Annotated in this window: 39 protein-coding genes; 22 read left to right on the forward strand and 17 right to left on the reverse strand. The window is 73.2% G+C overall.

Going from position 1 to position 49,250, the window contains the following annotated elements; genetic code table 11:
- The first annotated feature begins 125 nt into the window (after positions 1-125).
- Positions 126-1,289 carry a hypothetical protein gene (locus tag ACRX5S_RS20315; protein ID WP_436774419.1) on the forward strand — a complete coding sequence of 388 codons (1,164 nt, stop codon included), beginning with the start codon at positions 126-128 and terminating at the stop codon, positions 1,287-1,289.
- Positions 1,290-1,575: 286 nt separating this feature from the next.
- Positions 1,576-3,561: a hypothetical protein gene (locus ACRX5S_RS20320; protein ID WP_436774420.1), complete on the forward strand. Its 1,986-nt coding sequence runs from the start codon at positions 1,576-1,578 to the stop codon at positions 3,559-3,561.
- 47 nt (positions 3,562-3,608) lie between these two features.
- Here the strand turns inward: ACRX5S_RS20320 and egtD are convergent, their stop codons facing one another.
- The 5 genes from egtD to ACRX5S_RS20345 all read right to left on the reverse strand — a co-directional run bounded on the left by egtD (position 3,609) and on the right by ACRX5S_RS20345 (position 9,072).
- Positions 3,609-4,538 (reverse strand): L-histidine N(alpha)-methyltransferase, encoded by a 930-nt coding sequence (egtD, locus tag ACRX5S_RS20325; protein ID WP_436774677.1) that lies wholly within the window; start codon positions 4,536-4,538, stop codon positions 3,609-3,611.
- A gap of 58 nt (positions 4,539-4,596) precedes the next feature.
- Entirely contained in the window at positions 4,597-5,352 is a 756-nt protein-coding gene (egtC, locus tag ACRX5S_RS20330; protein WP_436774421.1) for an ergothioneine biosynthesis protein EgtC, read from the reverse strand.
- On the reverse strand, positions 5,352-6,647 hold the full coding sequence (gene egtB, locus ACRX5S_RS20335; protein WP_436774422.1) for an ergothioneine biosynthesis protein EgtB: 1,296 nt from the start codon (positions 6,645-6,647) through the stop codon (positions 5,352-5,354). Before egtB ends, egtC begins: the two co-directional genes overlap by 1 nt.
- On the reverse strand, positions 6,628-7,980 hold the full coding sequence (gene egtA / locus ACRX5S_RS20340) for an ergothioneine biosynthesis glutamate--cysteine ligase EgtA (protein ID WP_436774423.1): 1,353 nt from the start codon (positions 7,978-7,980) through the stop codon (positions 6,628-6,630). The genes egtB and egtA overlap by 20 nt, the downstream gene beginning before the upstream one ends.
- A 555-nt stretch (positions 7,981-8,535) precedes the next feature.
- Positions 8,536-9,072 carry a hypothetical protein gene (locus tag ACRX5S_RS20345; protein ID WP_436774424.1) on the reverse strand — a complete coding sequence of 179 codons (537 nt, stop codon included), beginning with the start codon at positions 9,070-9,072 and terminating at the stop codon, positions 8,536-8,538.
- A 100-nt stretch (positions 9,073-9,172) separates the two neighbouring features.
- On the opposite strand from ACRX5S_RS20345, the gene ACRX5S_RS20350 reads away from it, so the two are divergent.
- Complete coding sequence (locus ACRX5S_RS20350) at positions 9,173-9,850, forward strand: response regulator transcription factor (protein WP_436774425.1); 678 nt, start codon at positions 9,173-9,175, stop codon at positions 9,848-9,850.
- Positions 9,847-11,217: a sensor histidine kinase gene (locus tag ACRX5S_RS20355; protein ID WP_436774426.1), complete on the forward strand. Its 1,371-nt coding sequence runs from the start codon at positions 9,847-9,849 to the stop codon at positions 11,215-11,217. Before ACRX5S_RS20350 ends, ACRX5S_RS20355 begins: the two co-directional genes overlap by 4 nt.
- Positions 11,218-11,620: 403 nt before the next feature.
- On the opposite strand, the gene ACRX5S_RS20360 is transcribed toward ACRX5S_RS20355, so the two are convergent.
- Positions 11,621-12,103, reverse strand: a complete 483-nt coding sequence (locus tag ACRX5S_RS20360) for an OsmC family protein (RefSeq protein WP_436774427.1) — start codon at positions 12,101-12,103, stop codon at positions 11,621-11,623.
- 180 nt (positions 12,104-12,283) lie between these two features.
- On the opposite strand from ACRX5S_RS20360, the gene ACRX5S_RS20365 reads away from it, so the two are divergent.
- From ACRX5S_RS20365 to ACRX5S_RS20385, 5 genes are all read left to right on the forward strand, one after another.
- Positions 12,284-12,976, forward strand: a complete 693-nt coding sequence (locus ACRX5S_RS20365; protein ID WP_436774428.1) for a DUF6629 family protein — start codon at positions 12,284-12,286, stop codon at positions 12,974-12,976.
- A gap of 97 nt (positions 12,977-13,073) precedes the next feature.
- Positions 13,074-13,868 (forward strand): metallophosphoesterase family protein, encoded by a 795-nt coding sequence (locus ACRX5S_RS20370; protein ID WP_436774429.1) that lies wholly within the window; start codon positions 13,074-13,076, stop codon positions 13,866-13,868.
- On the forward strand, positions 13,865-16,408 hold the full coding sequence (locus tag ACRX5S_RS20375; RefSeq protein ID WP_436774678.1) for a DEAD/DEAH box helicase: 2,544 nt from the start codon (positions 13,865-13,867) through the stop codon (positions 16,406-16,408). Before ACRX5S_RS20370 ends, ACRX5S_RS20375 begins: the two co-directional genes overlap by 4 nt.
- 229 nt (positions 16,409-16,637) lie before the next feature.
- Positions 16,638-16,853 (forward strand): chaplin, encoded by a 216-nt coding sequence (locus tag ACRX5S_RS20380; RefSeq protein ID WP_436774679.1) that lies wholly within the window; start codon positions 16,638-16,640, stop codon positions 16,851-16,853.
- A 164-nt stretch (positions 16,854-17,017) separates the two neighbouring features.
- Positions 17,018-17,491, forward strand: coding sequence for a hypothetical protein (locus tag ACRX5S_RS20385; RefSeq protein WP_436774430.1), 474 nt, complete (start codon positions 17,018-17,020; stop codon positions 17,489-17,491).
- Here the strand turns inward: ACRX5S_RS20385 and ACRX5S_RS20390 are convergent.
- Both ACRX5S_RS20390 and ACRX5S_RS20395 read right to left on the reverse strand, forming a co-directional pair.
- Entirely contained in the window at positions 17,471-18,403 is a 933-nt protein-coding gene (locus ACRX5S_RS20390) for a slipin family protein (protein WP_436774431.1), read from the reverse strand. The two genes, ACRX5S_RS20385 and ACRX5S_RS20390, sit on opposite strands and share 21 nt — an antisense overlap.
- A gap of 179 nt (positions 18,404-18,582) precedes the next feature.
- Positions 18,583-19,605, reverse strand: coding sequence for a terpene synthase family protein (locus ACRX5S_RS20395; RefSeq protein ID WP_436774432.1), 1,023 nt, complete (start codon positions 19,603-19,605; stop codon positions 18,583-18,585).
- A 383-nt stretch (positions 19,606-19,988) separates the two neighbouring features.
- On the opposite strand from ACRX5S_RS20395, the gene ACRX5S_RS20400 reads away from it, so the two are divergent.
- Together ACRX5S_RS20400 and lnt are read left to right on the forward strand one after the other, a co-directional pair.
- On the forward strand, positions 19,989-21,803 hold the full coding sequence (locus tag ACRX5S_RS20400; RefSeq protein ID WP_436774433.1) for a GMC oxidoreductase: 1,815 nt from the start codon (positions 19,989-19,991) through the stop codon (positions 21,801-21,803).
- Between the two features lie 166 nt (positions 21,804-21,969).
- The gene (lnt, locus tag ACRX5S_RS20405; RefSeq protein ID WP_436774434.1) at positions 21,970-23,538 is read left to right on the forward strand and encodes an apolipoprotein N-acyltransferase; all 1,569 of its coding nucleotides are present in this window, start codon (positions 21,970-21,972) and stop codon (positions 23,536-23,538) included.
- A 34-nt stretch (positions 23,539-23,572) separates the two neighbouring features.
- On the opposite strand, the gene ACRX5S_RS20410 is transcribed toward lnt, so the two are convergent.
- Genes ACRX5S_RS20410 through ACRX5S_RS20420 form a run of 3 tightly spaced genes read right to left on the reverse strand, consistent with a single transcriptional unit; the run spans position 23,573 to position 25,867 of the window.
- Positions 23,573-24,862 carry an RNA polymerase sigma factor gene (locus tag ACRX5S_RS20410; RefSeq protein WP_436774435.1) on the reverse strand — a complete coding sequence of 430 codons (1,290 nt, stop codon included), beginning with the start codon at positions 24,860-24,862 and terminating at the stop codon, positions 23,573-23,575.
- Positions 24,859-25,194: a YciI family protein gene (locus ACRX5S_RS20415; RefSeq protein WP_436774436.1), complete on the reverse strand. Its 336-nt coding sequence runs from the start codon at positions 25,192-25,194 to the stop codon at positions 24,859-24,861. The genes ACRX5S_RS20410 and ACRX5S_RS20415 overlap by 4 nt, the downstream gene beginning before the upstream one ends.
- A gap of 46 nt (positions 25,195-25,240) precedes the next feature.
- Positions 25,241-25,867 (reverse strand): dihydrofolate reductase family protein, encoded by a 627-nt coding sequence (locus tag ACRX5S_RS20420; protein WP_436774437.1) that lies wholly within the window; start codon positions 25,865-25,867, stop codon positions 25,241-25,243.
- A 244-nt stretch (positions 25,868-26,111) separates the two neighbouring features.
- Here ACRX5S_RS20420 and ACRX5S_RS20425 point away from each other — a divergent pair, with 244 nt between their 5' ends.
- Positions 26,112-26,462 carry a DoxX family protein gene (locus ACRX5S_RS20425; protein WP_436774438.1) on the forward strand — a complete coding sequence of 117 codons (351 nt, stop codon included), beginning with the start codon at positions 26,112-26,114 and terminating at the stop codon, positions 26,460-26,462.
- A 99-nt stretch (positions 26,463-26,561) separates the two neighbouring features.
- On the opposite strand, the gene ACRX5S_RS20430 is transcribed toward ACRX5S_RS20425, so the two are convergent.
- Positions 26,562-27,200: a VOC family protein gene (locus tag ACRX5S_RS20430; RefSeq protein WP_436774439.1), complete on the reverse strand. Its 639-nt coding sequence runs from the start codon at positions 27,198-27,200 to the stop codon at positions 26,562-26,564.
- Positions 27,201-27,457: 257 nt separating this feature from the next.
- Here ACRX5S_RS20430 and ACRX5S_RS20435 point away from each other — a divergent pair, with 257 nt between their 5' ends.
- From ACRX5S_RS20435 to ACRX5S_RS20450, 4 genes are all read left to right on the forward strand, one after another.
- Positions 27,458-27,823, forward strand: coding sequence for a DUF485 domain-containing protein (locus tag ACRX5S_RS20435; protein ID WP_436774440.1), 366 nt, complete (start codon positions 27,458-27,460; stop codon positions 27,821-27,823).
- Positions 27,820-29,508, forward strand: coding sequence for a solute symporter family protein (locus ACRX5S_RS20440; RefSeq protein ID WP_436774441.1), 1,689 nt, complete (start codon positions 27,820-27,822; stop codon positions 29,506-29,508). The genes ACRX5S_RS20435 and ACRX5S_RS20440 overlap by 4 nt, the downstream gene beginning before the upstream one ends.
- Before the next feature lie 313 nt (positions 29,509-29,821).
- Positions 29,822-30,904, forward strand: a complete 1,083-nt coding sequence (locus tag ACRX5S_RS20445; RefSeq protein ID WP_436774680.1) for a cytochrome c oxidase assembly protein — start codon at positions 29,822-29,824, stop codon at positions 30,902-30,904.
- Between the two features lie 5 nt (positions 30,905-30,909).
- A complete protein-coding gene (locus ACRX5S_RS20450) occupies positions 30,910-32,127 on the forward strand; it encodes a methyltransferase domain-containing protein (protein WP_436774442.1) in 1,218 nt (405 codons plus the stop codon).
- A gap of 82 nt (positions 32,128-32,209) precedes the next feature.
- Here ACRX5S_RS20450 and ACRX5S_RS20455 read toward each other — a convergent pair whose 3' ends face one another.
- The 5 genes from ACRX5S_RS20455 to ACRX5S_RS20475 form a co-directional block, all read right to left on the reverse strand.
- Positions 32,210-33,295, reverse strand: a complete 1,086-nt coding sequence (locus ACRX5S_RS20455; protein WP_436774443.1) for a PrsW family intramembrane metalloprotease — start codon at positions 33,293-33,295, stop codon at positions 32,210-32,212.
- Entirely contained in the window at positions 33,292-33,912 is a 621-nt protein-coding gene (locus ACRX5S_RS20460; RefSeq protein ID WP_436774444.1) for a hypothetical protein, read from the reverse strand. Before ACRX5S_RS20460 ends, ACRX5S_RS20455 begins: the two co-directional genes overlap by 4 nt.
- Positions 33,913-33,992: 80 nt before the next feature.
- On the reverse strand, positions 33,993-34,412 hold the full coding sequence (locus ACRX5S_RS20465; RefSeq protein ID WP_436774445.1) for a VOC family protein: 420 nt from the start codon (positions 34,410-34,412) through the stop codon (positions 33,993-33,995).
- A 60-nt stretch (positions 34,413-34,472) separates the two neighbouring features.
- Positions 34,473-35,084, reverse strand: a complete 612-nt coding sequence (locus ACRX5S_RS20470) for a hypothetical protein (protein ID WP_436774446.1) — start codon at positions 35,082-35,084, stop codon at positions 34,473-34,475.
- Positions 35,085-35,317: 233 nt separating this feature from the next.
- Positions 35,318-37,894: a hypothetical protein gene (locus ACRX5S_RS20475; protein ID WP_436774447.1), complete on the reverse strand. Its 2,577-nt coding sequence runs from the start codon at positions 37,892-37,894 to the stop codon at positions 35,318-35,320.
- Positions 37,895-38,427: 533 nt separating this feature from the next.
- Between ACRX5S_RS20475 and ACRX5S_RS20480 the strand changes: the two genes are divergently transcribed.
- The 6 genes from ACRX5S_RS20480 to ACRX5S_RS20505 all read left to right on the forward strand — a co-directional run bounded on the left by ACRX5S_RS20480 (position 38,428) and on the right by ACRX5S_RS20505 (position 49,051).
- Complete coding sequence (locus tag ACRX5S_RS20480; RefSeq protein WP_436774448.1) at positions 38,428-39,468, forward strand: NlpC/P60 family protein; 1,041 nt, start codon at positions 38,428-38,430, stop codon at positions 39,466-39,468.
- On the forward strand, positions 39,465-40,145 hold the full coding sequence (locus ACRX5S_RS20485) for a hypothetical protein (protein WP_436774449.1): 681 nt from the start codon (positions 39,465-39,467) through the stop codon (positions 40,143-40,145). The genes ACRX5S_RS20480 and ACRX5S_RS20485 overlap by 4 nt, the downstream gene beginning before the upstream one ends.
- A 1,309-nt stretch (positions 40,146-41,454) precedes the next feature.
- On the forward strand, positions 41,455-43,158 hold the full coding sequence (locus tag ACRX5S_RS20490) for a hypothetical protein (protein WP_436774450.1): 1,704 nt from the start codon (positions 41,455-41,457) through the stop codon (positions 43,156-43,158).
- An 826-nt stretch (positions 43,159-43,984) separates the two neighbouring features.
- The gene (locus tag ACRX5S_RS20495; RefSeq protein WP_436774451.1) at positions 43,985-45,532 is read left to right on the forward strand and encodes a hypothetical protein; all 1,548 of its coding nucleotides are present in this window, start codon (positions 43,985-43,987) and stop codon (positions 45,530-45,532) included.
- A gap of 296 nt (positions 45,533-45,828) precedes the next feature.
- The gene (locus ACRX5S_RS20500; RefSeq protein WP_436774452.1) at positions 45,829-46,515 is read left to right on the forward strand and encodes a DedA family protein; all 687 of its coding nucleotides are present in this window, start codon (positions 45,829-45,831) and stop codon (positions 46,513-46,515) included.
- 130 nt (positions 46,516-46,645) lie between these two features.
- Complete coding sequence (locus ACRX5S_RS20505; RefSeq protein WP_436774453.1) at positions 46,646-49,051, forward strand: hypothetical protein; 2,406 nt, start codon at positions 46,646-46,648, stop codon at positions 49,049-49,051.
- The last annotated feature ends 199 nt before the right edge of the window (positions 49,052-49,250 follow it).

A 49,250-nucleotide genomic window follows, 5' to 3' on the forward strand; every position in this document is an offset into this window, starting at 1 on the left:
CTCGACCGGCTGCGGACGGTGCTCGGCGCCGATTTGGAACTGTTGGCGGCATCGTGCTGAGGGACCCCGGGATGCCGCCGCGAAACCGGGGTCGCCGGGATATCGAATGGAAGGACAGCGAGGACTTGACCGCGGAGGACCGCTTCGAGCGCGAGTTGGTCGAGGTGATGCGCGCGGCTGCGGACGACTTCGGCGGCCCGAGCCACGACCTCGTGCGCCGGTCGATCGAACGCGGCCGTCGGCAGCGACGGGTGCACAGGCTGCGCTGGTCGGGGACGCTGGTCGCGTTGTTCTGCCTGGTCGGGCTGGTCGTGGGCACCGCGTCCGGCGGTGTTCGGTGGTTCGGGGACGACGGGCCCGCACCTGTGGCCGCGCGGCCCGGTGTCGCGCGCGGTGACTGGACCGGAAACCTGCTCGCCAACCTGACCGCAGCCCTGCCGGGCAACGGCATGGTGTCCGACGGGGAGACGGCGTTCGCGGGCACCGGGCCCATGGTGCTGCGCGCGAGCGCGTTCGTCGCGGCCCGCTACACCAACACGATCGGCACGGCACGCGTCGAGGTCACGATCGCCCGGCTGCCGACCACCACCGCGTGGAACTTGCCGCAGGAGTGCGGGGGCAGTCTCGCGGACACCGGTTGCGTGGTCTCCCACGGGCTGGACGGCGGGACGCTGCGGACGTTCGCGATACCGAAGTTCCAATTCGCCACGTACACACGGCCCGACAGCACCCAGGTGCAGGTCAGGGCCGTCAACCCCGATTCCCCGGACGGCACGTCGCAACCCGTGCTGAGCACCGCGGAGATCGGGCAGACGGCCTCCAGCCCGATCTGGGACGACATCCGCTCCGCTCTGGCGCCGCCGCAGGTGCAGGTGGCGGGGCTACTCGCCGAGGCGGTCGGGTCGGCGGTCCGGGACGGAAGCGTCGAGCTCGTCGTCCCCGGTACGGCAACCGAAGTCCAGGCGCTCGTCCGCACCGGCTCGAACTCGACGATGATCCGGATCCGGGTGAAGCCGGTGCCCGAGAACGCGCTGCTGCTGTGCACGAGAGGCGGGTGCGAAGGCGGCCTCACCGTCAACGGTCTGCCCGCGAGGTACGACCCCTACTACGTCGAGGACGGCGTCTCCGTCCAGCAGGCCGTGACCGTGCTGCACCCGGACGGGCTCGAACTCACCGTGGAATCGGGGCTCGTGGGCCCGGCCGACGTCGCGAACGACGCGGTGCAGGGCGGCAGTCTGACACGCGAGCAGGTGGAGGCGATCGCGACGTCGCGGGTCTGGGACGCCTGACCGACAGGCTCGCACCGGCTCCTCCCCGTAACCCCACCGGATCGACCCCGGAAACCGGCACCTCACCCGCGACCCACCCGGGGGACACCCGCGACCCACCCGCGACCCACCCGCGACCCACCCGGGGGACACCCGGGGGACACCCGGAACCGGCACCTCGCTCGGCCCAAGCGGCGCATCACCCCCACCGACACGGGGCACCGTCCGGCGGTCGCCGGTCGGGCCGGGGCCCGGCACGCCCCGACGCAGCCCCATGCTGCCCGAAACATCCAGAAGGACTTGATTCGTGACCGTCAGCCCCACCCCAGCCACCCGGCCCCAGGAGGCTGCGGACGCGTCCGCGGACCCGGTCGGCGAGGCCACACGCAAGGCGCCGCAGGCTCCGCACGACACCGCGTCCGACGCGACGTCCGACGCCGCGCAGGGCATGTTGCACGACGAGTCGCGTACGGCGCCGCAGGCTACGTCCGACACCGCGTCCGACACCGCGTCCGACACCGCGTCCGACACCCCGCGGGGCGCGACGGGCGAGGATTCGCCTACCACGCCGCCACCTCCCGCCGACCGTGTCACGCGGGCCTGGAACGCCGCGGCGGTCGTCCTGCCCACCCTCGCCATCGCGGCCCTCGGCTGGCGCGACCGGGCGCTGACCGACGACGGCACGATCTTCCTGCGCACCGTCCGGCAGATCCTCGCCGGCAACGGTCCCGTCGTGAGCACCGGCGAACGCGTCGAGGCCAACACCAGCACGCTCTGGCAGTGGCTCCTCGTGCTCGTGGGCGCCGTCACCCCCGGCGACATCGGGTTCGCCGCGGTCGTCACCGGTCTGCTGCTCACCACCGCCGGGGTGGCCCTCGGCCTGGACGCCACCCGCCGCCTGCACCTCGACGGCGGGGCACGCCGTGTGGTGCCCGCCGGGGTACTGGTCCTCATCGGGCTGCCCGTCTACTGGGAGTTCGCCACCGCGGGCCTGGACACCGGGCTCGGCACATGCTGGCTGGGCGGGAGCTGGTGGCTGCTGGTCCGCACGTACCTGCGCCCCGGCGCCCGCGGACAGGTGTGGCACGCCGTGTGGTTCGGTCTCGGCTTCCTGGTCCGCCCCGACTTCGCGGTGATCAGCGCGGTTTTTTGCGCCGGACTGTGGCTGCTGCTGAGGCCGTCGCCGCGCCGCACCGCCGGGTACGCCGCCGCGGCCGCCGCGCTGCCGCTGGCGTACGAGATCTTCCGCGCCGGCTACTACGGCCTGCTGGTCCCCCTGCCCGCCCTGACCAAGGAAGCGGGAGAGGACAACACCGACCGCGGGCTGCGCTACGCGTGGGACCTCGTCGACCCGGTGGCGCTGTACGTCCCCGCCGCGCTGTTCGCGACCCTGCTCGTGACGTGGGCGGTGTCCCGCGTGCGCACCGACCGCCGCCGCCTCGCCCTCGTGCTGACGCCGATCGCCGCGGCCGCCGTCTCCACCGCGTACGTGGTCCGCGTCGGCGGCGACTACATGCAGGGCCGCATGCTCCTGCCCGCGCTCTTCCTCGCGCTGCTCCCCGGCCTGCTCCTGCCCGCGACCATGCGCCTCGGTGCGGTGGCCGCCGTCACCGCCGTCTGGGCGGTGGCCGTCGCCGGGCCGTGGAACGACGCCGCGCACAAGGCGGTGAACCGCGATCTCACGGCCCGCGTGCGGATCAGCGACATCGAGATCACCGGCTCCGCGAACGCGGACCGCACGAGCCGCTGGACCATCGCGTTCCCGGGCCTCAAGGCCGCGTTGGCCGCGGGCCTGGCAGCGGACCACCCCGTGCTCGTCCGGCTCGATCCCGCCGGAGGACCGCCGCTCCTGCTGCCGCTCGCGCCCGTGCACGGGGACAGCCGGGTCTCCTTCCCGGGCGGATACCTGGGCGTGGTGGGCGCGTTGGTGCCGCTCGACGCGTACATCATCGAGTTCTGGGGGCTCGCCAACACGGTCGGCGCGCACATGGAGCCCGCGCCCGGAGGCCTGTGGCCGGGCCACCAGAAGCCACTGGACGACGTCTGGCTGCTCGCCCTGGAACTCCACCCGTCGGTGACCTACGTCCCCGAGATGCCGGGCGTCTCCGCGGAGGCCCTGGCCGCCGCACGCCGCGCGCTGGCCTGCGGCGACCTCAGGGAACTCCTGGAGTCGGTACGCGAGCCCATGAGCCTGTCGCGCTTCCTCGACAACCTCACCGGCGCGTACGACCGCACGAAACTTCGCATCCCGCGCGAACCCTTCGCCGCGCAACGGAAGTTCTGTGCGCCGTAGCGGTGCCGCCCGGGGACCGCAGGCAAGTTCCGTGCACGGCAGCCGAGTTACACCGGGATCGCGAGGGCCAGGCCGAACCGGTTTTCGGCGTCCGTCCACCAGCGCGCCACCGAGAAGCCCGCCCGCTCCAACTCCATCGCGAGCCCGGAGGCGCGGAACTTCGCGGAGATCTCGGTGCGCATCTCCTCGCCGTCCGCGAACTCCACCACCAGATCGAGGTCGCGCACCTTCACGGTCTGCGCGCCGCGCGAGCGCAGCCGCATCTCGATCCACTCGTCCCGGTCGTTCCACAGCGCCACGTGCTCGAAGCGCTCGACGTCGAAGTCCGCGTCGAGTTCGCGGTTGACGACGCGCAGCACGTTGCGGTTGAACTCGGCGGTGACGCCCTGCGCGTCGTCGTACGCACGGACCAGGACGCCGGTGTCCTTCACCAGGTCGGCGCCCAGCAACAGACCGTCGCCCGGCCGGAGTTGGGCGCGGACGTCGGCGAGGAACACGGCCCGCTCGTCCGGCGTCAGGTTGCCGAGCGTGCCGCCGAGGAACACGACGAGGCGGGGCCCGGGTTCGTCCGGGATGCCGAGGTGCGCGTCGAAGTCGGACACCACCGCGTCCACGGTGAGGCCGGGGTAGTCGGCGAGCAGCGCGCCGCCCGCCGCGCGCAGGGCCGGCTCGCTGACGTCGACGGGCACGTACCGCTCCAACGTGCCGGTGTCGCGCAGCGCGTCGAGCAGCAGGCGGGTCTTCTCCGAGGAACCCGAGCCGAGTTCGACAAGGGTGTGCGCCGGCAGCGTGGCCGCGACGTCGGCCGCGTGGCGGTGCAGGATCTCGCGTTCCGCGCGCGTCGGGTAGTACTCGTCGAGGCGCGTGATCTCCTCGAACAGCTCGCTGCCGCGCCCGTCGTAGAACCACTTGGGCGGCAGCCACTTCGGCTCCGCCGTCAGCCCGAGCGACACGTCGCGCCGCAGCGCGTCGGCCATGTAGCCCTCGGGCAGGTGTCCGCGCACGCTGAGCCTGGTCGTTCCGGTCACGGGTCAGTCAGCTCCTGTCCGCCATCGCGTGGGTTATCGGGTGCAGGTGCACGGCTTCCCGAGTGGCCGTCACGAGCGTGCGGTCGGGGACTTCGGTCCAGTCCCCGGCCTCGTCGGGCTCGGAGGCGACCACGACGCCTCCGGGCAGCTTGCGGTGGAAGAGGGTGTCGCCGAAGGCGGTCGCCGTGATCGTGCGGCCGTCCGTCAGCAGGATGTTGAAGCGGCCGTCGCCGTGCGCCGCGGCCTGCGCCACGACCGCCGCGGCGGCCCGTCCGGCGGGCTCACCGTCCGCGAGGCGGCGGCGCAGCAGGGCCCACAGCAGCGCCGAGTCGCAGCGCGACTCCAGGGCGAGCAGGTCCGCGGGCGGCAGCGTGGCGGCCAGCGCACCCAGCCCCTCCGGCCAGGCGTCGAGGCGCCCGTTGTGGCTGAACAGGTGGATGCCGTCGGTGTAGGGCGCCGCCGCGTCCTCGCCCTGGCCGGTGCCCGGGGTCGCGGACCGGACCGCCGCCAGCAGCGCGGTGGTCCGCGTCACCCGGGCCACGTCCGCGAACGACGGGTCGGCCCAGATCGGCACCGCGCGGCGGTAGCGGGCGGGGACGGGGTCGCCCGCCGCGTACCAGCCGACGCCGAACCCGTCCGCGTTGACCGTCCCGTGCCGCTGGCGGCGCGGCGCCCACGACTGCTCGTGGAGCCCGTGCGGCGGTGCGACGACGACCTCGTGGATGCTCGTCTCCGCGCCGAGGTACGCGAGGTGACGGCACATCAGTGGGGCTCCGCGTCGCGGGCGGTCCGGAAGCCCGCGAAGATCTGGCGGCGCTGCGGGTAGTCCCAGTTGCGGAACGTGCCGCGGCAGGCGACCGCGTCGGTGCCGAACGAACCGCCGCGCAGCACCTTGTGGTCGGAGCCGAAGAAGACCTCGGAGTACTCGCGGTACGGCCACGCGGCGAAGCCGGGATAGCCGCCGAAGTCCGAGGAGGTCCACTCCCACACGTCGCCGAGCATCTGCCGCACGCCGTACGCCGACGCGCCGGCCGGGTAGGCCCCGGCGGCCGCCGGGCGCAGGTGGCGCTGGCCCAAGTTGGCGTGCTCCGCGGTCGGTTCGTCGTCGCCCCACGGGTAGGTGCGCGAGAGGCCGGTCGCGGGGTCGTGCCGCGCGGCCTTCTCCCACTCGGCCTCGGTGGGCAGGCGGCGTCCCGCCCAGCGCGCGTACGCGTCGGCTTCAAACCACGAGACGTGCACCACCGGTTCGCCCGGCGGTACGGCCTCCAGCACGCCGAAGCGCCGCCGCAGCCAGGTGTCGCCGTCGCGCAACCAGAACGCGGGGGCCTCCAGTTCGTCCTTCACCCGGTGCTCCCAGCCCTCCGGGGACCACAGGCGCGGGTCGTCGTAGCCGCCGTCTGCCATGAAGCGCTGGTAGTCCCCGCAGGTCACCGGAGTCGTGTCGAGGGCGAACGCGCCGACGTGCACGGCGTGCGCAGGCCGCTCGTTGTCCAGCGACCACGGGTGTGTGGACGTGCCCATCGTGAACGTGCCTGCCGGGACGACGACTTCGGCGGGCGGCAGGTCCACCGCCGGGGGCGGGTCCGGCGCGTCGATGACGGGCGCCCCGGCGCGGAGCTGATGGGTCGCCAGCATCGTTTCGTCGTGCTGCTGTTCGTGCTGGGCGATCATGCCGAACGCGAAGGCGTCGCGGGTGAGCGGGTCGTCGGCGGGAGCCCGGTCGAGCAGATCGAGGACGCGTCCGCGCACATCATGGGCGTACGTGCGGGCCTCGGCCGGGCCCAGCAGCGGGAGTTGGGGGCGGGTCGAGCGGGGGTGGCGGAACGCGTCGTACAGGTCGTCGATCTCCGGGCGCATCGGCTCCTGCCCGCCGACCGCGCGCAGCAGCCAGATCTCCTCCTGACTCGCGATGTGCGCGAGGTCCCAGACGAGCGGCGACATCAACGGCGAGTGCTGGCGCACCAGATCGGCGTCGTCGACGGCGTCGGTGAGGCCGGTCGTACGGGCTCGGGCGCGGTCGAGCGCCTGCCAGGCGGCCTCAGCGGACGGTCGCGGCATCACGGATCCCCTCGCGCGCGGCGGCCGCCGGCAGGTCGTCGCCGGGCGCGCGTCCCCGGTCGGTGTAGCGGTAGGCGAACTCCACGGCATCCGTGAACACCTGCGGCGAAACACCCATTCCCGGCAGCGCGTCCAGGGCGGCGGCCATCAGCGAGCGGGCCGTCTCGCGCAGCAGCGGCTCGGCGAGCCCGAAGCGGGCCGCGCGCAACCACCACGCGTAGGGCGGCGCGGCGGCCGCCGAGCGGGCCAATTGCTCGGTGTGCTCCCAGGCGCGCGCCGACGCGGTCGGGTCGTCGAGCAGGGCGGTGGTCACCGCCAGGGCCACGGCCCAGCCGTCGTCGGGCTGCGCGTCGAGCATGCGCAGTTCGAGGTGCGTGCCGTGCGCGCGGATGGGCGGGAACAGCGTGGAGATGTGCAGGTCGAGGTCGGCCGCGGTGGGCGCGGGGTCGAGCGCGCCGCGGGTCCAGTCGCGGAAGGTCATGCCGTCGGGGATCACCCAGTCGGCCGGTTCCTCGCGGCGCACGCACATCACCGGCGCGTCCATGACGTAGCGCGACCAGGACTCGCGCGGATCGCAGTCGGCGCCGTGCTCGGGGGGACGGGTGCGCCAGGCGTCCAGGCGCGACCACGCGAGCTGGCGGGTGGACGCCCAGCCGGTGGACCGGCCGCCGTGGTGCGGCGAATTGGCGAACATGGCGAGCAGCACGGGGCCGATGCGGTGGGCCAGCGCCCAGCGGTGCCGGATTCCGGCGGAGCCGGGGGAGTCGTCGCCGGGGTCCACGCAGACCTGGATCGACGCGGTGCTGCACATCATGATGCGGCCCCAGTGGCCGGAGCGGTCGAAGTAGCGCTCCATGGCGACGTAGCGCGGGTGCTGGAGGGCGCGGTGCGGGGCGCGGTACGCGTCGACGCCGGCGCCGGCCAGGACCAGTCCGGCTTCCGCGGCGGTGTCGCGCAGCAGGGCGACGTCCAGGCGGGCGGCCTCGATGCAGCGGTCGAGCGAGGGCTGCGGAGAGGAGCTGAGCTCGATCTGCCCGCCGGGTTCGAGGCTGATGCGCCCACCGCCGGGCATCGGGCCGGGTTCCAGCGCGGTGCTGATCCGCTCACCGGTGACCGGCCACGCGGGGTCGGACTCGTCGCGTACCAGCCACTCGATCTCGACCCCCACCCGCGTCGGCGGCCCGACCCGGAAGGACGCCTCGGCGGCATGGCTCTCGGCCTCGTACTCACTGAGCGGCCGATCGTCCGGCGCCCGCGAGTCGGCCGGAGCCCCGCCGGATATCCGGGAGGGCAGGTCGGGTCCGCCGCGTGCGTCTACGTGGGCCTGGGACATCTGCCGCCTCCTGGGAGGAAAGAGTCGATCGGAACACGATCCAGGAGCCGCCTACCCGTTGCCCAGACCCCGCATGCTTACCAGATTCGGACATATGTCCGAACGCCAGATGAGGCCCCGGTGTCCCCCAACCCGGCATACCTATGACCGGACCCCGCTCCCATCCCCCAAACGGCCGCACGGAGTGAACGACAAGACCGCCCAAGTCACCACACGTCCCACACCCGCACGGGGAGGCCGCCCCGGCAGACGATGTGCTGCGGGGTCGTCGAAGGACGGCGGCTCGCCTGCGCGATCCGGGGTCCCTGCTTGCGGGCTCCGCCGGTACGTCGGGCCTGGTCGGGGCGGCCGCCGCCGGAACGGGTCCTCGACGGACCGTACGAGGACCTGCTCCGGCGGCGGCGCCCAACGTTCCGGTCAGCCGGCCTTCGGCAGCACCTCCAGACTTTCGAGATAGGGCGCGGGCCCTGTCATCTGCGTCGTCGGCGCAACCGTGTACCGGCCGCTGGCGAGGCCCCATTCGTAGTTGCCGCGGATCCAGTNCTCCCAGGCGGGTCAGGATTCGTAGGTTTCGGCCAGTGGGGGGTGGTCGTTCCAGGTCACGAAGACCGACGATGTGCGGCCGCCTCGGGTGAAGTCGACTCTCAGCCAGCGGTCGCCGGGCCAGACCTTGACGGCCCAGCCGGAGTCGGGAGTGGCGGCTATCAGAGAGGCGGAGTCGGGGCGGAAGGTGAAGGAGGCCCAGCCGCCCTTGACCTCGAAGCTGCGGGTCTGGTCGGGGGGCGAGGGGGTGGGGGAGGCGGTGGGGCGGCTCGACGCGGGAGGTGCGGGAGGTGCCGGATGCGCGGGAGATGCCGGAGGCGGGGGCTTGGTTGTGGAGGGAGGGGCGGGGAGCGAGGTTGCGGAGATGGTGGGGTTGTCGGCGGCCGGGTCGGGCGCGGGACCGCGCACGGTGTCGGCGGCGAGCGCCGGGGCGCGCGGCGGTTCGAAAACGGTGTCGCGCAGCACCGTGCGCACCGCGTACCACGACAGGGCCACGGCGGCGGCCGTCACCGCCAGCCAGGCCGTCACCCGGGTCGTCGCTCGTCGCACGGGGCCATCCTGCCGTGCCGCTACGCACCGGTACGGGCCGGTTCCGGAATTCGGACGTACCGTCCCGCGCCGGGAGGACCTGACGATACGGTTTCGGCCCATGGCACAGGTGCTCGTGGTCGAGGACGACCAGTTCGTACGCTCGGCGCTGATCCGCTACCTCTCGCAGGAGGCACACGGCGTCCGGAGCGTCGGCACCGCGCTCGAAGCGCTGCGCGAGGTCGCCCGGCACCCGTTCGACGTCGTCATCCTCGACCTCGGCCTGCCCGACCTCGACGGCAGCGAGGCCCTCAAGATGCTGCGCGGCATATCGGACGTCCCGGTCATCATCGCCACGGCCCGCGACGACGAGGCCGAGATCGTGCGGCTGCTCAACGCCGGCGCCGACGACTACGTGACGAAGCCGTTCTCCGGGGAGCACCTGGGGGCGCGCATGTCCGCCGTGCTCCGGCGCGCACGCGGGCGCTCCACCGGCGACGCGCTCCGGACCGGCGGGCTGCACATCGACGTCCGCCGCCGCGAGGCCGAGCTCGACGGCACCCCGCTCAACCTGACGCGGCGCGAATTCGACCTGCTTGCCTTCCTGGCGTCGCGCGCGGGGACCGTGGTGCCGCGCCGGGAGATCCTCGCCGAGGTCTGGGGCCAGGCGTACGGCGACGACCAGACCATCGACGTGCACCTGTCGTGGCTGCGCCGCAAGCTCGGCGAGACCGCCCGGCAGCCCCGCTACCTGCACACCGTGCGTGGGGTGGGGGTCAAGTTGGAGGCGCCCGCGTGAGAGGGACCCTGGTCCGCGTCGCCCTCGCGGTGACGACCATGGTCGCGCTCGCGTTCCTGATACCCCTCGGCCTGGTCGTCCGCGAGATCGCCCGCGACCGGGCGTTCTCCGACGCCGAACGCCAGGCCGCCGCCCTCCAGCCCGCGCTGGTCATCACCACCGACCGGTCCGCTCTGGAACGCGCGCTGGCCAGCGTCCCGGCCGGTGCCGACGGGCGCATGGCGGTGCACCTGCCCGACGGCGGTGTGCTCGGCGCCCCGCGGGCCGCCCCGAACGCGCTCCAGAAGGCGCGCGACCGGGCGCAGGCGTTCCGCGTTCACACCAAGGGCGGCTGGTCGCTGCTGCAACCCGTCGCGCTGGAGCACGGCCGGGTGACGGTGATCGAGGTCTTCGTACCCGAGGGCGACACCTCGCGCGGGGTCGGCACCGCGTGGCTGGTGCTCACCGGGGTGGCCGTCCTGCTGGTGAGCGGTTCGCTGGTGGTCGCCGACCGCCTCGGTGCGCGGGTCGTACGCTCCGCCAAGAGCCTGGCCGGCGCCGCCGGAACGCTCGGCGGCGGTGACCTGACGGTGCGCATAACCCCCGAGGGCCCCACCGAACTGCGGGACGCGGCAGCCGCGTTCAACAGCATGGCGGACCGCGTCGAGAAGCTGATGACCGCGGAGCGCGAGCTCGCCGCCGACCTGTCCCACCGGCTGCGCACGCCGTTGACCGCGCTGCGCCTGAACGCGGCGTCGCTGGGCGACAGTTCGGTGGCCGACCAGACGCGCGACGCGGTCGCCCAGCTGGAGCGCGAGGTCGACCGCCTCATCCTGGCCGCGCGGCGGCAGACGACCGTCGCGGAGCCGGTCGGCAGCGACATCGCCGAAGTGGTGCGCGACCGCATCGCGTTCTGGTCCGCGCTGGCCGAGGACGAGGACCGCGACTGGCGGCTCGACGGCGCCGAGGAGGCCCGCGGACCGGTACGCGTGCCCGTCCCGCGCGCCGAACTCGCCGCCGCCGTCGACGCGATGCTCGGCAACGTCTTCCGACACACCGCCGAGGGCACGCCGTTCGCCGTCACCCTGCACGTGGGCGGTCCGGCCGCCGGGGACACCGTGATCCTGCTGGTCGCCGACGGCGGCCCCGGCATCAGCGACCCGGAGGCGGCGCTGCGGCGCGGCCACGGGGACGGGGGTGAGGGCTCCACCGGGCTCGGCCTGGACATCGTGCGCCGGGTCGCGGAGTCCAGCGGCGGCGAAGTGCGGCTGGAGCGCTCGGTGCTGGGCGGCGCGCAGGTCTCGGTGCGGTTCGGTGCCGGAAATGCCCCGGTATCGCGCCGTGGGCGCCGGGCGCGCAAGGGCCGCCGGACAGCCGATGCGCGCTGAACGCCACCGCAATTCGTCCTGACGGGCCCTTGACGGAAGGGGCGGGAAGGGCGGAGTGCGCCCATTCGTCACCTCATCCGGCTTAAGCCTTCCTTAAATCGGCCGGATCAGGTGTTCAACGGGCGCGGATCTCGTTAACGTTGCACCGCAGGCCGACCCGGAAGACATAGGGGCTCCCCCCCTCCGGCGGCCGAGGCTCGACCCAACCCCCCAGGGTCTGTGCCATCAAGGGGACTTGTTTCCCCTTGGCGCGGGCGTACCCACCCCCACCCGGTACGCCCGCGCCCCTTATTCTCCGGCCCGCCGCCCAGGCAAAGAGACATGTGGCCCGCGCGCGGCATCCCGCCCGGGCTTGCCCGGGGCCGTCCCCGTCCGCCGCCCCGGGCCCGCGGCACGCCCCGCGTCAGACCGCGGCGTTCGTCGTCGGCTCGTTGCGCACCGGGAAGTTCACCGACCGCGCGATGAAGCACTTGGCGTGCGCCGTCTCGTGCAGCGCCTCCGCCTTCGCCGCCATCGAGGCGTCCGCGACGGTGACCGTCGGCCGCAGCACGACCTCGGTGAACTGCCCCGCCCCGTCGGCCTCGGTGACCATCAGCCCCTCGGCCCGGTCGGAGTACGCCGTCACCACCACGCCCGCCTGGGCCGCCAGCGCCAGGAACCACAGCATGTGGCACTCGCTCAGCGACGCGACGAGAAGGTCCTCGGGGTTCCACCGGGCCGCGTCGCCACGGAACCCGGGGTCCGCCGAACCGAGCAGTGTGGGTTTTCCGGGAATGCGCACGTCGTGGTCGCGGCTGTACCCGCGGTAAGTGGCGGTCCCGTCGCCGGTGTTCCCGGTCCACTCGACCTCGACGCTGTAGCGGTGTTCGGGGGAGTGCGGTGCCATCGGTGGCCTCCTGGTCGCTGCGTTCGGCGGAACTCGGTAGTGGGGACAACAGACCGACAGGTCTACGCCATTCCGCCCGAGCGCGGTAGCGCGGGGCGTGCCACGCTGGAGAACAGGCCGACAGGAGCGACAGGTCGTATGTGTTGGAGTGCCACCGCCGATGTGATAGCCGGGACCGCCGTGAGCGCGGTCGGGATCGCGACGCTCGCCTCGGTGCGCCGTCCCAGAGACGTCGTCCTCGCGTCGGTGCCGCTGATCCTGGGCTTCCATCAGCTCGTCGAGGCGGTGGTGTGGCGCGGCGAGGAGGGCAAGGCCACCGAGGAGGCCGCGGAACTCGCGCGGGGCATATGGGCGTTCATAGCCTTCCCCCTGCTGCCCTTCCTGGTGCCGCTCGGCGTGCTGCTGGCGGTGTGGCCGGCGGCCGGACGCCATCGCCGTGCGGCGCTCGGTGCGCTGTTCGGCATAGGCGTCGTGGTCGCCGCATACCTCGGCGAAGCACTGGCGACCGGCCCCGTGGACGCCACCGTGCGCGGCCACACGGTGCAGTACGCCATCGGCATCGACCACCCGCACCCCGTCATAGCGGGCTACCTGGTCGCCACGCTCGGCGCGCTGCTGGCGTCCGGCGAACGCGTCCTCGTGTGGTTCGGCGCGGTCGGCGCGGTCGGTGCCGCGGTCTGCGCCTGGATCTGGACGCGCGAGTTCGCCTCCACCTGGTGCGCGCTCGCCGCCGTCACCTCGGTGATGCTGCTGGCCTGGGTGCGCGGGCGCGGCACGCCCCATCCCGCCGACCGGACCGAGCCGGGCCGGGGCGGCCGCGGACACGAGGGCCGGGTCCGGCACTTCGCGCACCGGATGCATCGCTCTGTGTGACGCAGGTGCAGCGGAAACGCACCGGCGGCGCCCCGACCTGCGATTTGGCAAGATCCACTCGGGCGCCCGCGGGAGGCCAAGCCGTACCGTTGAGGACATGCGCGTTCTCAATGGGAAAGTGGAGCCGGTCACCCAGGTCAGATACCGGCGGGCCCGTCGCGGCGGCGGGACCGAGACCGCGCTGCTCGCCGTCGAGTCGCTGCGCGTCGACACGCTGCCCGCGGACGTCGACGCGGTCGTGCTGACCGGGGACCTCCAGGGCATCGCGCCGTCCCCCTACGGCGGCGAGGACGTGCTGCTCGGGATCGCGCTCGCCGACCACATGGCCGTGTGGGCCGAGGCGGGCCTGCTGCCCGCCGCCGACCGCGTCGGCGTCGTCCTCGCGGGCGACCTCTACTCCGCCCCGCGCGCCAACCGCCGCGGCGCCTCCGGCGAAGTCGCCGACGTCTGGCTGGCGTTCGCCGCCGCCGGGTGCGCCTGGATCGTCGGCGTCGCGGGCAACCACGACCTGGTCACCGCCGAGGAGGTCGCCGGGCTCGGCGGCGTCGCCGCGCTGCTCGACGGCGACGTGGTCGAGTACGGCGGCGTGCGCTTCGGCGGCGTCAGCGGCGTCATCGGCGACCCGCGCCGCACCGACCGCCGCGCCGAGGACGACTTCCTGGCCGCGCTGGACACCGTCGCGCGGGCCGCGCCGGACGTCCTGGTCCTGCACGAGGGGCCGCCCGGCGTCCGCCGCGAGCAGCACGGCAACCCGCTCATCGGCGCGCGTGTCGCCGACGCGGGCACGCCCCTGACGGTGTGCGGCCACCTGCACTGGGACCGCCCGCTCGCCCGGCTCGGCGCCGGGCACGTGGTCAACGTCGACGACCGGGTGGTTGTTCTGACCCGCTGACCCACGCCGGGCCCGCGAGCAGGCAGGATGGTGGGGTGAACCTCATCGACCGGCTTCCCTCCGACACCGATCCCGACAGCCTCTTCGAGGCCTTCTCCGCGTGGACGGAGGAGCGCGGGATCAGCCTGTATCCGGCGCAGGAGGAAGCCCTCATCGAGGTCGTCTCCGGTGCGAACGTCATCCTCAGCACCCCCACCGGGTCCGGCAAGTCGATGGTCGCGCTCGGTGCGCACTACCACGCCCTCGCGCGCGGCAGGCGCACCTTCTACACCGCGCCCATCAAGGCCCTGGTGTCGGAGAAGTTCTTCGACCTGGTCAAGGCGTTCGGCACCTCCAACGTCGGCATGATGACCGGCGACGCCAGCGTCAACGCCACCGCGCCGATCATCTGCTGCACCGCCGAGGTGCTGGCCCAGATCGCGCTGCGCGACGGGCCGGACGCCGACGTCGGCCAGGTCGTCATGGACGAGTTCCACTTCTACGCCGAGCCGGACCGCGGCTGGGCGTGGCAGATCCCGCTCATCGAGCTGCCGCACGCGCAGTTCGTCCTGATGTCCGCGACCCTCGGCGACGTCGCGCGCTTCGAGGAGGACCTGACGCGCCGGACCGGGCGTCCGACCGCCGTGGTGCGGTCCGCGGTGCGGCCGGTGCCGCTCACGTACGAATACGTCACCACCCCCATCCACGAGACCCTCGAAGAGCTGATGCGCGTCGGCCAGGCGCCCGTCTACGTCGTGCACTTCACGCAGGCCGCCGCCGTCGAGCGCGCCGCCTCGCTGATGAGCATCAACCTGGCCACCAAGGACGAGAAGAAGCGGATCGCCGACCTGATCGGGCACTTCCGCTTCACCACCAAGTTCGGCCGCAACCTGGAGCGCTGGGTCAAGCACGGCATCGGCGTGCACCACGCCGGCATGCTGCCCAAGTACCGGCGCCTGGTCGAGCGGCTGGCGCAGGCCGGGCTGCTCAAGGTCATCTGCGGCACCGACACGCTCGGCGTCGGCGTCAACGTCCCGATCCGGACCGTGCTGTTCACCGCGCTGTCCAAGTACGACGGCGTGCGCGTCCGGCGCCTGCGGGCCCGCGAGTTCCACCAGATCGCCGGGCGGGCCGGGCGCGCCGGGTTCGACACCGTCGGGCACGTCGTCGTGCAGGCCCCCGAGCACGAGATCGAGAACCTGCGCGCGCTCGCCAAGGCCGGGGACGACCCCAAGAAGCGCCGCAAGGTCGTGCGCAAGAAGGCCCCCGAGGGCTTCGTGTCGTGGAGCGGCGAGACCTTCGACCGCCTCCAGACCGCCGAGCCGGAGCCGCTGAACTCGCGCTTCAAGGTCAGCCACGCCATGCTCCTCTCGGTCATCGGGCGACCGGGCGACGCCTTCCAGGCGATGCGCCGCCTGCTCACCGACAACCACGAGGACAAGTCGGCGCAGCGGCGGCACATCCGCGACGCCATCGCCATCTACCGGTCGCTGCTGGACGGCGGCATCGTCGAGCGGCTGGAGGCCCCGGACGCAGAGGGCCGCACCGTGCGGCTCACCGTCGACCTCCAGGACAACTTCGCGCTCAACCAGCCGCTGTCCACCTTCGCGCTGGCGGCCTTCGAGCTGCTGGACCGCGAGTCGCCGTCGTACGCCCTCGACCTCGTCTCGGTCGTCGAGGCCACCTTGGACGACCCGCGCCAGATCCTGGCCGCGCAGCAGAACAAGGCGCGCGGCGAGGCGGTCGCGCAGATGAAGGCGGACGGCATCGAGTACGAGGAGCGCATGGAGCTGCTCCAGGACATCACGTACGAGAGGCCGCTGGAGGACCTGCTCGACCATGCGTACGAGGTCTACCGCACCGGCCACCCCTGGGTCGGCGACCACGAGCTGAGCCCCAAGTCCATCGTGCGCACGATGTACGAGCAGGCCATGACGTTCGTGGAGTTCACCAACTTCTACGAGTTGGCGCGGGCCGAGGGGATCGTGCTGCGCTACCTCGCGAGCGCGTACAAGGCGCTCCAGCAGACGGTGCCCGACGACCTCAAGACCGACGATCTGCTCGACCTGATCGAGTGGCTGGGCGAGATCGTGCGGCAGGTCGACTCCAGCCTGCTCGACGAGTGGGAGCAACTGGCGAACCCGGACGCGGTGGCGGCGGAGCCGGACGTCCTGGACGAGAAGACCCGGCCGGTCACCTCGAACGCGCGGGCGTTCCGCGTGCTGGTCCGCAACGCGCTGTTCCGCCGCGTGGAACTGGCGGCGCTGCGCAAGTACTTCGACCTCGGCGAGCTGGACGGCGAGTCCGGCTGGAACGCCGACCGCTGGGCCGAGGCGATGGGCGGCTACTACGCGGAGCACGACGAGCTGGGCACCGGTCCGGACGCGCGCGGGCCCAAGATGCTGCTGGTCGAGGAGGAGGAGTGGAGCTGGCGTGTGCGCCAGATCTTCGACGACCCGGAGCGGGACCACGACTGGGGCATCAGCGCCGAGGTCGATCTCGCGGCGTCGGACGCGGAGGGGCGCGCGGTCGTGCGGGTCACGGGGGTGGACCGGCTCTGAGGAGCGGGCGCGCTCGACCACATGGCGGTGTCCGCGGGTCCCCCGCGGCGGTGGGCCGTCCGGCGGAAAAATGCCCGATTTCGCCCGTATTTCCATCACTCTCCGTGAATCACCCATATGCCGGTTGCCATCGCCGGGGCGGCGGCCCGACCGTGGTTCAGGACCGCCGTAGGGCGGTCTTCCACCGTCTTAGGGAGATCATGTGACTAGCTGGGTCAAGAAGACGGCCGTGACCATCGCCGCGGCCGGAGCGGTTCTGGCGCTCGGTGCGGGCGGTGCGCAGGCGGACGCGGGGGCGAACGGCGCCGCCGTGGGCTCCCCGGGCGTGCTGTCGGGCAACCTGATCCAGGTGCCGATCCACGTTCCGATCAACGTCTGCGGCAACACCGTCAGCGTCATCGGCGTGCTCAACCCGGCCTTCGGCAACTTCTGCTACAACGGCTGACACCGCGGGTCGCCACGACCCGCACCGACGGCCCCCGCGTTGTCCTTCCGTGGATGCGGGGGCCGTCGCACGCCCCGGACGCCGCGCACGTACGCCCGTGCGCTTGCCGCGACTTCGGGCGCTCGGCGCGCGGGTGGGGCACGATGTGTTGCATGGAAGACGCCATGACCGCCTCTGCCCCGTACTCCCGGCACCGCGCGTCCGGCGGCTCGCGCCGCCCGTGTGCCGCGTCCCGCCGCGCGGACTGCCGGTCGACCTCGAAGTGGTCCGTCGGGTCCGACCGTTCGGTGCTCTCGCTGTGGTCGCGCGGCTCGGTGCTGTCGATCGCGTCGGAGGGCTCGGTGCTGTCCATCGGGTCCATCGGCTCGGCCGGATCGGTCGCGTCGGTGGGGTCCGCGCTGTCCGCGCTGTCGATCGGGTCGTGGCTCAGTGTCGGCTCGGCGCTGTCCGCGCAGTCGCGGTGGTCCGTCATGTCGTGGCGGTCCGCGGGCGGGCGGATGGACGCGCACGCGTCCGGGCCGCGCTGCCACCCCGCGCGGACCGCGGCCACCGCGCTGTTCGTCGCGGGAGCGATCGCGGGCGCGCTGGCGACGGTGCGGCCCGGGCGGCGCGGGGGATCAGGGCGGTCCGTCGGCTGAGGTCTCGGTGTCGGCCGGGACGTCGCCCGCGGGGGCATCGCCTGCGGGCCCGTCCTCGTTCGGGGCCTTGGCGCCCCGGCTCTCCAGCGGCTGCTTGTCGGCCGCGGCCTCCATCGCGTCGGCGATCCGCGAGGCCACCCCGCGCCGGGACGCCAGGTCGTCGGCCGCGTTGTCCAGATAGCGCAGCAACTCGACCGGGAACGGCAGGATCAGCGTCGAGTTCTTCTCCGCCGACACCTCCACGATCGTTTGCAGCAGCCGCAGTTGCAGCGCGCTCGGGGACCGCGACATCGCGTCCGCCGCCAGCGCCAGCTTCTCGGACGCCTGGAGCTCGCCGTCCGCGGTGATGATGCGCGAACGCCGCTCGCGCTCCGCCTCCGCCTGCCGGGACATCGAGCGCTTCATCGACTCCGGCAGTGCCACGTCCTTCAGCTCCACGCGGTCGATCTCGATGCCCCACCCGACGGCGGGGGAGTCGAGCATGAGGGCCAGGCCCTGGTTGAGCGGCTCGCGGTTGGTGAGCAGGTCGTCCAGGTCGCTCTTGCCGATGATCGAGCGCAGCGAGGTCTGCGCGACCTGGGACATGGCGTATGTGTAGTCCTGCACCTCGACGATCGCGCGTACCGGGTCACGCACCCGGAAGTAGACCACCGCGTCCACCCGTACCGTCACGTTGTCGCGCGTGATGCCCTCCTGGGCCGGGACGGGCATCGTCACGATCTGCACGTTGACCTTGCGCACCCGGTCGAACACCGGGACGACCATGGTGAAGCCGGGGGGCCGGACGTCCGACTGCACGCGGCCGAGCCGGAAGACCACGCCGCGCTCGTACTGCTGGATGACCCTGGCGCCGCGCGCGGCGGTGAACAGCGCGACAAGGCCCACGATGAGAACGACGAGCAGGACGGCCATGGCAGGCTCCGATGCTCCGCGGCGGATCCGGTACGGCTGTGCCACTCCCAGGGTAGGACCGGGGTTTCCGAACATCCACGGTCACCCGATCGGGCTCCCGGCCGCGGCGGCCGCCGCCGGAACGGGTCCTCGACGGACCGTACGAGGACCTGCTCCGGCGGCGGCGCCCAACGTTCCGGTCAGCCGGCCTTCGGCAGCACCTCCAGACTTTCGAGATAGGGCGCGGGCCCTGTCATCTGCGTCGTCGGCGCAACCGTGTACCGGCCGCTGGCGAGGCCCCATTCGTAGTTGCCGCGGATCCAGTCGCCGGTGCCCGCGACGCCGAGTTCAACGGATTTCCTCTCCTCGTCGGTGAGTTGCAGTTCATCGCACATGTCCGGAATGCGGGCGTGCAGCTCGATGACCTCGTCGAGCAGCGCGTACGTCATCCGGATCGCCTCGTCGAGCGCCGCCGACCGCGAGCAGCCCAGGTGCCGCTTCAGCACCGTGACCAGGTTGTGCCGGTCGCCGCGGGCCTCCTCGCGATCGAGCGAGTGGATGTCGTTCATGTACGCGATGCAGTCCGTGGTCGCGTGCCGCAGCCGGCGCATGACCGGGTGGGCCTGCGCCTGCGGCGGGACCTCGAACCCGCCTATGCGCTCCACCGCGTCCAGCGAGTGCTGGAGACCCACGGTGTGCTGGCGCAGCGCCAGGTACCCGTCGAGGTCCATGACCTCGCCGTGTGCGGCGAGGTGGATCTCGCAGACGGCCGCGGCCATGAACCGCGCCCAGTTGCTCGCGAACCGGTTCTGCCAGGTCTCCGACATGCCGGCGCACATCTGCGGCCAGATCTCGACCCACGCGAGGGTCACCGGGCAGACGACGTCCGGCGGAGTGCCGACCGGGCGGAACGGGATCGCGATCATCTCGCGCGCGACCGCCGACACCTGTGACGGGCGGTCGCCCGAGGCGTCGAACTGGTCGTCGAAGAGGAAGGCGAAGCCGAACCAGTTGATCAGCATGTCGAGGTCGTCGCCGGTGGCGTGGGGGTACGTGCGGGCGGCCGCCTGGGCGAGGTCCCAGGAGGCGTACTCGCGCAGACCCGCCTCGCCCCGTACGAGCCCGTGCTCCCACGTCCAGTCGAGGTTGCGCGGCCGAGCCCGGTCAAGGTCGGGGCTCACCCGCGAGGCGAAAGGAATCGTGAAGTGAACAGATTGCGGCATAGAACTCTCCGTTCCCGACTCAGCCGGCGGCACGGTGCCCCGGCTCCCACCCGAGCCGCCGAACCATGGATTCCACGGCCCGCATCACCATCTACCCCTCGCCGAAAGCCGGTCGCAAGGTTCTTATGACGGTGAATTACCGAGGGTGTCCCCACTGTGACCTGATCGGCAATTCCGCGGCAAATATGGGCAGTTGCGACCCCCATGGGGGACGCATTTGGACCGGCTGTACGGGTTTCGACTGTGTGGCGGGCGTGCACCGGCGGCTCCGGAGATGTCCACGCAACGATGCCGTGCCGGGTTCAGGGGGGCGTCGCGGGGGCGGGCGGAGCGGGTTTCGGCGGGGTCTTCCCCCGCGGGTTACCGGAAAGTAATGTGCCGCTATGACGAGCGAGCAGGGCACCGTTCCGGACAGTTCCCGTGCCTCATCGGGCATTCCCGCGAGCGCGTCCCCGGCCGCGTCCGCGGACGGCCCGGTGCGGCGGCCCCGGCGCCACCACTACGACGTCCTGGTGATCGGCTCCGGCTTCGGCGGGTCGGTCAGCGCACTGCGCCTCACCGAGAAGGGCTTCCGGGTCGGCGTCATGGAGGCCGGCCGCCGCTTCGCGGACGCCGATCTGCCCAAGACCTCCTGGCAGTTGCGCGACTACCTGTGGGCGCCGCGGCTGGGGATGTACGGGATCCAGCGCGTGCACGTCCTCAAGGACGTCGTGGTCCTGGCCGGTGCCGGGGTCGGCGGCGGCTCGCTCAACTACGCCAACACGCTGTACCAGCCGCCCGCGGCGTTCTTCGCGGACCCGCAGTGGGGCCACATCACCGACTGGCAAACCGAGCTGGAGCCGTTCTACCGGCAGGCGCGCAGCATGCTGGGCGTCGTGGTCAACCCGCACACCACGCCCGCCGACGTGCACATGAAGGCGGTCGCCGAGGAGATGGGCGTGGGGGACAGCTTCCACCTCGCGCCGGTCGGCGTGCTGTTCCCGCGCGAGGGCGAGCGGCCCGGACAGCGGGTCCCCGACCCGTACTTCGGCGGCGCGGGGCCGGAGCGCACCACCTGCACCCAGTGCGGCTCGTGCATGACGGGGTGCCGGGTCGGTGCGAAGAACACGCTGCTGAAGAACTACCTGCACCTCGCCGAGCGGGCCGGGGCGGAGGTGCACGCGGAGCGGACGGTGCGGCGCGTACGGCCGCTGCCGGGCGGCGGGTACGCGGTCGAGACGGTGCCGACCCGGGCGGCGACGCCGCGCGCCGCCCGGCGCGAACTGCGGACGTGGACGGCCGACCAGGTCGTCTTCGCGGCCGGGACGCTCGGCACCCAGCGGCTGCTGCACCGCATGGTCGCCGAGGGCACGCTGCCGCGGTTGTCGAGGCGGCTCGGCGAGCTGACCCGGACCAACTCCGAGGCGCTGCTGGGCGCCGCCGCGCTGGAGACGGGCGTGGTGGACGCGTCGGTCGGGGTGGCCATCACGTCGTCCTGGCACCCGGACGCGAACACGCACATCGAACCGGTCCGCTACGGCAAGGGGTCCAACGCGATGGGGCTGATGCAGACGCTGCTGACGGACGGCGACCGGCCGCGGCTGCGTCAGTTCTTCGGGCAACTGGCGCGCGATCCGCGCCGCATCCGCATGTTCAGCGTGCGCAACTGGTCGGAGCGCACGATCATCGCGCTGGTGATGCAGTCGCTCGACAACTCACTGACGGTGTACCGCAAGCGCGGGCTGTTCGGCCGGACACGCATCACCACCCGGCAGGGTCACGGCGAGCCCAACCCGACATGGATCCCGGCGGGCAACCGGGCCGTGAAACTGCTCGCGGAACGCCTCGGCGGGCAGGCGGGCGGCACGCTGGGCGATCTGTTCAACGTCCCGATGACCGCGCACATGCTCGGCGGCTGCGTGATCGGCGACTCGCCGGCGACCGGCGTCGTCGACCCGTACCACCGGCTGTACGGCCATGCCGGCCTGCACGTCGTGGACGGCGCGGCGGTCTCCGCGAACCTCGGCGTCAACCCGTCCCTGACCATCACCGCCCAGGCCGAACGCGCGATGGCCCTGTGGCCGAACAAGGGCGAAAAGGACACTCGCCCGCCCCTGGGCCGCCCCTACCGCCGCATCCCGTACACGGCCCCGCGCACCCCGGCCGTGCCGGACGACGCCCCGGCCGCGCTGCGCCTGCCGATAGCCGAGGTCCGGTAGCCCTCCGGGCCGGGGCGGAAGCCCAGGGCCGCGGAAGGCGGCCTGGAGGGGGCGCGGGGCGGTGTGGTGAGATACGCGGATGAGGACCAAGAGTGTCAGGGCGGCCGAGTCTGTGGGTGGGGAGGTGGTGGCTGACGTGCGGTCCTCGGCTGGGGAGCCGCCGTTTGTGCCCGGGCGCTGGGGGGCCTTGGTCGCGGTGCTCGGCGGGGTGCTGCTGTTCGCCGGGTTCGAGCCCGTGGACTTCTGGCCGCTCGCGTTCGTCGGGCCCGCGCTGCTGGTCGTGGCCCTCAAAGGCCGCCGCGCACGGACCGCGTTCTGGTACGGGTTCCTCTTCGCCGTCGCCCTCTTCGCCCCGCTGGTGCTGTGGCTCAGCAATCTCGGATGGCTGCCGTGGGCCGCGCTCACGCTGGCCGAGTCCGCGCTGTTCGGGCTGCTCGCGATGCCCGTACCGGCACTGCTGCGGCGGCGCGCGTGGCCGGTGTGGATCGCCGCGTGGTGGATAGCCGTCGAGGCGATCCGCGGGCGCGAACCGCTCGGTGGGTTCCCCTGGGGGCGCCTCGCGTTCAGCCAGGCCGACTCGCCCGCGCTGGGCTGGGTGACCGTGGCCGGTGCGCCGGGGCTCAGCCTGATCGTGGTCCTGGTGCCGGTCGCCCTCGCGTGGGTGGTGCTCGCCGGTACGGGAGGCCGCCGCCCGGCCGTCGTCGGCCTTGTCGGGTCGCTCGCACTCGTCGGCATGGGCCCGCTGCTGCTGCCCGAACCCACCGGCGGCGGTCGGACCGTCACGGTGGCCGCCGTCCAGGGCAACGTGCCGCGCGCCCGCAATCTGGAGGAGCAGACGCGCGTCCGCAACGTCACCGAGAACCACGCCAAGGCGACCCACCAACTTGCCGAGGACATCCGCGCGGGACGCGTCCCCAAGCCCGACATCGTGCTGTGGCCGGAGAACGCGACCGACGACGACCCGCGCGTCGACCCCTACCTCGGGGCGCTCGTCGACGACGCGGTCAACGACGTCGGCGTCCCGGTGCTGGTCGGCGCGATCCTCGACGGCGGCCCCGAGGGGCGCCCGTACAACGCCGGCCTGATGTGGCGGCCGAGCACCGACCCGCAGCCGGGCCCCGGCGAGTGGTACGCCAAGCGCCACCTGGTGCCCTTCGGCGAGTACATCCCGATGCGCGACGTCCTCGGCGGCCTCGGCGACCTGCAACTGATCCCGCGCGACTTCGAGCCCGGCCAGGACAAGCCGGTGCTGTTCCGCACCGGGCCGATCGTGCTCGCGGACACCATCTGCTACGAGGTCGGCTACGACGGCAACGTGCGCAGCACGGTGACGCCCGGCGCGAACCTCATGGTCGTGCAGACCAACAACGCGACGTACGAGCGCGGCATCAGCTTCGGGCAGAGCGAACAGCAGCTCGACATGGCCCGCATCCGCGCCGTCGAACACGACCGCGCCACCGTCGTCGTCTCGACCGTCGGCATCAGCGCTGTCGTCGCACCGGACGGCTCGGTCATGTCGCGCACGGGTCTGTGGGAACCGGGCGTGCTCGTCGAGACGGTCCCGCTGCGCGACGGTACGACGCTCGCCGACCGCGTCGGCTACTGGCCCGAGCTGGTCATCTGCCTGCTCGCCGCGTTCGGCGTGCTGAGCGGGGTCGACTGGTCGCGTACGGCGTCGCGGCTGCGGCGGCGCGGCGGCGAACCGCGGGAGACGTCGGCGACCGCGGACTCCTGATCAACCGCGGACTCCTGAAGGACCGCGCGCGGAACTATGCGTCGCCCCGTGCGCCGCGGAGTTCGGCCAGGCGTGCCTGGAGGAACTTCCGTTCGGCGGCGTTCGCGGTCAGCGCGATCGCCGTTTCGCAGGCCTTGGCGGCGGCCTCGGTGTCGCCGGTCCGGCGCAGCAGGTCGGCCTTGACGGCGGGCAGGTAGTGGTAGGTCGCCAGGCGGCCGTCGCGTTCGAGTCGGGCGACTTCCGCGAGCGCGGGGAGAGGGCCGTCCACGTGGGCGACGGCCACCGCGCGGTTGAGGGCGACCACCGGAGTCGGCCAGACCGCCAGCAGCGCGTCGTACAGGGCGAGGATCTGCGGCCAGTCGGTGTCCTCGTATGTCCGTGCGCCCGCGTGCAGGGTCGCGATGGCGGCCTGCAACGTGAAGCGGTCGGCCGTCCCGGCGCGCAGCGCGTTCTCGACCAGGCCCTCGGCCTCCGCGACGGCGGCCCGGTCCCAACGCGAGCGGTCCTGCTCGGCGAGGGTGAGCGGACGCCCGTCCGACGCCGTGCGCGTCCCGCGTCGCGCGTGGTGCGCGAGCACGAGCGCCAGCAGACCCGAGGTCTCGGGCACCCGCGGCAGGGACTGGTGCAGCATGCGGGCGAGGTCGAGGGCGCGTCCGGCCGGTTCGTCGGCGAGCAGGTCGGGCCCGCTGGGGGCGGCGTGGCCCGCGGTGGACAGCAGGTGGACGACCGTCAGCACGATGTCCAGCCGCTCGGTCAGCTCGGTGGGACCCGGTAGCCGGAACGGCGCGCGCTCGGTGCGCAGCTTCTTCTTCGCCCGGGTGATCCGGGCCGCCAGCGTGGCTTCGGGAACCAGCAGCATGCGGGCGATGTCCGCGGTCGGGACGCCGCACACGAGCCGCAGCGTGAGGGCGACCTGTCCCTCGCGGGGCAGTGCCGGGTGGCAGCACAGGAAGACGAGGCGCAGGCGGTCGTCCAGCAGCGCACGGGGGGTGGGCCGGGTGTCGGCGTCCAGGGGGTCGGTGCCGCCGGGAGCGTCGGGGTGCCGCGGGTCGTTCTCGCCTTCGACGAGGAGCGGCAGCTTCGTCTCCAGCGTCCGGGCCCGGCGCAGCGCGTCGACGGCGTTGTGCCGGGCCGCCACGGTGAGCCACGCGCCGGGGCGGCCCGGGACGCCGTCGCGCGCCCATGCTTCGAGGGCGGCGGCGTACGCGTCCTGCACGCACTCCTCGGCCAGGTCGAGGTCGCGGGTGACGCGCACCGTCGCGGCGAGCAGGATGGCCCACTCGCGGCGGTGCGCGTCGGCGACGGCCTCGCGGACCGGGGTCATGGCCCCATGAGCGGCCACACCTCGACGGCGCCGTCCATGATCGGGAGGAGCTTGGCGACCGCCAGCGCCTGGTCGAGGTCCTCGGCGTCGATGACGAAGAACCCCGCGATCACCTCCTTGGCCTCCAGGAACGGGCCGTCGGTGACCATGCCGCCCTTGTGCACCGTGCGTGCGGTCCGGCTCGGCTGCATGCCGTGCTCGTGGACGACCCGCACGCCCATCGCGGCGATCTTGTCGCTCGCGGCGATGTTGGCCTCCATGACCTCCGGCGGGATGTCGGCGACGCCTCCCGGCAACTCTTTCTCGTAGATCAGGACTGCGAAGTTCGGCATTGCCCGCTCCGTTCTGCCGTGGTCGGGGGAGGCGGTGCGACCGGGCTCACCAGTTGCCGGTCTCGGGGCCCAGCATGCCGTGGGCGAGGGCGCCGGCGCGCACGTAGGTGCTGATCACGATCCCGGTGTCCGACACGGTCGACCCGGTCAGCCCGAGCGTGCCGGGAACCGTCCCGCCGCCGAAGAGACGCTTGCCCGAACCGACCAGCACGGGAAACGTCAGCACCTGGAACTCGTCCACGAGGTCGTGGGCCAGCAGGGTCTGCACGAGGTCGCCGCTGCCGTGCACCTGGATCTCGCCGCCGTCCTCCTCCTTGAGCTTGCGCACCGCGTCCGCGACGTCGCCCTCCAGCAGCGCCGAGTTCCGCCAGGTCAGCTCGGACGCGGTCCGCGACGCGACGTATTTGGGCACCGCGTTGAGCCGCGAGCCGATCGGGTCGTCGTCCTCGGCGAGCGGCCAGGAGGACGCGAAGATGTCGTACGTCTTGCGGCCCAGCAGCAGCGCGTCCAGGCGCTGGACGAACTCGGCCATCCGGGCGATGGTCGCCTCGTCGAAGAACGGCGCCGCCCATCCGCCCTGGTCGAAGCCGCCCTCCCGGTCCTCGTCGGGACCGCCGGGCCCCTGCACGACGCCGTCCAGCGACATGAACGCCGTCACCACGAGCTTGCGCATGGTCCTACCTCCGGGGGTGTTGTCCGGGGCGCCTGGAGGCGCCCTCGTCCTGGACGGCGAACGGGCGGCGCCGAAATCGACAGCCTCGGCAAAAAAACTCGGTGGAAACATCTCGGTGGGAAAAGGTGCGTGCCGGGGGTCTGCCGGTCGGTGCCCGCGCAGTCTGGTGCGCCTGGTGCCCGGGCGGCAAAGTAGACATGTCCTGCTATCACCGTGCGAGTCCCCACCTCGTGGGAGGCGCGTCGTGTTCGTCGCCACTGTGCTCGTGTCGTGTCTGCTCGCCGCCGTCATCGCGCTCTCGGCGGGCTTCAAGCTCACCCACAATCCGGAGGTCGTGCGGCAGTACGCCCGGCTCGGCGTCCCCGAGGACCGGCTCGACCAGCTCGCGGTGCTGCTGCTCGCGGCCGCGGGCGGGCTGCTTGTGGGCCTCGTGTGGTGGCCGATGGGCGCCGCCGCGGCCGGGGGATTGGCGGTCTACTTCCTCGGGGCGGTCGCGGTGCACGTGCGGTCGGGGGTCCTGCGCACGGTCGGCACTCCGCTGCTCATCGAGGCGCTGGCCGTCGCGGCGCTCGTGCTGCGGCTCGGCACGCGCTGAAGCGGGCGTGCCGAGCCGTTCGCGGCGGGTGCGTCGGGGCGGTCGGTGAAGCGCGCCGTGAGCGGGTCGCGCGGGGTGGGGCGCGCGCCCGCGCGATGGTCAGTCGATCCGGACGACCCCGTCGCCAGTCTCGAAGTACACCGCCGTCAGGCCCGCGTCGTCGGCCTCGCCCGGCGGGCTCCAGTCGACGTCCACGTCGTCCAGCGGGTGGTTCTCCGGCTCGCCGAGCCAGTCGGAGACCGTCGACGGGGTGCCCGCGATCGACAGCTTGCGGATGCGTGTGCGCACGTCCGCCGACGGGTGCTCGGACATGTCGAGCCACTGGATGATGTACGGCAGCTGCGGGTCGTCCATCAGGTCCAGGATCCCGATCTGACGCCACTTCAGGTCGTACCGGTCCGGGCGCACCCGGTGCCCGTCCACGGCCGGGCGGCCGAGACGCTCCTCGACCGGCGCGATGTCGTCGACGCGCACCACCCATCCGAGCCAGCCGCCGCCCAGCTCGGCGCGGCGCTTGACCGCGCGGCCGAACGGCGCCGAGTCGGTCGCGGGGTGGTCGAGCGTGGTGACCACCTCCATGTACATGCCGCCCGCCAGCGGCAGGACGAAGTTGCGTGTTCCGAAGCGCGGATGCACGCCGCCGTCCTGGAACGGCGCGCCGAGCATCGAGCCGAGCCGCCCGACGGTCGAGACGAACTCGCCGGGGGAGACGGCGTAGGAGACGTGGTCGAGTCGCATGCCGCGGCTCCTTCCCAGGTCGGGGAGGGCCAACCGTCCGGCCGGGCGGTTCCGGCGAAGGTTCCCACGAAGGGGTGACGCGGCCGACATCAGCCGTACGGCGGCTTCCGGAGCGCCCGCGTGCCGCCGTTCAATGCGTGTTCATCGCCGCCCGCGGTCGTTGGGCTGTCTGGCTGGTAACAGCCGCCTGCCTCCATTTGCCTCCGGGAGTACCCCTTCATGACGACCCCTGCCCGCACGTCATCGGCGGGGTGCCGATGACGCCCCCGACCACGACCGTCGGGACCACCGGCACCGCCCCCGGCACCGCGCCGACCGGGCGCACGCTGCACGACGACCCGCGGTTCCGCGAGCTCAGGCGGCGGTTCCGCCGGTTCGCCTTCCCGGTCACCGCGGCCTTCCTCGGGTGGTACCTGCTGTACGTGCTGCTCTGCGCGTACGCCCGCGACTTCATGGCCCGCGAGATCTCCGGCAACATCAACGTCGCACTCGTTTTCGGACTCGGCCAGTTCGCCGCGACGTTCCTGACCGCGTGGATCTACTCGCGCTTCGCGGACCGCCGCCTCGACCCGCTGTCCGCCGAACTGCGCGCCGCCGCCGAGCGCGGCGAGGTGGCGTCGTGAACGACCACAAGACCCTCACCGTCGCGCTGTTCACCGTCTTCATCGTCGCGACCCTCGCCATCACCGTCGTCGCCGGGCGGCGCACCCGCAGCGCGGCCGACTTCTACGCGGGCGGCCGGTCCTTCTCGCCGCTCCAGAACGGCGTCGCGATCGGCGGGGACTACATGTCCGCCGCGTCCTTCCTCGGCATCGCCGGGATCCTGGCGCTGTCCGGCTACGACGGCTTCCTCTACTCCATCGGCTTCCTGGTGGCGTGGATCGTCGCCCTGCTCCTGGTCGCCGAACCGCTGCGCAACAGCGGCCGGTTCACCATGGCCGACGCCATCTCCGAGCGGCTGCGCTCTCCGCAGGTGCGGGTCGCGGCCGGCATCTCCACCATCGTGGTGTCGATCTTCTACCTGCTGGCCCAGATGGTCGGCGCGGCGTCGGTGATCTCGCTGCTGCTGGGCGTGTCCTCGGACGCCTCGCGGATCTGGACCATCGTCGCGGTCGGCGCACTGATGATCTTCTACGTCACGGTCGGCGGCATGAAGGGCACCACCTGGGTGCAGATCGTCAAGGCGGTCCTGCTCATGATCGGGGCCTGCGTCATGACGGTGTGGGTGCTCGCCAAGTTCGACTTCGCGGTGTCCGACCTGCTGGGTGCCGCGGCCGACCAGTCCGGCAAGGGCGACGCGTTCCTGCAACCCGGCCTCAAGTACGGAGCCACCGACGGCTGGTCCAGGCTGGACATGATCAGCCTCGGCATCGCCCTGGTCCTCGGCACCGCCGCCCTGCCGCACATCCTCGTGCGCTTCTACACCGTGCCGGACGCGAAGGCCGCCCGTAAGTCGGTCAACTGGGCGATCGGCATCATCGGCACCTTCTACCTGATGACCCTGGTCATCGGCTTCGGCGCGGCCGCACTGGTCGGCAGCAAGGCGATCCGTGGCGCGGACCCGTCCGGCAACACGGCCGCGACGCGGCTGGCCGAGCACCTCGGCGGCGGGCCGGGCAGCACCGGCGGCGCGGTGATGCTGGCGTTCATCGCCGCCGTGGCCTTCGCCACGATCCTGGCCGTGGTGGCGGGGCTGACGCTCGCCTCGTCCTCGTCGTTCGCGCACGACCTGTACGCCGGGGTGCTCAAGCGCGGCGGCACCACGGACGCCGAGGAGGTCAAGGTCGCCCGGATCGCCGCCGTCGTCATCGGCGCCGTGGCCATCGCCCTGTCGGTGTTCGCGCGCGAGCTCAACGTCGCGTTCCTGGTGGCACTCGCCTTCGCCATCGCCGCGTCGGCGAACCTCCCGGCCATCGTGTTCGCGCTCTTCTGGCGGCGCTTCACCAAGGCCGGGGCCATCGCGGGCGTCTTCGGCGGCCTGGTCTCGGCCGTCGCGGTCGTGGCGCTGTCGCCGATCGTGTGGGGCGGGGCGAGCGACACGAAGCCCGCGGTGACGCTCACCGCCGCGCAGGCCGACAAGTGCGGCGTCCCGGACGGTTCGCGGGCCGTCGGCAACCCGACCGCACTCGCCTCGTGCACGACCGTCGCACCGATCCCGCTGGAGAACCCGGGGCTCATCTCGATCCCGGTCGGGTTCCTGTGCGCGGCCGCCGGGACCCTGCTCACCGGCAGGGGCCGGACCGACGAGGACGACGCGTCTTTCGAGGAGATGGAGGTACGCGCCCTCACCGGGGTCGGCGCGCACTGACGGATGGGACGGACGGGCGCCCGGCACCGCGCGGTGCCGGGCCGCCGCCCTTCCGGCGCGGACCCGCCGACATATCACCTGTCCGGGGGACTCCACCAGGCCCGGGCCCCACCCGGTGCCGGATCACCGGGCGCCGTACGTCACAGTTGATGCCATGGCTCCATCACCTCGCACGCCGGGACCGGGCGCGTTCCGGGCCGTCGCGCTGATCGCCCTCGGCATCGCCCTGTTCCTCGGCGCGCTGATGCTCGGCGACAGCATGGACGACCTGCACGGGTCCGGCGGCCACCACAGCGGCGGATCCACCAGCGGCATGGCCGACATGGCCGCCTCGCTGGGCCCGCCGACGTTCGCCCGGATGTTCGGCTGGTACCCCGAACCGCTGTTCCTCGCGGGCGGCATCGCCGCCGTCCTGCTGTACGGCGCCGGGGTGTGGCGGCTGCGCTCCAGAGGCGACAAGTGGTCGATCGGCCGCACGCTGGCGTGGCTCGCGGGTGTGGGCACCGTGCTGCTCTCGACGTCCACCGGGCTTGCGGCGTACGGCACCGCCCTGTTCAGCGTGCACATGGTGCAGCACATGATCCTGAGCATGCTCTCGCCGATCCTGCTGCTGCTCGGCGCGCCCATCACCCTCGCGCTGCGGTCGCTGCGGCCCGCGCACAAGGGCGCCGACGGCAAGCCGGGCCGGGGGCCGCGCGAAGTGCTGCTCGCCGTGCTGCACAGCCGGTTCGCGGCGGTCATGTCGTCGCCCGGCGTGACGCTCCCGCTGTTCATCGCGAGCCTCTACGTCCTCTACTTCACCCCGCTGTTCGACCTGGCCATGGGCAACATGTGGGGCCACCGCTGGATGATGGTCCACTTCCTGGCGGTCGGCCTGCTGTTCTTCTGGCCGATCATGGGAATCGACCCCGCGCCCCGGAAACACGGCTACGTCATGAAGATGCTGGAACTGTTCGCGGGGATGCCCTTCCACGCGTTCTTCGGCGTCGCGGTGATGATGTCGTCGTCGCTGATCGTCGACTCCTTCGAGACGCCACCCGCGTCGTGGGGCACGGACGTCCTCGCCGACCAGCAGATGGGCGGCGGCATCGCATGGGCGTTCGGCGAGGTGCCGACGGTCATCGTGCTCCTGGTGATCTTCTCCCAGTGGATGAGCTCGGAGGAACGGCTCGCCCGCCGCAAGGACCGCGCCGCCGACCGCGACGGCGACGCGGAACTGGACGCGTACAACGCCTACTTGTCGCGCCTGGCCGGGGGTGCCCCGGTGCCGGGGAACGCCGAGGCCGCGCAGTCGCCCGGGGCCGCCGAGGCCGTGTCGCATCCCGGGGCCGCCGAGGCAGCGACGACCGGTTCGGCCCCGACGTCCGGTACCGCCGCCGCAGGGCAGCAAGGCTGAGGCGGATGCCGGAGCACAGCGCCGAACGCCTGGCCGCGGAACTGGCCGCGGCCGGGCACCTGCGCCCCGACTGGGCCGACGCATGGCGTGCCGTCGACCGCGCCGCGTTCGTGCCCGCGCGCGTGTGGGTCGCCGACCCCGACGGCTACCGTCGCTTCGACCGCGGTGACGACCCGGACCGCTGGCGCGCGCTCGTCCACTCCGACACGGTCCTCGTCACCCAGGTCGAGGGCGGCACGGCCGAGCCCGAGGTCTCGTCGTGGCCGACGAGCAGCGCGATGATGCCGCGCATGGTGGCCGGCATGCTGGCGGCGCTGGACGTCGCCGACAGTCACCGCGTCCTGGAGATCGGCACAGGTGTCGGCATCGGTGCCGCGTTGCTGAGCGCACGGCTCGGTGACGGGTCCGTCACCTCGATCGAGGTGGACCCGGTGGTGGCCGCGGGAGCCCGGCGGTCGCTCGACCGCGCGGGGTGGCGGCCGTATCTGGCGGTGGGTGACGGCATGGCCGGCGTGCCGGAGCGCGCGCCGTTCGACCGCGTGTTGTCGACGTGTTCGGTACGCACGGTGCCGTGGCCCTGGATCGCCCAGACGCGCCCGGGCGGCCGCGTCCTGACGCCGTGGGGCACCGGGCTCTACAACGGTGTCCTGCTCGACCTCGACGTGGCGGAGGACGCCGACGGTCGGTACGCCACCGGGCGCGTGGTCGGCGACGCGGCGTTCATGTGGGAGCGCGGACAGGGCACGGCCCCCGACTCTGCGCTCGGCGGCATGGCCAAGGCGACCATGGCCCCCGACTGTGCGCCCGGCGGCCCGGTCGAGGCGACCGGCACGGCCGTGACCACCGCGCTCGACGCCCGTGTGCTCTCCGGATCGCGCGACGCCGCGTTCGCGGTCGGCCTGATGGTGCCGGGCGTCCGCGCCCACGTCCACCGCACGGCCGCCGGGCCGCTCGGGGCCGCGGCGCTCGACGCGCTCACGCTGCTGCTCGCGGACGAGGAGACCGGCTCCTGGACGCGCGTCGAACATGTGCCGGGGCGTACCGAATTCGCGGCCGCGTGCTTCGGCCCGCGCGACATCCTGGGCGAGGTCGAGACGGCTTTGCGCTGGTGGTACGACGCGGGACGACCCGCGCGTTCGCGGCTCGGCGTGACGGTGCGCGAGTCCGGCCAGGCCGAATGGCTCGACTCGCCCGGCAACCCGGTCCGCGCGGCGGCTCGCTGAGCCGGTCCCGACTGCGGTCCTGGCTGCGGGCTGGATCGCGGACGCTCGCCCTGCCTTTGTGCGCGCTCGTGCTGCGTCCCGGTCAGAGACGCGCCCGCGCCGCCGCGACCTCGGCGCGCAACTCGGCCGACAGGGACGGCTCGTCCGGGTCCGCCGCCGGGGTGCGGGCGTCGAGCAGGTCGAGCTGGCGTTCCTGGACGTCCGCGATGCGCGCCCGCACCCCCGGAGTCCGGGCGATCCGCCGCGCCCGCACGCGGCTGCGGCGGCCCAGCAGGGTCGCCGCCTCGGACGGCCGCACCGTGTCGTACGCCGCCTCCTCCCGCGCGACCTCCCGCAACCGCGCCCGATAGCGTCGGCGCACCGCCCGGAACACCAGCAGCGCGACGACCAGGTTCAGCGCGACCTTGACGACTATGCCGCCCGGGAAGCCGAGGATCGGCGCGTTGAACTGCCAGTGCATGGCCATCGCCAGCACCCAGAACGCCACCGCGAGGCCGACGCGCCGGGCCGCGGGGGTCCCGTCCCGCGCCACCAGGAAGCCGATGCCGGTGCCCGCGACGGCGGTCATGGCCCAGTGCGAGCCCCACCCGGTGAGCAGCACGCGGACGACGAAGGACCCGACGACCGAGCCGCCCGGCGAGGTGGCGCCTTGCAGCAGGATGTTGTTGAGCGCGTACATGAGGTTCTCGGTCGCCTGGAAGCCGAGGCCGACCAGGGCGCCGTAGACCCAGCCGTCGACGGGCCCGCGCACCGCCCGCGCCGCCGCGAACGTCAGCATCACGACGCCGCAGAGCTTCAGCGTCTCCTCGTTCCACGGTGCGGTCAGGGCCGCGCTCCAGTCGTCCGCGAACTCGACGCCGCGCGTGCGGGCCCAGACGGCGCCCAGCCCGGTGTTGGCGATGACCGCGCAGCCGGTCGCGGCGGTCATGCCCCAGACCACGCAGGCGACGGAGGGCGGGCCGGGCGGCGGGCGGACCGGGCGTACGCGGCGGGCCAGGGCGTATCCGAAGAAGAGCGTGGGGACGAGCAGGCCGGCCGCGAGGGCGGTCGCGGCCGGGAACACCCGGACGGCGTCGAAGTAGTTGAGGCCCAGCGAGACCGCGCCGAACACGCAGGCCGCCACGGCGACCCACAGCGAGAACGAACGGGCGGAGAGTGCGCCCGTCACGGGGCGGGCCCGGCGAAGGAGAGCGAACGGATGACGGCGAGTGCGGCGGCGTGGTCGGCGTCGGCGTCGGTGAGGTCGGTGGTGTCGGTGTCGGTGTCCGACGGGGCCAGGGCGATCATCCGGATGGCGAAGCTCCCGTCCGGGGCCGGGTAGACGGCGGCGGTGCCGCGCTCGTCGCCTTGGGTGAGGCCGCCGATGCTGCCCCGCGCGCCGTTCGCCGAGAGCACCGGCGTGGGCGGGCCGAGACGTGCGTCCGAGGACGACACGCGGACGCTGCGGCGCAGTCCGTCCCACAGGCGGTCCGCGTAGTCGGACGACATCAGGCCGAGGTACGCCACGCTCAGTTCGGTGGAGCCGCGCGTCAGCACGTACTCCTGCGAGGGCGTCGTCTCGGACTCGGCCATCGTCCAGCCGCCGCCGAGCGTGAACCACGCGTGGTCGCCGTCGCCCGGACCCACGCGCAGGACGGCGCCGTCCGGAAGCTCGCGGTCGTCGGACAGCCGCGAGGCGAGGAACGGCCAACCGGCGACGAGCAGCGCCATGACGGCGAGGACGGCCGGCGGCCCCCACCACGGGGCACGGCGGCCCCGGCGGTCGGCGGTACGCGGCTGGGCCATTCCACCAGCGTTGGCCCTGCCACCCGAGCCTGCCTGCCGAGTGTCCGCCGGTGGGGTGAACGGTGACCCGGACGGGTGACCTACGCGTAGTACCGTGCCTCGATCACGTTGCCGTCCGGGTCGGTGAAGTAGAACGTGCGCGGCGCGAGGCCGCGGGCGCCGAAGGAGTTCTCCAGGCCCACCGACGTGTCGCCGCCTTCGTCCTCGACCCGCTTGCGCAGGGCCTCGAAGTCGACGAGCGGCAGCGCGACGCAGATGTGGTTCACCCGGTGGCCGGACGCGCCGGGCACCTTGAAGCTCTCGTCCACGCCCGGCGCGCTCGACTTCGCGGCGAGGTCGATGATGCTGTGCTCGGACACGCGGACGCTGGGGAACGGGGCGGTGCCGTCCCGGAACTCCTGCGCGCGCACGCCGGGGAAACCGACCACGCGCTCGTAGAAGTCCAGTGACCTGAGCTGGTCCTCCACCCAGATCACAATGTGGTCGATGGTCGCCTGCACGTCGCCACGCCCTTCACCGCACCGGGATTTGCGCTGCTGCCCTCGTATGTCGCTGGCGGCTCACGGCCGCCAGGCCGCGTCCGGGTCGTCGAACATCGTAGCCGGGTCGGGCAGGATCACGGCGCTGAGCGGCTTGTGCATCCAATCCCGGTCGATCCGGACGCACATCACGCGCTCCAGCAGGGCGAGGCAGGAGGCGCCGGCGGACGAGGCGTCCGGGCGCACCCCCTCCGCCCAGCGCGGCAGCGGCACGGAGAGTCCGGCGGGGACGCGTCTGGTGTCGACCGGGTCGAAGACGACCTGGACGTGCCCGTCCTCCGCGTACATCACCTGGTGGTCGCCGTGCATGTCCCAGTACGCGCTGAAGAACCGGCCGCCGTCTGCCGACGCGCGGCGGGCGATCTCCGGGATGCTGCCGTGGAATCCGGTGTTCTCGATCGTCACGACGCAGGAGTCGGTCGACACGATCAGCATGGGATGGAAGGAGCCGGCCTCGGGCAGGGCCAGGACGTCACCTATCTGACGGAACGTCATGATCCGGCGGGGCGCCTGTGTTCCGCCGAACGCCGCGACGACCTCGTCCTCCGTGCGGCCGGTGGCGACGGTGATGGTGAGTGCGACAAGTCCGTCCTGTTCGGCCCACCGGTAGCGCTCGACCAGTGTGTCCAGCATCGGAGTCTCCAGCCTGTCGTGATCGTCCTGCCCGGTTCCAGGATGCCCGTCGCGTCGGACAATGGTGGCGGGTTCACGCAACGCGAACGCGCGCTCACCCGATTCGGAGCGGTTGCGACGGAGATCCGTTCTCCCCGGGACGGACGTGCGGGGGTGCGCGTTCCCGGCGGAGGTGCCGCCGGGGCGTGGGAGGCGGCAAAACGCCTGGTGGAAGGGGGCGTTCGGGGGCGTCGTCACGAACGGGGCTCCGCGGTCAGGCCGCTGAGGTGGTCGCGGGCGGCCAGCAGCGCGGTGCCGTCCGGACCGGGTACCCGACGGCGGAGGTCGATGATGCCCGGCCCCAGGTGGCGCGCCGCCTCGCTGCGGCCGAGGCGCAGCCACAGCGCCTGCGCGGCGTCGGCGGCGGAGCGGGCCGCCGCGTCGTCCGGGTCCCCGGCCTCGGCGAGCCGGTGCGCGAGCGTCGTGTACTGCCGGGCGGCGGTCGCGAACAGGCCCGCGGACGCGGTCAGATGGGCGCGTACCTCGTAGGCGTTGAGCGTGAACGGATGGGCCGGGCCGTGCCGCGCCTCGACGCCGCGCATCAACTCCTCGGCGAGGGTGAGGGCTTCGACGTGGTTGTCGTGGGCCGCGGCGTCCTTTATGGCGAACAGCGCCGCGCGCAGCTCGTCGGGCGGCCGGGCGGCCTTGCCGGGCAGTTCGCCGCGCGGCGGTTTGGCGGAGCCGTTGCGGGCCGGGACGGCTTCTCCGGGCGGGGCCGGGGAGGGGGGAGCGGGCGGGGGAGGGGGAGCGAGACGCGGGGCCGTGGCCGCGGGTGGGGGTACGAGCCTGCCCGCGGCGGGCGGGTGCACGAGTTCGGCTGCGGGGCGCGGCACCAGTTCGCCCGCGCTTGTCGGGGGCACGGGTGGGGCGGGCGCGGGTTGTTCGGGGACTGGTTCGCGCGCGGCTGGTGGCTCGGGCCGACGGGCCGTCAGTGCGCTTACGCGCGTCCGGGCTCCGGTCAGTCCGCGCCCGCCCGGTCCCGGGATGTGCTCGCGTACCGCGATGAGGCGTACGCCCGTCGGCACGACCGCCGCGTCGTCGTCGGCCACGCGCAGCCACAGCGCGTGCGCGTTGTCCGCCGCGGAGATCGTGTCGGGGTGTTCGGGCCCGCGCGCCAGCAGCCGCGACTCGGCGATGTCCAGGTACCTCGTCACCGCATCGGCCAACTGCCCGGATTCCGCGGTGAGATACGCCCGCACCTCGCGAACGTTCAGGGTGTGCGGGTGGTCCCGGCCCAGGTCGGCGACCAGCGCGTCGATGATGGCGTCCGCCGCTCCCAGCGCCTCGTCGTGGCGTCCGTCCGCGGCGATCGCCGCGACGTCGGCCAGCGCCTCGCGCAATTCCGGCGGCGGGGGCAGCGGTTCGTCGGACGGCGTGCGCGGCGCCGACAACTCCTCCAGGTGCGCGGCCGCGGCCTCGCGCGTGTGCGTGCCGCTGCCCAGCACCAGTTCCCGCAGCGCCACGACCGCGGGACCCAGGTCACGAGCCTGCGCGACGTCCGGCAGGTCGAGCCACAGCGTGTGCGCGGCATCGGCGGCGGCGATGGTGGTGGCGTGTCCTGGGCCGTGGATCCGGGCGCTGCGGCGGGCCGTCTCGGTGTACAGCGTCACCGCCTCGCCCGTACGTCCGGCGCGTGCGGTCAGCCACGCCCACGTCTCCAACGCGTCGAGTGTGTCGCGGTGTTCCGGACCGAGGCCGTAGCGGGTCTCCATGTCGTGGGTTATCGCCCGGGCCAGTTCCAGCGCCTGGTCGAAGCTCCCCGCGGCGACCGCCGCGCGCAGCTCGCCCAACCGCTCGCGGTACAGGTACGGGCCCGCCGCCCGGTCCCCCTCGGCGGGGCGTGGCAGTAGGTGAGGGACCGTCACACGCAGTTGTGCGGTGGCCTGTTCCGGCAGCGGCGGGGCCTCGGCGGGTTCCGCCGTCAGCGGGTCCGTCACGGGCGCCGCGGCCCGTGGAGCCTGGCCGGGGACGGCGCGGTGTCGCCCGGTCGCCTCGCCTCCGTGCCCGGTGCCGTGCGGCAGCGCGTACGAGCCCTCCGCGGGCGTCCGGTTCACGATCCGCAGCGTGGTGTCGGCGGGCGGCACGATCTGCACCGAGCCCTCGGGCAGTTGCGCCCGCGCGAAGACCGCCGGGTGCACGGTTGCGGGATCCACCGTCCCCGGGCAGTCCGGGAAGCCGCGCCGCGCCGCGCCCGTCAGGGTGCGGGTGAACGCGTGCGGCGGGTCGTCGCGGGTGGCCGGCGGGGCGAGGACGGCCCACAGCGGCAGCCGGTCCGCCAGCAGACCCGGGGACACCGTGACTTGGGCGCGGAGTTCGGACGAGGCGGTCAGGTCCGCGATCACGAGCGTGGCGCGCGGGTCGCGGACGCGCAGCGTGTCGGCGAGCCAGGCCCACGGGAGCCCGTCGTACCGCACGCTCTGCGCCGAGGTGTCGCCCAGCGTAAGGTGCAACTCCCCGCGCCGGTCCGGCATGAGATGACCGGTCAGATACACGATGACCGGTCCGGGGGTGACCGAGCAGCGTTCGAGGTAGCCGCGCACCGTCTGCGGGCCCGAGCCCGCGGGCAACTGGACCACGTCGGCGGGCGCGTCCGGGACCAGGATCTGCGGCGGCAGGCCGACCCAGCCGGCGATGGCCGCCTCGGCGTCCGCCAACGCCCGGCCTTTGCGCCGTCCTTGGCCGACCCCGGTCACCAGCAGGACGAACCCTCGCGGGGTTTCCATGGGTTCGAATGGCTGGTTCGCCTGGTACGGCGAGCTTTCGTTGGACATGCCTACCCCCGCGCGATGACGCGATTCCGGCCAGCAGCGGGAACTTACCGCACGTCCCGATGCACCCGGTATGCCCCGCCCGTGCCACGCCCACCGCCGAAGGCTTCCAACCTTCCGGTAGTGCACGTGAGTTGGCCGGATAGAAGGGACAATGCCCTGGGTCGTGTCTGCACATTCGCACCGGACCCGCGAAGCGCGGCATGCGGGATGTCCGGCGGGATTGGGTATGCACTTCCCGGGCTTCGAACGCATATGCGTGGTTGTGGGCGGCAGTTCCGGCTACGGACGGACCGCGGCTGGACACGCAGGGGTGGCCTCGGGGCAGGATGGCATGACCGAGATCGGGCGCGACGCTTTTCGGTGGCCCGGGCACCGCCCAGTTCGGACCGCCGTGGGATCGGGGGCACCATGCGGCAGACGACGGTCGCCGGACGGCCGGGTACCGAGGCCGGGCCGGTGTTTCCCCGCGAACGGGCGGGCCGGGCCGACGAGGCGGGCCGCGCGGGCGCGGTCCGGCTCTCGGGAGGTGCGGCGTGAAGCCCGGGCGGGCCGTCGCCGGGTTCCTGGCCGTGCCGTTCCTCCTCATGGTGGCGGGGCTGTTGGTGATCGCGGCGCTGGCCGGAGGGCTGCCCTCGACGAGCCCGGTGGGTTCGCGCCTCAACGCGGCCTTCAACGGCGCGCAGGTTCCGGCGGAGTACCGCGAGTGGGTCATCCGGGCCGGCCAGACCTGCCCCGAGGTCACGCCGCAGTTGCTCGCCGCGCAATTGGAGCAGGAGTCGGGCTGGAACCCGACGGTCGTCAGCCCGGTTGGGGCCATGGGCATCGCCCAGTTCATGCCCGGCACGTGGCCGAACTGGAGCGAGGACAACGACGGTGGCGGCGTGAGCCCGTACCATCCGGGTGACGCGATCATGGCGGCGGCGCGGTACGACTGCGCGCTCGCCAAGATCGTGCGCGGGTACATCGAGTCGGGACGGGCGAGCGGAGACGTGCAGGACCTCATGCTCGCGGCATACAACGCCGGTCCCAATGCAGTGCTGAACTACAGGGGCATCCCGCCCTACGCCGAGACCCAGAACTACGTCCGGGTCATCCGCACCCTCATGAACAAGTACCAGGACGTCACCCCCGACATCGCCGCCGGGACCCCGTTCGGCTCGGCGGTCGTCGAGTTCGCCATGCGCCAGCGTGGACTGCCGTATTCGTGGGGCGGGGGCGACACGTCGGGTCCGTCCATGGGCTTCGGCAACGGCGCGGGCGTCACGGGGTTCGACTGTTCGAGCCTGGTCCAGTACGCGGTGTACCACGCGTCCGGCGGCAAGCTCCTGCTGCCGCGCGTCTCGCAGGCGCAGGTGACAGTGGGTCAGGAGGTGCCGCGCGACTTCGCGGCGATGATGCCCGGCGACGTGATCGGCTTCGACCCGTACCGCAACGGCGACTACAGCCACATCGGCATCTACATCGGCAACGGCCAGATGGTGCACGCGCCGAAGACCGGGGACGTGGTCAAGGTCTCCGACCTTTCGGAGTCCTATTACGCGAACGCCACCTGGAGCGTACGGAGGTACGGATGAGCTCCGGCGGACCCGGCATGCGCGCGGCCCAAGGGTTGCGCGGCACCGTGGCGTTGCTCACGTTTCTCGCGCTGATCGTGGGTGCCGCGCTGTTCGGCGGATGCGACATCGTCGGCAAGGCGGCCAGGACGGACGACGCGGCCGACGACACGCCCGCCGCGTCGACGTCGTCCGCGTCGAACGCCGCGCCGGCGACCGTGCCCCCCGCGCAGCCCATCCCGCGCGGCACCGCGACGCCCACGCTGCCGCTGCCGAGCACCGCGCAGGTGGCGCAAAGCGACGCGACGGCGGTGTCCTCGGCGGCGCTCACGGTGATGTTCACGTACGACACGACCACGGACACGACTGCGCAGGACGCGGTGCTGCGGGCGCAGCCGTGGCTGACCGAGGCCTACGCGGCGGTGCAGCGCGAACATGTCTCGGTCGGCCCGCCGGGTGCGCAGTGGACCGAATGGACGGGGCACCAGGCGTACACGACCCCGGCGTTGGAGCGCGGGCGTGACCAGGCGCCGCCCGACACCGCGACGACCGCGTACCGGCAGTGGCTCGTGCGCTACACGCCGACCGGCCGCGACGGATGGAAGGGGAACGAAACCGCCGTGGTGGTCTTCACGGTCCTCACGCGCCCGTCCGCGACCGAACCGTGGCGTGTCTCGGACATGCTCGTGAGGTCGTGAGCGGGTGTCGCGGGGAAGGACGGGGTACGACGGCGCGGGGGGCGGCGCCGAGGACGAGAGCGCCGCACGGGCGGGCGCCGAGGGTGAGGGCACCGAAATGGGGGAGGGAGGCCAGCAGTTGTCCGGCGAGAGGTACGGTCACGGGCGCACGGATCCCCCGGTTGACTCCGGGCGCGGGCCGCTCGACGACCTGCCCACTCCGGCTTGGCTGTTGGCGCTTGAGGAGGACGGGGAGCAGACGGAGCCGGAGGAACCGGGTGGGGCGGGGGAGTCGGATGGGGCGGGGGAGCCGGGGGACGACGTACGCGAAGCGCCGGAGGAGCCTGCGGAGTCCGGGGAGCCGGAGGCGCTGACCGCGGAGGACTCCGGCGAGTGGGCGGCCGTGGCGGCGCCCGGGGAGGCCGGAATCCGTCTGTCGGTTCCGGACGCCGTGCGACACGAGCCGCCGACGGAACAGCCGTTCCCGGACAGGCGCGTTCCGAGGGAGTCGGCGGGAACGGACATACCGCCACCGGGTGAAGCGCAACTGCCGCACGGGGAAGGGCCGGAGACCGCGGCGCCCCCACCCGCGACCGGGACGCGGCCCGCGGTGCGCGCTCCCGAGGGAGGGCGGCGTGCCGTGCCCGCCCCCGAAATCGAGCGTCCCGCACCGCGCGTCGAGCCGCCCGCGCCCCGCCTGCCGCCCGCCTTGGCGGCGGGTCCGGAGGCCGCCGGGCCGGTGCTGTCCGGGCCACCCGCGCGGCCACCGGCGGCACCGCGCGTCGGTCCGCGGGTGGGGCCGCGGGTGGGCCCGCCGCACCGTCCTCAGGACCAGCCCGTGGCGCCTTCCGCGACAGCACCGTTGCCGCGTGCGTTTCCGACGGCCGCCGGTCCTGTTCCCGTGGTGCCCGCACCGGACATCGAACGGCCCGCGCCGCGCGTACCGCCCGTCGAGCCCGGGCGGGGTGTGGCGGCCCTGCTCGGTGACGCCGTCGAGGACCCCGAACCGCCGCGCACCGGAGAGGCTTCGGCGCACCGGGACTCCGTCGCGGCCGACAATCCGCCGCCGCCCGAAGGCGAACCGTGGCCGCATCCGGCTCCGCCGACTGCCGCTCCGACCGGCGCTTCGACTGCTGCTCCGACTGGCGCTTCGACTGGCGCTTCGACCACCGCTCCGAACGCTGCGCACGCCGATCGGCCGCGCACAGCCCACGCAACGCCGAACCCGGTACCCCACCGCACCCCGCACCCCGCGCCGCCGCGCGACTTGCGCGACGATCGGCCCCTTCCGGGCGGCGCTTTCCCGCCGCCGGCGCCCGACGAGGAACCCGTGTCGACGGCAACCCCCGTACCGGCGAAGGCACCGGCACCGCGTCCCGCGCCGTCGCCGTCGCCGTCGCCGTCGCCGTCGCCGTCGCCGTCGCCGTCGCCGTCGCCGTCGCCGTCGCCGCCGCCGCCTCCGCCTCCGCCTCCGCCTCCGGCGGAGCGTCCGGTCTGGGACGGACCGGTCTGGGAGGGGCCGGGCGAACCTCCGTTCGGCTTCGCGCCCCGCCCGGGACACGACCCGGCCCCCGAGCCGCGAGTCGAGGATGAGCCCGGTCCCGATCCCGATCCCGACCTCGAACCGGACCCGTTCCCCGCCGCCGCGTACGCGACCGACGACGACAACTCCTGGCGCTCCCAGGGCGACACACCCTGGCCGCCGGACGCGTCGGCCGCGGATCGCGGCGCCACACACGTCGTTCGGTTCCAGGGCGACGAGGTCTGGGACGAACCCCTGCGGCGGCCACCGCTGTTCCGGCGGCTCGTCATCATCACCGCGGTGTTCGCGGTGCTCGTCGCGGCGTTCGTCGTCCTCGCGTTCGTGAAGCGCGGCGACGACGGCGACAAGGAGGCGCCGCCGTCGAACTCGCCCAGCCCGCCTTCCTCGGCTGCGGCCGGCCGTTCCGCTGTACTACCCGCCGCGGCGCCTGCCGGATGGTCGCGTACCGCCGCCTGGACCGCCGTCGTCGCCCCGCCGACCGCGCGCGCGGCCACCATCGCCTCCGGCACGACGGCGGTCGCGGTCATCACGCCCGCGAATCAGGTCGCGATCCTGGACCCGGCGGACGGGCGCGTGCGGCGTGCGTTCGACCTGCCGCGGGGCGAACACCGGGGCGTCGAACTCGGCGTCGTGGACGGCACGGTGTCGGTGCTCGTACACGCGGGCGACGTGCTCGCGTACGCCCCCGCCGACGGCTCCGCGGCGCCCACGACACTCGACCTGCCCGCGTCCGCCGTCGTCAGCTACGCGGGGGACTCGCCGCTGATCGTCGACGGCACCGACGTCCAGGTCGTCCGTGACGGCAGGCTGGCCCGGGTCCAACTCCCGCCCGGGGCAACGCCCATGGCCGCGGACGGGACGAACGTCATCGCCGCCGTGGCAGTGGGCCCGTGGTGGAACGCCGCACCGGGCCGCGAACCCGCGGCCGTCGCACCGGAGCCGCCGCGACCGGGGGCGACGCTGTCCCGGATCGCCGCCGCCGGGCACAACCGCGTCGCGGTGGTGTGGACCGGGCCGGACGCCGCGACGGCCACGGTGGTGCTGTACGACGCGGCCACCGGAGCGCCCCGCATCACCGCGGACGCGCCGCTGGACGAAATGCGCCGCACGGCGTGGGTCTGGGGCGCCGACGGGCAGGTGGCCGCGCTGGGCCCGCTGGTCTTCGACCTGAAGGGCGGGAAAGCCGCGGTGCGTTCGGGGTTCGGGCCGGTAATCGGTTGGGGCAACCTCCTGTACGGACAGACCGCCGCCGATCCGCAGAGCGCCGTCGTCGTGGACGGCACCGACCCGAAGGGCGCGCCCGTACCGCTCGGAACCGGCGTACCCCTGCCGTGGGGAGGCCCGACCGGGCGGCTCATCCTGATCCTCGACGCCGCACCCTCGACCGCACCGACCCTGTACGCCCTCACCCGCGAGGGTGCGGCGGGATCGGCGGGCGGCACCGGCAGCACGGTCGGCAGCGGCACGAACGGCACGGCAACGTCGACGTAAGAAGGTTGGTCCGTATAGCCACAAGGAGTCTCAGCATGGACCTGGTTCCACATCACCCGCCATTACCCTCCACCGCTCTCACCGCGCCGAGCGAACACCTCGCATGCGCGACCGCATCCACATCCACACCCGCGACCGCCCGACTCGCGGCCGCTCCCCACCCGGTGAACCCGTCCCGGGCCCGGCGCACTCTCCTCGCGCCCCTCAACACCCGGCTTCGCAAAGCCCCTTCGGAACGTATGCCGCCGCCCTCCCGCACGATTGATCCGCGCGCGACACGGAGCACCCCGGAAGCACCCGCCGCGACCCCCCGACCCGGTTCGACCACCCCGCCTTAGCCACCGACCGCCAACCCGCTGGCGTAGCGGGCCGGACGCCGGAAAGATCGACGAAGCGCCACACCAACGCAGGAGTTCGCATGACCGTAAGGCCGGACGCCCGACCCCGTCGGGCTGCGGTGCCGCACTCGGGCACGGCGGCGGAGCCAGGCCCGCGTCGCGGTGCCCCGGGGCTGCCGACCCCCGGAACCCCCACGACGGACATGCGCCCCACCACACCCCCCACCCCCACCCCCTGGCCCCCCACCCGCTCCCACCGCCCCTCCCACCACCCCCGGCACGCCTACGTGTACGAGCCGCCCGATGCCAAAGCCGCACTCATCACCGGTGACATGTCGGCGGGGCACGGTGCCGAGGGTGTCGATGCGCGGGGTGCGGAACGCCTGGACCCCACCGGCGACTTGTTGGGAGAACGATGCGTCGACGCGGCGCACGCTGTGCCATCTAGTGCGCGCACGCACGTGCGAACTCGGCCCCGGTCGCGCCGCATGCGCAGTGCCGCTGCTCTGCTGGCGGTGCTGGCCCCGGTCGTAGCAGGTCTGCTTGCCGCGGTGCTGCTCAGCGGCGAACGGGCGTCCGCGCAGCCTGCCGCGCGTCCGGCCGCACCGAACGCCGTGGGATTGGCGGGGCGTCCGGCCGCACAGGCCGCCGCGCCGCACGACGAACGGGCCGCCGTGCCGGGCCTCCACCCGCGAGCCACGCCGCCGAGTTCTCCGCCGCCCTCCACCTCGCCGACGGGCACGTCCTCGCCGAGTCCCAGCGGCTCCCCGGGCAGCGGTGGCTACGCGTCGTTCTGCGACCAGCTCACGAGCCCGGCGAAGGAGGAGTGCCAGGCGCGGACCGGCAGCAACCCGCTGACCTTCGCCGCGGACCCGCTCGGGGCGATCGCCAAGTCGACGGCCGAGGCGGCGGTGTGGTTCATCAGCAAGCTGGCCACGGCCATCAACGCGACTACTGCGGTGGACTTCACGAATCCGGGGTTCTTGCGGCAGTACGCGGTGGTGTTTGCGGCTTCGGCGTTTTTGACGCTGATTGTGTGGATGGTCGCGGTCACGAAGCGGGCGGTGCGGGGGGTGCCGTTGGGGACGGCGATCGGGGAGGCTGTCGGGTATTTGTGGCTGGCGGTCATGGCGTCGGCGTTCACTCCTTTGGCCCTGCATCTGTCGGTGTCGCTGGTCGACTCGATCACCGCGGCCATCGCCAGCGGCACGAAGCAGGACACCGACCAGTTCATGGAGGGCTTCTCCCGCGGCCTCGACCCGCAGAGTCTCGGCGGCGGGCCGGTGACGCTCATCTTCGTGTCGATGTTCGCGATCCTGGCGGCGATGATCCTGTGGATCGAACTGCTGGTGCGCGCCGCGCTGCTGTATGTCGGGGCGATCCTCGGCACGATCGTGTACGCGGGGGTCGTCGACCGGGATCTGTGGGGTCACGTGCGCCGGTGGGTCGGCATGATGGTGGCGATCCTGCTCGCGAAGCCCATCATCGTCATCGTGCTGGGACTCGCCATGGCGGCCGGCTCCGGCGGCGGGACCGACGCCCTCGCCGGTGTGCTCACGGGGCTCGCCATCATGTTCCTGGCGATTTTCGCGTCGGTCATGGTCTACCGGTTCATCCCGGCCCTCGGCGACGACATCGGGCAGTTGCGCGCCGGACGGATGGAGATGGCCGCCGGGTCGAAGGCCGCTCTGACCGGGGGGACCGCGTCGTACGTCAAGGCGGGGATGGGCGTGCACGCGGGCCGTGGTACGACCGCCACGGCCACCGCGTCGACCGGGTCGAGCAGTGCCGGCAGCGCGGCCGGCGGGGTGGCGTCCGGGATGTCCGCGCACGGCTACGACTCGGGCCAGAGCGGCCCGTCCGGAAGCGCCGGCGGCCCACCCGCGGGCGGCGGAGGCCCGGTCATCCGCTCTCCCCGCTGGCTCGACTCCCAACCCGCCCCACCGCCCCCGGCCCCACCCCCCGCCTCCGGCACGCCCTACGCCGCCGACCCGCCCCCGGCACCGCGGACCCCGTCACCTCGTCAGGGGGATTAAGGTCCGGCAGAGGGACGTCTTCGGGTGGGTTGCGCCGCACGGTGCCGTGTACCGCGGGCACAGCACCGCAACTCGTGCTCGGTCGTGCTCGTTCGCCGGGCCCGCGGCTCTCCCACGCCTGCAACGCCGCGAGCGCGGTGCCAGGTGGCGCGGTGCCGGAGGAGCCCTCGGACGCGGTCTCGGACCGTCGCCACGGCAGAGATCGCGGTGCTCCGGGGCGGAGACGTGAGGCGGGGGCGGGTTGCGGGTAGCAGGACTGGGGTGTGTGCCCTGCCCGGAGGCCGTGAGGAAACGACGTGGAAGCCTGGTTCGATCCGTTCCTGCGGTTCGCCGACTCGCCGTGGTCGTACCTGCTTGTGGGGGTAATGGCGTTCCTCGACGCGATTCTGCCGATCGTGCCGAGTGAGACGTCGCTGATCGCGTGCGGTGTTTTCGGGACGGTCGCCGGGTCGCCCAACCTGTTCCTGCTGATTCTGATCGGTGCGGCGGGAGCGTTCGCCGGGGACAACACGGCGTACGCCATCGGGCGCTGGGCCGAGCCGTTCGCCACCCGGCGGATGTTGTCGGGGGAGCGCGGGAAGAAGGCGCGCGCGCAGGCGGAGAACTGGTTGAACGAGTACGGCGGCATGATGATCATCGCAGGGCGGTACATCCCCGGCGGCCGTACCGCGATCTCGCTGACCGCCGGGATCGTCGACTACCCGTGGTCCCGCTTCCGCAAGTGGTCGGCGGTCGGTGCGGTCACGTGGGCGACGTACGCGACGCTGCTCGGGTATTGGGGCGGGGCGGCGTTCAAGGACAGTCCGCTCAAGGGGATCGTCGCCGGGCTGGTGGCCGCCGCGGTGATGACTGTGCTGATCGAGCTGATCCGCCGGGTGATCGCGTGGCGCAAGAAGCGCCGGGCGGCGGAGCGGGGGGCGGTCGAGCGGGAGAAGCCCGACGAGAAGGCCGACGAGAAGGCCGACGAGAAGGCCGCGGAGTAGGGCGGCTGCCGCGGGAACCGCTGCCGCGGGAACCGCTGCCGCGGGAACCGCTGCCGCGGGGGTGCTGTCGCGGCCTTGTGCCAGGATCGGTGCCTTCCCAACGGCATCGGATTCTCGGGGTTGAGCATTCGTGATTGAGCTGGTCACCGCCATGCGTCTTGTCGAGCCCGAGGTGGCCGCCGCCCTGAGCGAGCGGTTCCGCGCCGAGATCGAGGCGATCGTCGAGGCCCGGGTAGGTCTGCCCCGGACGGCCGTCACCCGGATTTTCGCCCAGGACGACTTCGACGTCGCGGGGCTCCTGGTCGAGGGGTGGTCCGGCGGGCCGCGGGCCGACGACCTGCTGATGCGCGCCGCGCGCCTGGGGGACCCGGCCGTCGCGGCGAGCCTGTTCCGGCGCAACCGGGCCATGGACGCGGCCCTCTACGCCGAGGTCCTGGCACACGTCGCGGACGAGGACGACCAGGGCTGGCACGAGCCCTACGGCGTCGTCCACGCGCTCCGCGAGATCGCGCGCCGCGACCCGCTTGCCGCCGCGACCATGCCCTTCTCGGCGGCCGTGCGCCAGGCGGCGGCCGACCGGTGCGGGGACGTCCCGTACGCGGTCGCCGTCGACCTCTGCGTGGCCGTCGCGGACCGTTGCGCGCGTACCGACCTCCTGGACCTGGCCAAGGAGGACCTCGGGCACCCGGGGCTCGCCGCGCTGCTGGTAGACGCGGCGCAGGCGCCGGAGCCGTCCGCGTATTTGGCCGACCGGAGGCCGCCGGAGGAGTGGTTGGACGCGGCCGCCGTCCGGGCGTTCCTGGGGGTTCGCCTGGCCACCGAGAACCCGCGCAGTGTCGAGGAGCGCCCGGCGCTCGACTGGGATCTGGTACGCCGCGAGCACGCCCGCAAGCCGCTCGACGACGCCGCCCTGGGGTGGCTGACCTCGTGGGAGGGCTGCCCCGAGGACCTGGTGCACGAGGCGCTGAAGGCGAGGCGCCCGAACATCGCGTTCAGGCACGCGACGTGGCTGCCGTTCGACGTCGTGTCGCACGAGGGTGTCCTGTTCGGCACGGACTTCGCGGACGCCATGCGCCGCGGCATATCCGACGGGTGGCTTCCCCTCGACCGCATCCTCGGCGAAGCCGCCCCGGCGAACCACATGCTGGCGCTGCTCCCGGAGACCCCCGAGGTGCGGACCGCGCTGGCCGACCTGTTCGCGCCCTTCGGCGACGACCCGCACCTGTGGCTGACGTTCTACAGCCGCCTGCCGCGCTTCGCCGGATCGGCGGTGGACCTGGTGGCGGAGGTCGCCGCGTCCCCGACCGCCAAGCGGACCACCACCTGGCCCCGGCCGCTGGCCGCCGTCTTCCCGGCCACCGAGCCGGAGAACACCCGCGCGCTGTTCCTCCACCTGCTGCGCCTGCTGCCGGACTCGGTGGTGATCGCGCTCGCCCCGTACTTCGACGCCCGCGCGGTTCAGCACCTCCTCGTCTACCACTACCAGGCGCTCTCGCCGCGGGCACGGGATGCGCTCGTCGCCGCGCACGGGGTGCCCGCCCTCGCGTCCCGTGCCGCGTGCGGCCTGCTGACCAAGGAGGAGGTGGCCGAACTCCTCGCGCTCGACGAACCCGCCGTCGACGCAGCGCTGTACGTCCACGCCCGGGTTCCGGACACCGAACGCGCCCGCATCCTGGCCGGTTTGCGCACCGACGGCGGCCGCCGCCGCGTCGCCCCCGAGGTCGTCTCCGCCCTGTACGAACTCAACCTCGGCCACTACCGCGCCCGCCTGACCGCCGGAATCCCCGGCGGCGACCCGGGAGTCGCCACGGTGATCCTGCGCTGTCTGCGGCTGGGCACCCAGGCCGGGCGCCTGCGCCTCCTCGCGGCCGTCTGGGAGCGGTACGGCCCTGCCGAGGTCGAGGAGTTGCTGAACCTCGACCGCCTGCCCGCCACCACGGTCAAGACCGTGCGTGCCCTGTTGCCCGCCGAGGACGGTCTGGCCCGGCTCCAGGACCTTCTGGCCGCGGAGACTTCGCCCGAGAAGGTGGTGGCTTACCTCGCGAAAAAGGCCGGCCGGGCGGACGAGAACCTGCGCCGGGCGATCCAGGAGGGCGTACCGCTGCCGTGGCCGCAGCTCGCCGACGCCGTGCGCGACGGGCTGTTCAGCCGCCAGATGGTCGATGAGCTGTGCGAACTGCCGGATTGCACAAACGAGTTCGGACGCGCGGCGCTCGGCGTCGGGGCGCGGCACGGGCGTCCGGCATCGTTGCCGAACCGCTCGGCGGTGGAGCGGATGCTGCGCACGGGTGCGCTCGTGCCGGAGGACCTTCTGCACCACGGGACTTCGCCCGCCGCGTTCCTGGACCTCATCTCGCGCGACCCGACCGGGGCACGGGAGGGCCGGGGCGCGGAGCCGTGCGAGGCCGCCCGGGCGCTGGTGGCCGAGCACGTGGGCGAGGACCCGGACGCGTGGGCCGTGGCGGTCCGCCTGTTCCCCGACTTCACCGGCACGCTGCCCCAACTCCTCGCGACGGCCCGGGCGGCGGTCGCCTGACGGGAAACGGCCGAACGGGAAACGGCCGAACGGGGACGGCTGAACAGGGACGGCCCGGACGGGAAACGGCCCGACGAGAAACGGCCTTGCGGGTGCCGCCGAACGGGCACTGCCGAGCGCGAACGGCTGACATCAGTACGAAGTTGGAGGCGGATACAGAAGAGGACCGCGCCCGCTGCCGGGTGACATACATGCCACC

Origin of the sequence: Yinghuangia sp. YIM S09857 (genome assembly GCF_051388915.1) — a bacterium.
In the GTDB taxonomy this organism is placed as follows: Bacteria; Actinomycetota; Actinomycetes; order Streptomycetales; family Streptomycetaceae; genus Yinghuangia.

Bases quoted from the DNA above. Each gene is read 5' to 3' on its own strand.
- ACRX5S_RS20475 (WP_436774447.1), bottom strand. From the start codon at position 37,894: ATGTCCAACGAAAGCTCGCCGTACCAGGCGAACCAGCCATTCGAACCC.
- ACRX5S_RS20485 (WP_436774449.1), top strand. From the start codon at position 39,465: ATGAGCTCCGGCGGACCCGGCATGCGCGCGGCCCAAGGGTTGCGCGGC.
- egtC (WP_436774421.1), bottom strand. From the start codon at position 5,352: ATGTGCCGTCACCTCGCGTACCTCGGCGCGGAGACGAGCATCCACGAG.
- ACRX5S_RS20450 (WP_436774442.1), top strand. From the start codon at position 30,910: ATGCCGGAGCACAGCGCCGAACGCCTGGCCGCGGAACTGGCCGCGGCC.
- ACRX5S_RS20400 (WP_436774433.1), top strand. From the start codon at position 19,989: ATGACGAGCGAGCAGGGCACCGTTCCGGACAGTTCCCGTGCCTCATCG.
- ACRX5S_RS20370 (WP_436774429.1), top strand. From the start codon at position 13,074: ATGCGCGTTCTCAATGGGAAAGTGGAGCCGGTCACCCAGGTCAGATAC.
- ACRX5S_RS20415 (WP_436774436.1), bottom strand. From the start codon at position 25,194: ATGCCGAACTTCGCAGTCCTGATCTACGAGAAAGAGTTGCCGGGAGGC.
- ACRX5S_RS20395 (WP_436774432.1), bottom strand. From the start codon at position 19,605: ATGCCGCAATCTGTTCACTTCACGATTCCTTTCGCCTCGCGGGTGAGC.
- ACRX5S_RS20470 (WP_436774446.1), bottom strand. From the start codon at position 35,084: ATGCTGGACACACTGGTCGAGCGCTACCGGTGGGCCGAACAGGACGGA.
- ACRX5S_RS20420 (WP_436774437.1), bottom strand. From the start codon at position 25,867: ATGCGCAAGCTCGTGGTGACGGCGTTCATGTCGCTGGACGGCGTCGTG.
- egtD (WP_436774677.1), bottom strand. From the start codon at position 4,538: ATGGCCGACGCGCTGCGGCGCGACGTGTCGCTCGGGCTGACGGCGGAG.
- ACRX5S_RS20410 (WP_436774435.1), bottom strand. From the start codon at position 24,862: ATGACCCCGGTCCGCGAGGCCGTCGCCGACGCGCACCGCCGCGAGTGG.
- ACRX5S_RS20350 (WP_436774425.1), top strand. From the start codon at position 9,173: ATGGCACAGGTGCTCGTGGTCGAGGACGACCAGTTCGTACGCTCGGCG.
- ACRX5S_RS20360 (WP_436774427.1), bottom strand. From the start codon at position 12,103: ATGGCACCGCACTCCCCCGAACACCGCTACAGCGTCGAGGTCGAGTGG.
- ACRX5S_RS20385 (WP_436774430.1), top strand. From the start codon at position 17,018: ATGACCGCCTCTGCCCCGTACTCCCGGCACCGCGCGTCCGGCGGCTCG.
- ACRX5S_RS20445 (WP_436774680.1), top strand. From the start codon at position 29,822: ATGGCCGACATGGCCGCCTCGCTGGGCCCGCCGACGTTCGCCCGGATG.
- egtA (WP_436774423.1), bottom strand. From the start codon at position 7,980: ATGTCCCAGGCCCACGTAGACGCACGCGGCGGACCCGACCTGCCCTCC.
- ACRX5S_RS20460 (WP_436774444.1), bottom strand. From the start codon at position 33,912: ATGGCCCAGCCGCGTACCGCCGACCGCCGGGGCCGCCGTGCCCCGTGG.
- ACRX5S_RS20435 (WP_436774440.1), top strand. From the start codon at position 27,458: ATGACGCCCCCGACCACGACCGTCGGGACCACCGGCACCGCCCCCGGC.
- ACRX5S_RS20495 (WP_436774451.1), top strand. From the start codon at position 43,985: ATGCGCAGTGCCGCTGCTCTGCTGGCGGTGCTGGCCCCGGTCGTAGCA.
- ACRX5S_RS20430 (WP_436774439.1), bottom strand. From the start codon at position 27,200: ATGCGACTCGACCACGTCTCCTACGCCGTCTCCCCCGGCGAGTTCGTC.
- ACRX5S_RS20390 (WP_436774431.1), bottom strand. From the start codon at position 18,403: ATGGCCGTCCTGCTCGTCGTTCTCATCGTGGGCCTTGTCGCGCTGTTC.
- egtB (WP_436774422.1), bottom strand. From the start codon at position 6,647: ATGCCGCGACCGTCCGCTGAGGCCGCCTGGCAGGCGCTCGACCGCGCC.